The sequence below is a fragment of the Paraburkholderia sp. SEWSISQ10-3 4 genome (assembly GCF_030464785.1).
Classification (GTDB): domain Bacteria; phylum Pseudomonadota; class Gammaproteobacteria; order Burkholderiales; family Burkholderiaceae; genus Paraburkholderia; species Paraburkholderia aspalathi.
Window position 1 is genome coordinate 172,218 of sequence record NZ_JALPRI010000002.1, and the last position, 57,166, is coordinate 229,383.

Below are 57,166 nucleotides of genomic sequence, written 5' to 3' on the forward strand. Positions count from 1 at the left end.
AACCGATTGGCCTCGAACTCGCCAAGGTCGGTAAGGAATTCGGCTCGGTCACCGGCCGTCCGCGCCGCACCGGCTGGCTCGACGCCGCCGCACTGCGCCGCTCGATCCAGATCAACGGCGTGTCGGGTCTGTGCATGACCAAGCTCGACGTGCTCGACGGCCTCGACGAAGTGAAGCTGTGCGTCGGCTACACGGTCGACGGCAAGAATATCGACCTGCTGCCGCGTGGCGCATCGGAAGTCGCGCGTTGCGTGCCGGTGTACGAAACCTTCGCGGGCTGGAAGGAAAGCACCGTCGGCATCACGGAATGGGACAAGCTGCCGGCCACCGCGCGTGCTTATCTGACGCGTGTGCAGGAAGTCGCGGGCATTCCGATCGACATGGTGTCGACCGGTCCGGATCGCGACGAAACGATTCTGCTTCGTCATCCGTTCAAGGTTTAAGCCATGGTGCAAGGTGTACCCATGATTGCGATGAAAGATCCGCGCAACGACGACAAGAACCTGTGGGTCGGCTGGGACGAATATCACCGGCTGATCGAACTGCTGGCGTTGCAGGTGCATGAATCGGGCTGGAAGTTCGACAAGATTCTGTGTCTCGCGCGCGGCGGTTTGCGCGTCGGCGACCAGCTCTCGCGTATTTACGATCTGCCGCTGGCGATTCTCGCCACCAGTTCGTACCGCGAAGCGGCCGGCACGGAGCAGGGCGAGCTCGACATCGCGCAATACATCACGATGACGCGCGGCGAGCTGCACGGCAACGTGCTGCTGGTCGACGATCTGGTCGATTCGGGTGTGACGCTGGCACGCGTGCAGGCGCATCTGAAAGAACGTTATCCGGCGATCACCGCGGTGCGCTCGGCGGTACTCTGGTACAAGGGCTGCTCGAAAGTGAAGCCTGATTACCATGTGCAGTATCTGCCGACCAATCCGTGGATTCACCAGCCGTTCGAGGAATGGGACACGGTTCGTCCGCATAACCTCGGCGCGTGGATCAAGCGCGGCATGCAGCAGGACCAGGAGTCGTCGGGCACGTGATGCGCGCTACGACGTCGTGTGTATCGCGTCGTATCCCGTGCAGTGTCTGCAAGACGGAGCCCGATTGGGCTCCGTTTTTTTTATGTGCGTTATGTGTCCGCCGTATGTCCCGCGAAGGGTGCCTCGCAAAACGCGCATGCCGCGCTGGCGAAACGCCTGACGCAGCAGACGCGCCTAAATCGCAGTGCTACACTGCGCGGACCATCCACGTGGTGTATCCACAACAAGCCGGGCGGCGCTAGGCGGGCAGTTTAGAATAGCGGTCGTTTTTTCCGCTCAGGGAACGGATTTCCTCGCGTCTATGACAGATAACAATCACGTGCACAAACAGCCTCTGCCTTCCCTCGCGATTGCTGCGATCGGAGTGGTGTTCGGCGATATCGGCACGAGCCCGCTGTACTCGCTGAAAGAAGCTTTCAGCCCGGCACATGGCATTCCGCTGACCAACCAATCGATTCTGGGTGTGATCTCGCTGCTGTTCTGGGCGATCGTGATCGTGGTCAGCATCAAGTACGTCTTGTTCGTGATGCGCGCCGACAACAACGGCGAAGGCGGCGTCCTCGCGCTGATGGCGCTGGCGCTGCGCTCTCTCGACCAGAAGTCGAAAATGGCCGGCCTGTTGATGATGCTCGGCATTTTCGGCGCCTGCATGTTCTATGGCGACGCGGTGATTACGCCCGCCATTTCGGTGATCTCCGCGGTCGAAGGCCTTGAGATCGCGGCGCCCAATCTGTCTCATCTGGTGCTGCCGCTCACGATGGTGATCCTCGTGCTGCTGTTCTGGATTCAGCGGCACGGAACGGCCACCGTCGGCCGCCTGTTTGGCCCGATCATGGTGCTGTGGTTCGTGGTGCTCGCCGCGCTCGGCCTGTGGCACATCCTGCAGTCGCCGAATGTGATCCGCGCACTGAATCCGTACTACGCCTACACCTTTATGGCCGCGCACGTGTTGCAGGCCTACGTGGTGCTTGGCTCGGTCGTGCTGGTGCTGACGGGCGCCGAAGCGCTTTACGCCGATATGGGCCACTTCGGCGCGAAGCCGATCCGCATGGCCTGGTATTTCCTCGTAATGCCTTCGCTGGTGCTGAACTATTTCGGCCAGGGCGCTCTGCTGATGCACGATCCGAAGGCAATCGAAAACCCGTTCTTCCTGCTTGCACCGGATTGGGCGCTGCTGCCGCTCGTGGTGCTGTCGACGGTGGCGACCGTGATCGCGTCGCAAGCCGTCATTTCTGGCGCCTATTCGTTGACGAGCCAGGCGATCCAGCTCGGCTACGTGCCGCGCATGAAGATCCTGCACACGTCGGAACTGGCGATCGGCCAGATCTATGTGCCGGTGGTGAACTGGATGCTGCTGTTCATCATTCTGTGCATCGTGATCGCGTTCAAGAGCTCGGATAACCTCGCCGCCGCGTACGGTATCGCGGTGACGGCCACCATGGTCATCACCACGGTCCTGGCCTGCGTCGTCATGGTGAATGTGTGGAACTGGAACAAGTTCCTCGTGGCGCTGATCATCGGCGTGTTCATGGCGGTCGACTTAGGCTTTTTCGGCGCCAATCTGCTCAAGGTGGCCGAAGGCGGCTGGCTGCCGCTCGGCATCGGCGCGCTCCTGTTCTTCCTGCTGATGACCTGGTTCAAGGGCAGGATGATCGTCAAGGAGCGTACGGCGGCTGACGGTATTCCGCTTATGCCGTTCCTGCAGGGTCTGCTCGCGCATCCTCCGCATCGTGTGTCGGGTACCGCGATCTATCTGACGGGTAGCGATTCGCTCGTGCCGGTGAGCTTGCTGCACAACCTGAAGCACAACAAGGTGCTGCACGAACGCACGATTTTCCTGACTTTCGTGACGCTGGATATTCCGTATGTGAATGATGCGGAACGCGTGACGGTAAAGGATCTGAACGGCGGCTTGTTCCTCGTCAAGGCAGCGTACGGTTTCAACGAAACGCCTGACGTGAAGGCTGTGTTGCTCGAAGTCGGCCGCACGCACGACATGACCTTCGAGTTGATGGACACGTCGTTCTTCCTCGCCCGTGAAACGGTCGTGCCGACGCAGTTGCCTGGCATGTCGGTGTGGCGCGAACGTGTGTTCGCATGGATGCATCAGAATGCCGCCAAGCCGACCGACTTCTTCAGCATTCCCGCCAACCGGGTGGTGGAGTTGGGGACGAAGATCGAGATCTGACGCGACGGGTCGAGGCTCGGACGCGCCTTGCATGTGAAGGCGCGGCAAGCGAAAAGAGATAAAAAAAAGCCCACGCAATTGCGTGGGCTTTTTTTTTCTGCTCAGTCATCGCGGATGTCAGTGCGTGGGCGAATCACGCACTGACGAACCCGCTTATTTCTGCTTGAGCTTGGCGAATGCCGCGGCCATTGCGCCGCCTGCTTCCGGCTCACGCGAGCGCTGTTGCTGCGCGCCGCGGCCAGCACCGCCCGAACGGCTCGAACCGCCCCGATCCTGCTGGGCGCCGCCACCGCTGCGCGGCGCGGCTGCCGCGCCGAACTCGTCGTCCAGACGCATGGTCAGCGCGATACGCTGTCGCTTCACGTCGACTTCCAGCACCTTCACCTTGACGATCTGGCCGGCCTTGACCACTTCGTGCGGGTCTTTGATGAACTTCGTCGACATGGCCGACACGTGCACCAGACCGTCCTGATGCACGCCGATGTCGACGAACGCACCGAAGGCCGCCACGTTCGTCACGACGCCTTCGAGCACCATGCCCGGCGTCAGATCGCTGACCTTCTCGACGCCTTCACGGAAGGTCGCGGTCTTGAACTCGGGGCGCGGGTCGCGGCCCGGCTTTTCGAGTTCCAGCAGAATGTCGCGCACGGTCGGCAGGCCGAAACGTTCGTCGACGAATTCGGCCGGCGAGAGGCCACGCAGTGCGTCGCGATTGCCGAGTACTTCGCCGACATGCTTGCTGATCTTCGCCAGCATGCGTTCAACGACCGGATACGCTTCCGGGTGAACCGACGAGCGGTCGAGCGGGTTCTCGCCGTTGTTGATGCGCAGAAAACCGGCGGCTTGTTCGAAGGTCTTGTCGCCCAGACGCGGCACCTTGCGCAGATGTTCGCGCGACGGGAACGGGCCGTTTGCATCGCGATAGTCAACGATGTTACGAGCCAGCGTCGCGTTCAAACCCGACACGCGCGCGAGCAACGCGACCGACGCCGTATTGGCGTCCACGCCGACCGCGTTCACGCAATCCTCGACCACCGCGTCGAGCGAGCGGGCCAGTTCGCGCTGATTCACGTCGTGCTGATACTGGCCGACGCCGATTGCCTTCGGCTCGATCTTCACCAGTTCCGCGAGCGGATCCTGCAAACGGCGCGCAATCGACACCGCGCCGCGGAGCGACACGTCCATGTCCGGGAATTCTTTCGCCGCGAGTTCGGAGGCCGAGTACACGGACGCACCGGCTTCCGAGACGACGATCTTCTGCAGCTTGAATTCCGGATGACGCGCGATCAGCTCGCTCGCAAGCTTGTCCGTTTCGCGCGACGCCGTACCGTTGCCGATACTGATCAGCTCAGCCTGCGTCTGTGCGCAGATGCGCGCCAGTTTCGCAATCGAGCCGTCCCAGTCGCGGCGCGGCTCGTGGGGATAAATCACGTCGGTGGCGAGCACCTTGCCGGTCCGATCGACCACCGCGACTTTCACGCCGGTGCGCATGCCCGGATCGAGGCCGATCACAGCCTTCGGTCCTGCGGGTGCTGCCAGCAGCAAGTCCTTCAGATTGCGCGCGAACACGCGGATCGCTTCATGTTCGGCTTCGTCGCGCAGATTGGTCAGCAGTTCGTTTTCGATATGCGGCTGCACCTTCACGCGCCAGCACCAGCGGCACACGTCGGCGAGCCACTTGTCGGCCGGACGGTTCTGATTGGCGATGCCGAAGTGGCGGGCGATCAACGCTTCGCCCGGATGCGGCACTTGCGCGTCGAGTTCTTCGCCGAGCCCGAGCTTGACCATCAGCACGCCCGCATTGCGGCCGCGGAACAGGGCCAGCGCGCGATGCGACGGCACGGTTCGAATGGTTTCCGCGTAATCGTAGTAATCGCGGAATTTTTCTTCTTCCGCGTTTTCCTTGCCCTCGACCACCTTCGACGACACCACGCCCTGGTTGAACAGGTAATCGCGCAGCTTGCCGAGCAGATCCGCGGTTTCGCCGAACTGTTCGGAGAGGATGTCGCGCGCGCCGTCGAGCGCGGCCTTGACGTCGGCGACGCCTTTCTCGGCGTCCACGTAGGCGGCGGCTTCGGTTTGCGGGTCGAGGAGGGGATTGGCCAGCAGCGCGTCGGCGAGCGGCTGCAGGCCGGCTTCGCGGGCGATCTGCGCGCGCGTGCGGCGCTTGGGCTTATACGGGAGATACAGGTCTTCCAGCACCTGCTTGCTGTCGGCGCCTTCGATTGCGGCGCGCAGTTCGTCGGTGAGCTTGCCCTGTTCGTCGATGCTCGCGATGATCGTGGCGCGCCGGTCTTCCAGCTCGCGCAGGTACAGCAGGCGCTCCTCGAGATTACGCAGTTGCGTGTCGTCGAGATTGTCGGTCACTTCCTTCCGGTAGCGGGCGATGAACGGAACAGTCGCTCCTTCGTCGAGAAGTTGCACCGCGGCCGCGACCTGGCGCGGCTGGACGGACAGTTCGGCGGCGATGCGCTGTACGATCTTGAGTGCTACGGTTTCCGTCATAAGGTCTTGGTGTTCCTGCTGCTCAATCAAAGGTCGCGCCGTAGTGGCACATGCCCGGCACATGCCAGGCATACTCCGGGCCCACGTCGGGCACACCGGTGTACGCTGGGCGTGCGCGCTGCGACCAGGTTGCTGGAGCGGGGCATTTTGCCATAAATGCAAAAGGGCTCAACCGCAGGGTGATAGAATTTCGGGCATGTTCCGTTGACCAATTACGACGTTGCCAACCTCCCTGTCCCTCAACCGCCTGGACTCCCGCTTGGTCTCTCGCTTGTCACAATTACCGCTTTTTCTGACGCCGCGTGTGTCGCGCTCGCCGCTTACATCGCTCACGTCGGTGTTGCGGTCCCTGTTCAGGTCAGCGCTTCCGTCCAATGGGATGTTTTTCGTTTCGTGCGCGTCGTGCGTCATGGCAGCTTCGCTGGCCATGTCCGCGCCGGCCGTAGCGCAATCCGCAGCGCCGCTCGTGGCCGCCAGCAGCCTCGCGCCGGCAGCGGCTTCGGGCACAACGAGCACCATGAGCGCCACGGGCGCGGACAATGCCGATAACGCGGCATCGCCCAACAGCGCATTCGACGCGCGGCAGAAAGTCCTCGATCAGCGTACCGAGGAAAACAACTACCGTTACGCGGTCGCCGAACACGATTGCTACAGTAAGTTCTTTGTCAACCACTGTCTGAACAAAGCGCGCGACAGCATGCGTTCGGTGCAGGCCGATATTCGCAAGGAACAGCTCGCGCTCGACGGTGAACAGCGTGTCCAGCACGCTCGCCAGCGTGACGAGCAGGCAGCGCTCAAACGCGCACAAGACGAAGCCAGCGCGCCGCAGCGTGCCGCTGACGACGCGCGCAACGCCCAGGCCTACGAAGACAAGCAGCGCCAACACCAGCTCGACCAGGCGCAGCGCGCGGCCGAGGCGCCGCAACGCAGCGCCAACGCGCAAGCCTATCAGCAGAAGCAACAACAGCACGCGCTGGATCAGGCGCAGCGCGGCATCAGCCCGTCGCAAGCCGCAGCCAACAGCCAGGCATACGACCAGAAGCAGGGCGACTTCCAACGCAAGCTCGACCAGGCGCGTCAGCAGGGCGCGCAAAAGGCGCAGGAGCGGGTGGAGAAGCAGCAGACCTTCGAGAAGAAGCAGGCCGACGCGGCGCAGCACAAGGCCGATGTCGAGGCTCGTCAGAAGCAGGCGGCCGAGAAAGCCGAGCAGAAACGTCAGGACCAGTTGAAAGAGCAACAGCAGCTTGAAGAACAGCAAAAGCAGCAAAAGGAACAACAGTAGGTGTGCTGTAGCGGGTTCTGGTAGGGTAGTAGCCAGGCAGCAGTCGTCGTAACGCGTTTTAAGCCGGACAGCAACCTCAGGCATTGGGCTGCATATGCAGCCCTGTGCCGCATACGAGAGGAGGCGAGCATGCGCGATCAACATCACGTCATCACCGCGGACACATTGCGCGACCGTATTCTGCAACTGGAATCGGAGCATAGTGGGCTCGATCGCTTGATCGACCGAATGTCGGAAGAGCCCGGCATCGACGACTTCGAGTTGCAGCGCCTGAAAAAGCGCAAACTCAAAGTCAAGGACACCATCATCTTGCTGCAATTGCAGCTCGAACCGGACGCACGCGCCTGAGTTCGCGCCCTGGCAGGTGCCGGGTCGCGCCCCGCGCGCCGGACTTTGCAGGAAACGCTTGCCTTGAATTCACCGCTTGAAACTTCACCACACGCCACGGCGGGCGAGGACGCTCCGGCGGCCGGCACGCCCGCGCTGCGTCCTCCCGCGTCGCTGAATCCACGCCGCGTTGCCGAACTGGACGATATCTTCGCCGACAACGGCCTGCTCGCCCGTCAGATCGACGGCTATCGTTCGCGCGCGTCGCAGATCGAGATGTCGCGCGCCGTCGCGGCGGCCATGGAAGCGTCGGGCCGCGCGATGCCTGAGCCCGCGATGTTCGAGGCGCAAAAGCGTCCGGCGCGGCGTCTGCAATCGCCAGGCGCGGAGGCGGCAACTGGGGCTCCTGAAAACGACGAATCGAGCGCTCTCGACGGCAGCGAAAACACGCTGATCGTGGAAGCGGGCACCGGCACCGGCAAGACCTATGCGTATCTCGTGCCGGCCATGTTGTGGGGCGGCAAGGTGATCGTCTCCACCGGCACCAAGCATCTGCAGGATCAGCTCTTTCAGCGCGATATTCCGACCGTGCGCGATGCGCTCGCTGTGCCGGTGTCGGTGGCGATGCTCAAGGGCCGCGCGAACTACCTGTGCCATTACTACCTGCAGCGCACAGCGGATAACGGTCGCCTGCCTTCGCGCCAGGAAACCTCGTATTTGCAGGACATCATTCGCTTCGCCAAGATCACGCGCACCGGCGACAAGGCTGAACTCGCGAGCGTGCCGGAAACGGCGGCAGTGTGGTCGATGGTTACGTCCACGCGTGAGAACTGTCTTGGCCAGGAGTGCCCGCATTACAAGGAATGCTTCGTGATGCAGGCGCGCCGCGAGGCGCAGCAGGCCGACATCGTGGTGGTCAATCACCATCTGTTTTTCGCCGACATCATGTTGCGCGATACCGGCATGGCTGAATTGCTGCCCACGGCCAACACCATCATCTTCGACGAAGCGCATCAACTGCCGGAAACCGCGACGCTGTTTTTCGGCGAGACGCTTTCCACCACGCAATTTCTCGAGCTCGCGCGCGATTCCGTGGCGGAGGGCCTGGGTCATGCGCGTGAATCGGTCGACTGGGTCAAGCTCGGCTCGACACTCGAACGCGCGGCGCGTGACGTGCGGCTCGCTTTCAAGGAGGATACGGTGCGCTTGTCGATCGGTCAGTTGCCCGACGATCATCCGCTATTCCCCGCACTCGAAACACTTGAGACCGAGCTCGACGCATTGACGTCCGCGTTGGCGGGTCAGGCCGAGCGAGCCGAATCGATCGGGGCGTGTCTGCGCCGCGCACGCGAACTGCAAGGCGTGCTCGCGGGCTGGACCACACCGCCCACCGAGACCGAACGCGCAGCCGCTGACGCCGCCGCGGAGGACGCCAAGGCCGAACGCACCGATCCGAACGAAAAGGTGCGCTGGATCGAAGTGTTCGCGCATACGGTGCAATTGCACGAAACACCGCTGTCGGTTGCGCCGATCTTCGCTAAGCAGCGCGCGGGTGTGCCGCGCGCTTGGATCTTCACCTCGGCGACATTGTCGGTGCGTGGCGACTTCACGCACTACGCGGCGCAGATGGGCCTGAACGCAAAGCGCTCGATGACGCTGCCGAGCCCCTTCGACTATCCGACGCAAGGGCTTCTGTACGTGCCGCGCAATTTGCCGCAGCCTTCGTCGCCAATGTTCACCGACGCCGTGTTCGACGCCGCATTGCCCGCGATCGAAGCATCGGGCGGCGGCGTATTCATGTTGTGCACGACGTTGCGCGCGGTGGACCGCATCTCGGCCAAACTGCGCGACACCATTGAAGCACGCGGCTGGGACTATCCGTTGCTCGTGCAGGGTGACGCGAGCCGCACCGAGTTGCTCGATCGCTTCCGTGCGTATGGCAATGCGATTCTGGTGGGCAGCCAGAGCTTCTGGGAAGGCGTGGACGTGCGGGGCGATGCGCTCTCGCTGGTCGTGATCGACAAGCTGCCGTTTGCGCCGCCTGATGACCCGGTGCTCTCGGCGCGTCTCGATGCGCTAACGAAGAAGGGATTGAGCCCGTTCGCGGTCCACCAGTTGCCGCAGGCTGTGATTACCCTCAAGCAGGGCGCAGGCCGTCTGATTCGCGCTGAGACCGATCGTGGCGTGCTGATGATCTGTGATACCCGTCTCGTCGACAAACCGTATGGGCGCCGTATATGGCAGAGCCTGCCGCCATTTAAACGCACACGAGAGATCGAAGTCGTGCGTGAATTCTTCGAAGAGAACGCAACGCCGGCTGAATAGCAGGTGATTAAGCGAATGCCGTTGTAAAAAACGGCGCTTAAATGACAAAACGCCACGGATTTGAATCCGTGGCGTTTTGCTTTACTGCCCAGGAAATCGAGATGATTTCCCGGAGCAGTTTTCGCCCAGAGGCGAACCCTATGCGACAGCTTACTGGCTTGCGCCCGAAGCCGGAGCAGCAGCCGAAGCAGCAGCGCCTGCGTCCGAAGCAGCGGTCGTAGCCGAAGCAGCAGCGTCGCTCGCAGCAGCAGCCGCACCCGATGCAGCAGCAGCCGAATCCGAAGCTGCAGCAGCCGGTGCCGAAGCAGCAGCTGCGTCGCTAGCCGGGGCAGCGGCTTGATCGTTGCTCTTGTTGCATGCAGCCAGTGCCACAGCTGCCAACAGGGATGCTACGAGGAGGGATTTCTTCATGATCACGTCCTTTTATGGTTAAAGGTAAGCAACAGCGCAAAATAATACCGGTAATGTGCTCCAACATCGACCTGGGCCGTTGGTGGAGACGCTCTTTTGACGAGCTAGAATCTTCCCTACGGCTTGGGCGGAAATTATATGCACTTTCGTACTGACAATCCATAAATCCGGGGTCAATACGTTGTCTTTCTCATACAAAATTTCACAGTACGGTATAACAGGCGGGCAGAGTTACGCAAGCTCGCCCACTTGTATCCAGCCCGCACAATACCACTCGTGAAGCAGTGCTGTCACCGACGAATCGTCTGAGAGTGTTACAAAGCGTTTCGCACTCAGACACCGGTGGTCAGCGAGGTCAATCAACCACTTTTTGGCCCCATTAAACGGCGTTTCCTCTCCATTTAGGAAGAAAAAACGGCGGTTGTACAACAAATTAGTCTTGCGGTCCAGTCGAATGCCAGACTTGGATGCCTGACTGATGAAACGTGCTTCATTGAGCGGTCGTTGCGGCGGATCAAACACGACGCTCGGCTTCGGTTCGCTGAGGTACGTGCCAAGGAACGACGCAATGTCCTGCTCACTCCACTTGACGCCAGCAAGGATCGAACCAACCCGTTCGATCAAGGCGGCGGGCAGCGCTGCCGGACGGTCTACTGCGGCCTGCTGCGGGTCGCGATAAAGCGCATCGGGCCGCGCGGCCGAGTCGCCGCGTTCGGCCAGATGATAGAGGAACTGCGCGGTCAACTCGCCCGCGGACGGGGCGCGAAAACCGATCGAGCAGGTCATGCATTCGCCTTCGGCGACACCGTCATGGGCGATATGCGGCGGCAGGTACAGCATGTCGCCCGGCTCGAGCAGCCATTCCTCTTCCGCTTCGAAATGCTGTAAAACTTTCAACGGCAAACCCGGTTGGAGTGTCAGATCTTTCTGAGCACTTATTCGCCACCTGCGTTTGCCTTTTACTTGCAAAAGAAACACATCGTAGGAATCGAAGTGGGGGCCGACGCCGCCGCCATCGCTTGCATACGAAATCATCAGGTCGTCCAGACGCGCGTCCGGCACGAAGCGGAAACGGTCGAGCAAGGCGCGCGCGCGATCGTCGTAAAGATCCACGCCTTGTACGAGCAAGGTCCAGGCGCGCTGCTTGAGCGAGGGCAGTTCATCCGGCGCGAACGGGCCGTGCTCCAGCTGCCATTTGTTGCGAAAGTGCGTGATCAGACGTGCTTCGACTTCGTCCTGATCGGCCAGCTCGAAAAACTCCTCGCGCGACAGCGGCGCCTCTACGTTCGGGATCGCCTGGCGGATCAGCAGCGGCTTCTTCTGCCAGTACCGGCGCATGAATTGCGACGGTGTCAGATTGCCGAGCAAGGGCGTGGGCGTGTCGGGCGAGGGCGGGAGAATAGGGCGAGCCGGCTTTGAAGCCGCCGAAGAATTCCGTGCCGAAGCTGCATCGGCCGGGTGGTCAGTGGGCCGCTTGGGCATCGTATAATGTGAGTTGTATTCTGGAGAATCGAATGAAAATCGCAAAGAACACCGTCGTGTCGGTCGCTTACAAGCTATCGGATGCGCAGGGCAATCTGATTGAAGAAAGCGACGAGCCGATGGTCTATCTGCACGGCGGCTATGATGGCACGTTCCCCAAGATCGAGGAAGAGCTCGACGGCCACGAGGCCGGCTTCGAGACCCAGATCCAGCTCGAGCCGCAAGACGCGTTCGGCGAGTACGATCCCGATCTCGTGAAGATCGAGCCGCGCGATCGCTTCCCGGAACCGCTCGAAGTCGGCATGCAATTCGAAGGCACGCCGGAAGAAGGCGATGAGGATCTCGATTCGCTCGTCTACGTGGTGACCGACGTGGCGGAAGACAAAGTCGTGCTCGACGGCAACCATCCGCTTGCCGGCATGGCGCTGCGTTTCGCGCTGACCGTCAAGGACGTGCGTCCGGCTACGGAAGACGAAATCCAGCACGAACACGCGCATGGCGCCGACGGCCTCGAAGTCCTCGATGACGATGACGACGAAGCCGAAGACGACAAGTCAGGGCCCACGCTGCACTGAGCTTGCGGGCGTACTGGGCGCGCCTGAGGGCGTACTCGGTGCGTGCGGCAAAACGGTCGAGGCGGGCGGGCCGGACATGGCAGGCCCATACTCGCCGTTGCCGTCGTCCGTCGATCTGTGTTGCTGCGAGTCCGGTTGCTGCTGCCCGGGCGTTTGCAACAACGGCGGCAACTCGGAAGCGGGGCCCAAGGCGGGCACGGCCGGCATCGAAGCGGCCGGCTCTTCGCGCTGCGGCGCCGGTGCTGCTATCGGCATTGGCATTTGCTTCGGCACGTCGCGCACACTCACGCGGAACGGCGGTTTCTTGCCGAGATCCGCTTCAATCTGAATCCACTGGTTAAGACGATCATGCGGCGCAAGCGCGACACGCGTGAGGTTCGTCACCAGCATCCCCTTGTCATTGCGTAGCGGCTGATCGATCACGAAGCCGGCGCTCGCGCGTTCGTCGTCGCAATGAATCACCAGCACCGGTCCGCGAAAAATCTGCGCGAGTTTGACGAGGCTGCGTTTGAATTCCAGAAAGCCGTCGCGTCGCGTGTTTCGCGCAAAGCGCAGCCACGCGAAACGGTCGGGCCGTTCGTAGCGCTCCGGATCGGGGTCGCCCTGAATGAATACGACAATCGCACGCGCGTCGCGGCGTTTCGCATATTCGCCGGCATGTTCGAGCCAGAATGCATTGGCGATAACGCGATCTTCAAACTCGCCATTGCGGCCGCCCGCGGTCAGATAGTGATTGTTCGGGCTCGGTGCGTTCAGGCCGACAAACACGGTATCGCCGACTTGCCAGCGCACGTTTTCCCGGAATGGACGGAAGCGCGACACTTCGCTCTCGCGTGTCAATGCGATCGGGTTCTGACCCATCGACGTGGAGTCGGTGAAGAGGGTCTGGCGCAGTTGATCGAGCCGCTCGACCGGGTCGAAGCCGCCGGCCTCAGCCGTGCCGCAGTCGGCCCAGTCGTGCTGGCCCGGAATGAAGAAGAGGGCGGGCCGCGATGTTTCGAGCAGCGCGTGGCGCCGTTCGTATAACGCATCGCGGCAAGCTTCTTTTGCGCCCTTCAGATTGCCGTCATAGACGACGAACGATACGTCGCGGTCGCGGCCGATTGCATCGATCAGACGTTGGGTGGGCGCTTCGTCGGCGGCGCTTTGCATCGTGCTGGCGATGACCGCGAACGCAAAGCGCGGCGCTTCGGCGTGCGCGAGCGGGGTACTCACCACGAGCACCACAAACGACGCTAGAGACGCAAAGCCGCCCGTAAGCGTGAGAGCATTGGTCAGCGCCGCGCAAAGTTTGCGCGGGCGCTGCGAGGGCCTGTGTGCGTCAATGATCTGCATCCGGCGCGGCGGCCAGGTCGTGCAGTTCGTACAGCAGATCGAGCGCTTCGCGTGGCCGCAGATCGTTCGGATCGATTGCACGTAGACGTTCGACGAGCGCCTGCATGGCCGGCGACACCGCCGCTTGCTTTTCAACGGGTCCGTCGTCGGCGTCTTCGACCAGCATGGGCATGGGTGCGGCGAACAGATCGAGTTGCGGTGCGGGTTGCGCCGCCGATTGTTGTTCGAGATGCGCAAGATGCTTGCGGGCGGCACGAATCACTGCGTTCGGCACACCGGCCAGTTGCGCGACCTGCAAACCATAGCTCTGATTCGCCGGCCCTTCGCTGACCGCATGCAGGAACACGATGCCGTGCCCATGCTCGACTGCCGAAAGGTGCACATTGGCCGCGTGTGGAAACTCAGCGGGCAACTGCGTCAATTCGAAGTAGTGGGTGGCGAACAGCGTATGACAGCCATTGTGCGAGAGCAGGTGCCGCGCGATGGCCCACGCCAGCGCGAGGCCGTCGAACGTCGACGTGCCGCGCCCGATTTCGTCCATCAGCACGAGACTTTGCGGCGTTGCGTCGTTCAGGATCGCTGCGGCTTCGGTCATCTCCACCATAAAGGTCGAGCGGCCGCCGGCCAGATCGTCCGCCGCGCCGATCCGCGTGAAGATGCGATCGATCGGACCGAATGCCGCGCGCCGTGCGGGCACATAGCTGCCGACGTAGGCCAGCAACGCGATCAGCGCGGTCTGCCGCATGAAGGTCGATTTACCGCCCATGTTCGGGCCGGTGATCAGCAGCAGCTTGCGCTCGGGTGTGAGCGTGCAGTCGTTAGCGATAAATTGCTCGACCTGCGCCTCGACAACCGGATGCCGGCCCTGCTCGATTTCGATGCCGGTATCCGGCGAAAACGTCGGCGCGACCCAATCGAGCGCGCGAGCGCGTTCGGCGAAAGCAGCCAGCAGATCGAGTTCGGCGAGTGCCGCCGCGACGCGCTGACAGTCCGGGATAAAAGGCAGCAGCCCTTGCAGCAACGCGTCGTAAAGCGAGCGTTCGCGGGCCAGCGCGCGTTCCTGCGCGGACAATGCCTTGTCTTCGAACGTCTTCAGCTCAGGCGTGATGTAACGCTCGGCGTTTTTCAGCGTCTGACGGCGGCGGTAGTCGTCCGGCACCTTGTCAGTCTGGCCGCGCGTGACTTCGATATAGAAGCCGTGCACCTTGTTGTACTCGACGCGCAGATTACCGATGCCGGTGCGCGCCCGTTCGCGCGTTTCGAGGTCGATCAGGAACTGCCCGCAGTTCTCCGAAATATCTCGCAACTCGTCGAGTTCCGCATCGTAACCACGCGCGATCACGCCGCCGTCGCGCACCATTGCGGCGGGCTCCTGCGCGACCGCGTGCTTGAGCAGTTCGACGCAGGCTTGCGGCGGTTCCAGCGACGCATCGATACGCGCCAGCGAATCCGCATTGGACGAAACGGCCGCGAGTTGCGTGCGCAACTCGGGCAAGGCGATGAACGTATCGCGCAGGCTCGACAGATCGCGCGGCCGCGCCGACAGCAGTGCTAGACGCCCGGTAATCCGCTCGATGTCGGAGACTTGCCGCAACGCGCCGCGCAGCGTATCGACGCCTGCACCGAGCGGTGCGTCGAGCAATGCGCCGATGGCCTGCTGACGTGCTTGCGCCACGGCGGCTTCACGCGGCGGGTGATGCAGCCAGTGACGCAGCAGACGGCTCCCCATCGTCGTGCAGCAGGTGTCGAGCAATGAACACAGCGTGGGCGATTCGGTGCCGCGCAGTGTTTCGGTGAGTTCTAGATTGCGGCGCGTGGCGGGGTCGAGCCCGATATATTCCGACTCGTACTCGACCTTCAGGCTGCGCACGTGACGCAATTGCTGGCCTTGCGTGGCCGCCGCATACAGCAGCAGCGCGCCGGCCGCGCCGCATGCGGCTGTCAGCGAGTGCGCGCCGAAGCCGTCGAGGCCGGCCACTTCCAGCTGGTCGCACAGACGCTGCGTGCCCGAGGCGATATCGAAGTGCCAGACCGGCACGCGGGTAAGAGCGCCGGCGTTGACAGGCGGCGTCCAGCTCGCGGAGTCGGCGGGCGCATCGGCCACCAGAATTTCCGCAGGACGAATCCGCTCGAGCGCGGCGGCCACCTGGTCGGGCGCCACTTCGGCAAGGCGTAGTGCGCCGCTCGCCAGATTCAGCCACGCGAGCCCGACGCTCGTGGCGACGCCGCGCCGATTATGCGCGACGCACAGCGCCATCAGGTAGACGTCGTTCTTGTCGGACAGGAGCGCTGCGTCCGTCAGCGTGCCGGGCGTGACCACGCGCATCACTTTGCGCTCGACGGGCCCTTTCGACGTAGCCGGGTCGCCGATCTGTTCGCAAATCGCGACGGATTCGCCGAGCTTCACCAGCTTGGCCAGATATTGTTCGACGGCGTGATGCGGCACGCCCGCCATCTTGATCGGATTGCCCGCCGAGGTGCCGCGCTGCGTAAGTGTTAAATCGAGCAGACGCGCGGCCTTTTCCGCGTCTTCGAAAAAGAGCTCGTAGAAGTCGCCCATCCGGTAGAACACCAGCGTGCCCGGATGATCCGCCTTGATGCGAAGATACTGCTGCATCATTGGTGTTTCCGCTTTCGCGCCGCTCTTGCTGGTGGCCGCTTCCGTCGTTGTCAATCCCTTAACTCCTATGTCTGACGGGGATTCCCGCGCACTTCATCTATCCAACTACATCCAACAGCATCCAGCTACATTCTGCGGAAAGTGCAGGTTTTTTCCACTTGTCGCCGCCCTCTAGCCAAAAACCTGCACTAGCAGCTAGACTCAGGTATCGGGAGAACCTACATCGACAAACTGAGGACATGACCATGAAAATCGACCCCAGGACGGTAAAGCTCATGCAGCCGGGCGAGCATCTTAACGTGGACGACTGCCCAGGTCTGCGTCTCGTTATCGCCGCCAGCCGACGCACCTGGACATACAGGTATCGCAGCCAAGTTGACGACAAGGTTCGTCAGGTCAAGATCGGCGCGTGGCCGGAAATGTCCGTCGCCGCCGCCGTCGCCGCATGGGAAGGTCTGCGTGCTGCCCGCGATGCTGGTAGAGACCCAGCCAAGGAAAAGCGAGCGGAGCGCGCCACGACCAGCACAGCGCCGTCGGTGGACCCGATGTTACCGCACGCGTCGCCAACGGTGCGCGACGTTGCCATGGCCTACTGGCGCGGCCACGTCGCGACGGCCAGAAAGCCGAAGGGGGCGAACGAGGTAAAACGGATGTTCGACACAATGCTGGGCCCTGTTGCGGAAAAGGACGCCGCCATGCTCGCGCGCCGGGACGCCTTCAGTCTTATTGAAGGGTACGCCGCGATCCCGGTGCAGGCCCAAAATCTGAAGCGAGAGCTGGGTGCGGCATGGGATTACGCGCTAGACGCTGGCCGCCTGCCAGACGACACGGCCAACTGGTGGCGTCAGATTTTGAGGGGGAAGCTGAAGTCTGGCGGGAAGAAGATCGCCGGGGAAAAGGTGGGGACCGCGAAGCGGGTGTTGTCGGCCCCGGAACTCGGCGAGCTTGTCGCGTGGCTGCCAAACTTCAGCCGTCTGGTTGAGGATGCGCTGAGCTTGTATTTGTGGACCGGCACGCGCGGCGCGGAGATCATGGCAATGACCGGCGCAGAAGTCGCTGATGAGGCTGCCGGGCTTGTGTGGACCATACCGAAGGCCAAGACGAAGAACGCGCGCCACGCGAACGCTATGGACTTGCGCGTGCCGCTCGTTGGCCGCGCCGAGAAGATCGTCAGGAGGAGGGTGGCCGCGCATGGCAACGGGTTTCTGTTCCCGTCGGATAAGGGCCCGGGTCACACTCAGCAGAAGGTGGTGAGCGAGTCGGTTTTCTTCAGGCAACCGTACTGCAAGATACGGGACAACTGGGAGCGCACCAGACTGACCGTGACACATTGGGGACCGCACGATCTTAGGCGGTCGGCTCGTACCTTGCTCGCGCAATTAGGCTGTCCGCACGAAGTGGGGGAGGCGATCATTGGGCATATGCTGCCCGGCGTAGGAGGGATTTATAACCTGTATCAGTTCGATCCGGAAAGGCGCGAGTGGCTCAGCAAGCTGTCCGATGAGTTGGAGAGGCTCGCCGAAGCTCACGTTAAAGGCTTGGTTGCGAAGCCTGCCTAGCCCTGCGATTGCCAGCGTTCATGGGCGGAAGCATGTCTGCGACCTCGCGCGATTCCGCCCACTGCACGACTTCAGATACCAGCCAGCCAACTCGGCGAGCGCCGAGCGCCCTTGGCTTCGGAAATTCCCCGGCACGCACCATTGCCTGGATGCCGCTCGGCGACAATGTCAGGACATCGGCGACATCCCGCAGGCCATAGAAGATCGGCGCGTGCCGCCGCGCAGGACCATCGCTATCGCCGTCGGCATCCCTCGACTTGCTCGGTTTGCGTGCCGACGTACGGCGTTGTGTGCGCGGCGTGCGCGGGGGCGGTGTGCGCGAATCCGCTGAGACGCCGCCGACTGGCATATGGTCCGCCTGACGGGCTTCAAGAGCGCGATAGATGGTAAGCGCCGCACGCTCGCGCTGGCGAGCTGGCCTGAAGCCTTCAAAAAAGGCGGAAAAAAATGGGTTCTCGCTCATGTCTTCATGGTCCGTTAACGAAAAACGGCAGACCCCTGCGCTCGCAGGTTCTGCCGTTGTGGACGCAACTATATTCTGCGGCTAGAGCAGACGCAACTGTGCCTAATGGCTTGCCCTGACGTTTTCGGACACTTCGGGTAAAAATATTTGCAAGGCAGATCGCGGATTCTGACCGAAAAGAAGACAGGTCAAAACGCCTTGTTCAACAAGGAAATCTGGTTGCGAGCGCATCCATCAATTCTGCGTCATAAGCAGAAAAAGCCTTGCTGGGCGGGGCTTCCAGCCAAATCTTACATTGCAAGATTAAGCAGAGTGCTGCCATAATTCTTCTCATGGCACAAAAGAAGGGACGTTGATGCGCGTGATTTTCTGCGCGTAGAAACGAAAAAAGCGCCCGGCAAGGCGCTCATTTCTTACTGCTTAGACCAATCCCGGTGCAGGGAAGGTCTGACTTGAGGAGTCAGGCCAAATCTTAGGGCGTTTCTGCGTCCGACGCAACACATTTCCTGCCCGGGTTCCATCTTCTTTATAGGTGAGCCCGCTGTGACCGCATCAAACCAATCGACCGCTTCCCTGGCGGTGACCGCGAACAAGTTTCGCGGATCGCGTCCGAATACATCCGGCCACATCGGTGTCACGTGGCACGCTGCATCAAAAAAATGGACTGCGACCGTGACGCTGGCGAACCCCCGCAAGCGTAAGCACGTTTCCGGCTTGTACGACACGCCGGCCGAAGCCGCCGCCGCCCGTGCCGCATTCATCGAGCAGCACGGCACTGCCGCGCCGATCCCGCGCGCCAGGGTCGCATCAACCCATGCGACCGCCGAGGCCGCCTGATGCTCTACTACCAGTTCCACATCAATGATTTCCGCTCTGGCTCTGTCGGCATGTCCGAGCTTGAGGAATTGTATTACCGCCGCATGCTTGATGAGTACTACGCCAAAGAGCAGGCACTGCCGCTCGAAGTGGACAAGCTGTGCAGGCAGATCGGTGCGCGCTCGCAAGAGGCTCGCGACGCCGTCGCTTACGTGCTTGAGTCCAAGTTCATGAAGACCGATGCCGGTCACGAGAATTCGCGCTGCGAGCGTGTACTGGCGGAATATGACGGCTACAAGGCGGACAAATCGGCGGCAGGTAAGGCGTCGGCTGCGGCGCGTGCGGCAAAGCGTGCGGCTGCGGTCGCGACTGCCGCTGCGGCTGGCAACAACCGTTCAACTGGTGACGAACATCCGTCGAACGACTGTGCAACTGCTGCTCAACATCCGCCCAACACACCCTCAACAGAATCCAACCTAATCACTAGCACTATCACTAAAACCCATTCTGCTACTGACGTAGCAGACGCTGGCGCGTCCGGCGAACTGTTTGGCAAGAAGGATGATTCGCAACCCGGCGAACAGCAGCAGACCCCGACCGCCGAACTCTGGTCGGCAGGTGTATCGCTTCTGGAAGAGGCTGGCGTACCGAAGCCGCAATGCCGCAGCGTGATCGGCAAGTACGTCCGCGACTATGGCGAGCCGGTCGTGCGCGAAGCTGTCCGCGCTGGTGCCAGTCGTCCGCCGACTGCCGATCCGCGCGCATGGCTGACGGCGACGTGCCAGCACCTGAAGGGTGCCCGTGTTCCGGCAACTGCCAAGCCGAGTCGCTACAACAACCTGGCCGCGCAGGACTACTCGATGGAATAGACGGGGTTCCGGTAGGTCGAGGATGCTGATTGCGCTGGCCCTGACGAGCCCGGCACGGGCCGGCAGAATTTTTCGATGGGTGGTGAGGGTGGCGGGTTCCAGCGGTTCCTGGAGCAGCACTTTATCGGGGCCGGTTGGTTGTTCGCGCAACGGGTCGAATGTAGACCAGCGAAGGACAAGTGAGATCGACAAACCGCCGATGATGACCGACGATATTCAGCGCAAAGCCCCGTTGTTATTGAGTTTGGAGTGTTTTCGACGCTGTTGGATATGGGTCTTGGTCAGTTGCGTCTGAGACAATGCGAACACGTTAACGAACAGGAAGAACGGGGAATGGAATCAGCAGTGAAAAGCAGTGCCGTGCGTATTAGCCCAGCTACTCTGCGCCGCGCGAAGATCGTTGCAGTGCATTACAACATGCCGGTCTCGGAGTTGGTAGACCAGGCCGTGCTGCAGGGTATCGCTGAGCGCGAGCAGGCCATCCGCGCCGCCGCCGTGCAACCCGTGAAGCTGGTGCGCTAGTAGACATGCAATCCGACCGCGCGGAGCGGTCAACCGGAAAAATAAAGGACTACTAACGTGAATGAAAAGAAGATCGCCACGTGCATTAAGCACGGCGAGTATGAATCGACGGGAATTGCGCTTGCGAGCCGCACGCATTGGACGGGGTGCCCGACGTGCGACGAGGAGCGCACACAGGAGCGTCGCGAGCGCGAGGAGGCAGAGGGGGATGCAGTGCGTGCTCGCATGGCGCAGCAGCGCCGCAGTTACGCGCGCATCCCGTCACGCTTTGATGGTTGCGCGTTCGATAACTACGTGACGGATACGGACGGAAAGCGCACTGCATTGACGGCGGTCCGCAATTTCGTTGAGACATTCGAGTCGCTTCTTGACCCGCGCAGCAAAGAGCCGTTCTGGCTGGCGATCCACGGTCGCGTCGGGACTGGCAAGTCGCACCTGTGCGTTTCCGCCATCAACGCGGTGATCGATACGCACTCGGCGCAGTACGTGGAGATTCCGGCGATTGTCCGCAGGGTTAGCGCCACGTGGCGTCGCGATTCGGATGAAAGTGAGTCAGACGTGTTCCGCAGTCTGACGACGTGCAAACTCCTGGTGATCGACGAGATTGGTGTGCAGCGCGGAACGGAGTTCGAACAGACGATCATGACGGACATTCTGAACACGCGCTACAGCAACCATATGCCGACCGTTCTCGCGACGAACTACGGCAAAAAGGATTTGGATGCTGTGCTTGGTGATCGTACTGCAGACCGCTTGCGCGAGGTGGGTAAGCGCGTGATTTTTGATTGGGAGTCGTGCCGTGGAAAATACTGATATGAACAACGATTCGAACAAGGTTCCGCCGCACTCTATCGAAGCCGAGCAATCGCTGCTTGGCGGCTTGTTGCTGGACAATTCGGCGTTCGACAAAATCGCGGGCACGCTCGTTGAGAGTGATCTGTACCGCTATGACCATCGCATCATTTACGGGCACGCTACCAAGCTGATTGCAGCCAACAAGCCCGCTGACGTCATCACGGTCTACGAGTCCCTGACCGCATCCGGAAAGGCTGATGAGGTCGGCGGCCTTGCGTACCTGAATTCGCTTGCTCAGAACACGCCGAGCGCGGCCAACATCGTCCGCTATGCTGAGATCGTGCGCGACCGTGCCGTGCTGCGTCGCATGGTGACGGCGTGCGACGAAATCGCAGAGCAGATTTTCAAAACGGGCGGCAAAGAGGTCTCGCAGATTCGCGACGAGGCAGAGGCGAAGTTCTTCGCGCTCGGCGAGGCTGGTGCGCGCGGCACGCAGGGTTTCGTTGAGGGCGGCGTGTATCTCGCGAATGTTCTTCAGCGCGTGGATGATCTTTATCACAACCCCAATCAGAGCGACGTGACTGGCACGCCGACGGGCTTCGTTGATCTTGACAGCATGCTTACCGGCCTTCATGGCGGCGAGTTGATTATCGTCGCCGGTCGTCCTTCGATGGGAAAAACCGCGTTCTCCATGAACATCGGCGAGCATATCGCCGTAGACCACGGATTGCCGATCGCAGTGTTCTCCATGGAAATGCCCGGCGAACAATTGATGAGCCGCATGCTCGGATCGATTGGCCGTCTTGACCAGCAGCGCCTGCGTACGGGCCGCCTCATTGACGAGGACTGGGTGAAGGTTACGCACGCGACGCAAAAGCTGAGTGAGGCGCAAATCTTCATTGACGAAACGGGCGGCTTGAACTCGATGGAACTGCGTTCGCGTGCGCGTCGTCTGCAGCGCCAACACGGAAAATTGGGTGCCATCATTATCGACTACCTGCAATTGATGAGCGGCACTGGCGGCGAAAATCGCGCGACGGAAATCTCTGAAATCTCGCGCTCGCTTAAGAGCCTGGCGAAGGAACTCGATGTTCCGGTGATTGCGCTGTCGCAGTTGAATCGCGGTCTTGAGCAGCGCCCGAACAAGCGCCCGATCATGTCGGACTTGCGCGAGTCCGGGGCCATCGAACAGGATGCGGATGTGATCCTTGCTATCTATCGCGACGAGGTTTATGTGCAAGATTCCCCGGACAAGGGTGCGGCGGAAATCATTTGCCTGAAGCAGCGTAACGGCCCGATTGATACGGTTCGCCTGACGTGGCACGGGAAGTTCAGTAAGTTCGAGAACTTCGCAAGCTCGAACGGCTACCGCGACTAAATTTCATCCATAGCGGTCCACGTGGGCCGGTATCAACCAACGAGGAGAGGCAGCATGAATAACGCACCACGCGACGTCGAAGAGTTCGACCATAGCGAAGGCGGCCACGCCGACTAAGCCCAGGCGCACGGCTCGCTGGGCTGGTTGTGTGGATGGGCGGACTTCCCCAGGCGAACCCGAAAACTACAGCCAGGATCAAGCACTATGCACCAAACGCAATCACGCATTCGCCCCGTAATGACTTCTGACGCATTCGAGGCAGCAATTCAGGGTATGTCAAACGAGCAGGCCCAAGAGGCTCTCAAGCCTGGTACGGACCTTGGCAGCGAGTTCCGCCGCATGATCGTGAGCCTGTTCGTTCGCACGCGCCTTACGGCCCGCAGTAATGCCGAGCAGCGCAAAAAGAATGCCGGTCAGGTCCGCACCGTGCGTCGCAAGATCGCCGAACTCGAACGCAGCCAGTGGGCGTTCCTGAACAGCGCAAATCTGCTTCAATGCCGTCGCTATCTGCGGGACATTCAGGAGACGGGTCGCGAACTGCGCGAGAAAGCTGCCGAGATAGGCAAGTCCGTCGAGAATTCGGCGATGTTCATGACTGTCACGCTGCGGCGCGACTTCGTGCTTGATCTGCTGAACGTCGGGAGCTTCGCGAAGGAATGGGCGAATGATCGCGAGCATCCGATTGCGATAGAGGAGATTGTCCGCGCTGGCTTCGCTGACGAACCGGCGCGTGGCAAATCGAACCGCGACATTGAGCCGATGCAGTACTGCCTGCTGCATGCCAATCGCAGCCCGTATGAGCAGCCGAAGGTCGAGGCCACGCCGGAGCAGTTCGAGGCGCTCGATACGAAGGTCTCAGCGTACCGCACGCTGGTAGAAGATCTGCTCGCAGAGTTGTCTGCTGTGGCGAAGGCAGAACGCGCGCTGAAGCGTCCGATGATGAAACAAGTCACGCCGGTGTTTAAGCGCCGCGCCTCCGTGCTGGAAGCCATCTTTTCGCTTTGGGCCGAACACCTGCAGCCGCTGCTGATCGGAGGCGGCAAGGGCTTCAGCCTGGCACAGAAGCTGGCTATCCTGCGCGCCGATCCTCTTAAGGTCCAAGGCAAGGATTTGCCCGAGGAGGCGTCGCTGCTCGAACTGGTGGGCGGCGGCCACGTCGAGACCTGCGAGGACGACGAGGCGGGCGGCCCGTTCATGCTGATCGGCGTCACAAGCAACACGACCGAATGGCGCGATCAGTTGGAACTTTGCCACGCGATGCTGGCCCGTGACGGTAATCGCATCCTAGCCGCGTCTGGCAAGGTCTACGGCATCGAGGGTATGCCCGCGCATCCGACCTTGCAATAAGAACCACGGGCCCGGTTCGCCGTTGGGGCCGTATATCAACATGCCGGCGAGTCCGGGCTTTTTTGCGTCCACGGCACTGGATGCCCCTGGTGGGGGTTTTCTTAGTTATACGCCTGTAGCTGTTAATAAATACCATACGACATGGCAGTGCAAAATTTAAAATGTGTTGTAACGTGAGAAAAATATCGTAGAATATGCCTGTCGAAGTGAGACGCAACCAAGCGGGGACGGGGATGAGTGCAAACGATACAGTTTTGGTTCTGACGTACAAAAGCGTCGAAACGATGATTGAGGAGGGCGGATGCGGGCACTGGAAGGCGAACGCGCAATCGCTGACAAGCTGCAGATATGTCGTCGCGACCCGCAATGAGCGGCGCACGGGGCGGGAAGGAGACGAGCCGCACGGCGCTGCCTTCATGGTCGGCGAGGTGAGCGGTGTCTCGCAGGAACAGAATGGTCCTCGCTTCGTGATCCAGATGCGCCGCTTCGCTCGGCTCAGCACGCCATCCGAAGGTGCATGGCAGGCAGGCGGAACCGGCGGATCTAATCCGGTGCGCTACGCGCGGTTCCGCGATCTCGGGATCAGCCTTAAAAATCTGAAGTGGGAGCCGTGGCCGGGGCAGGTGGCCGAATACGTCGATCAGCCGCTCACGATGGCACAGGCGAAGGCCGGGCTAGCGCTGACGTTCGGCGTGGCTCCGGAACAGATCAAAATCACGATTGAAGGCTGAGCACGGGCGCAGCGCCACTCTCGCTGCAACGGCAGCCAATTGGTCGCCGTTTTTTTGCGGCTCTGTGGTGGTCGATGCGTCGCTGACGCTTCACTGAAGGCGAGCGCGCAAATGAAGAGGGGGTCCCCAAATTCGGGGAACCCCTTTTTTCTTTGGCGCGGCGTGGTTAGATCGTGAGGCAGGCGGCGCATCGCGCGCCGCGCTGTCTTACTCGTCAATGCGCGGCGGCCCGCGCGCTGGCTTCCGCAAGCATCCGCAGCGCCTCAAGCGATGAGCGTTGCACCTACCGTCCTCGCGCGTTGCCGGTTCGAAGGTCGCAGTTCGACCCGAAGCAGCCGTCCAGCGCGTTACAGACCAGACGTCGAATCTTGAAGCAAAACAACCATTCGATTTCCTAAGCAGCCTGCGTATCGTCAGGGCATTGCCGCGGGCTGCCTTTCGCCGGTGTAGTCGCGCCGACGCAGGGCGATGGCCGAGGCCCGCAGTCTCAGACCGTTGCCTGGCGCACCGCGTCCCGTAACGCGCTCCAGGATCGTGTTCTTTCGAAAATGGAATCCCGGTGGATCTTGAGATATCGGCATTGTTCCGAGTTGAAGCCGCCAACGTTCAGGACCTCCGGCAGAGCCCATGCGCGCAGGACCGAGCGGTCCTGGAAGCGGGAAATCAATAGGGTCCCGTCATCCTTGAAAGAGATTCTGCCCTTGTCGAACAGATGGTCAACGTGCGGCGCCAGAAACAGGCCGTTATTGCCGTCCCAGTGCTCATCGCCCTCACACAGCGTCCAGGGCTTGATGTGACTAGCAATCAGATGCGCAGTGTCCTCGATACCTGTGACGCGACAACGTTGCTCGAAGCGTAGCAGGTTCGTGCGATAGCGCCCCTGGCCGATTCGCGCTTTCTGAATCGCTTCACGGTCCTTGGGGGAGAACTGGCTTCGCCCTATGGCCTGGACTTTGGCAGCCGCTGCTTCTTCACGCAAGAGTTCAGCCTGAAGCGCCCACTTGGGGCTGCGCTCGCGCAACTCATACAGAAAATCATCATCGGATCCGCGTTTTGCGCCACGTTCCTGGAGCGTGAATCGTACGAACCCCGTCTTGCCGAAGACTTCGGAGGTTGAACAGTTGACGGTTGTATCCCAGCCAACGCTAATACGCTTAACAATCTCTGTCGACTGCGGATATGGCCCAGAGTCGCCTGTGCAGCGCTCAAGACTCGGCTTTTCCAACACGACGCCGAGCGCAAGGATTCCCACCCCGTCCTCATAAGCAAAGATCGGATCGCCTGCCTCGATCATCCCCAATACGCGATCGTGCGTGTCGTCCTTCTCGGGCGTAAAGTAGGCGGCCTTCGCAGGCATCCAGAACTTGAAGAATGCACTTCCTTTCTTGTCGTACGGATGATCCTTTCGGTACGAGTGGATATCGGTATTGACCCAAAAGAGTGGATCTGGGCTAGGTTTTGTTTTTGGCATAACGTGATCGGACTTCTGTGGGTGGTACTGTGGTCCGGAGCAATCTGGCTTCCATTCTCCGGAATACGTTGATTACCCGATCTGACAGCTTGTCACAACGGTCATTGCTTTAGTGGATTCAGCTCGCTGCTTGGTGGCCTTTCTTTTTCAAGCATGGCCTTGCGAAGGCCCTTCGAAGTAGCCTCAGTACGTGGTGCAGCGCGTGTTGCCGTACGAGCTCTGACAATTGGTAACGACGGGTTGCGGACGTCTCAGGGAATCGCTGAATCGCTGGAGGGCGTCACTGATCGCCTGCATCTTCTGGCGTTTCTGGTCCGCCTCAAACTCTTCCTGTTGTTGCTCCAGCGCTTCGTTTGCGACGCGTTCCCGCGTCTCCTCCCGTTCCTTGTCCTGTTTGGCTGCTGCGGCTTGGGCCTGTGCGCGAGCTTGCAGGGCAGTGTTGTAGTTCAGGAAAGCCTGCAAGTTATCTGAATCCGTCGAAACAAACGTGGCGTAGTCGATTTGACCTGAATAGAGCGATGCACGGAGCTTTCTCGAATTCGAGACAAAAAGGGCGAACGCGCTTGCTGCCTCCCCGTTGAACAGGGCGCCAAACTGCTGCTCGCAGAACGAACGGTCCTCGTCATACGCAACGAGCGCTTGCTTCTCAATCTTCGTCGGCTTCGAGTGATCGGCAAGCTGCTGTATGGTGGGCGACGTGATGACCTCAGGCAGCTTCGCACGGATCGGATCTAGTCGTTTATCTGCATGCGCACGGGCCGTACAGACGTCGTCTGCGAAGGATTGATCCACTCCAACAAGAGCGACCACTGCCAGCAGCATCGCGACGATCCGTTTCTTTTCCATTTTGCTCACCCATTTGCAGCCGACGGCCGCCAGAACAAGAACAGTGCCCCCAGATGTGATATCGGCACTTGGCTCGGAAGGGTTTAACACCCGAGCCAAGCGCAACTCGCCGCGCTCGCAGTGCGCGAGCTGCAGCTCGATCCAGTCGCGCCCACGGCCGATTACTCCAAGCTAACCAGCGCGCCCTCAGGCAATGCTCGCAATGACCGGCAACGGCGCGCAAGCCGAGTGGTCGGAGCGCATCCGCCTAGGCACCCTGTCGGAGGGAATTGCGTTGGATTTTGCGGAGCTGCCACGCTTCGCTGATGCGGCGTCGCTGGCAAAGCTGTTCACGGACGGTTGGCGGCTGGACTATCGATCGCCGGTGGTCCGCAACATCCGCGACATGTGCGCGGCACATCTGTTGCGCTCAACGTAGCGATCCCAGCGCGCCAGTAATCTGCGGACACAATTCCCGCCGAACTTCGTCAAGCACCCCCAATCTCATCTTTTAAGGGGGTGCAACATGCTTAGACTTATGGCAATTCTTGGTTTAGCGGCCGCGCTGTCGGGCTGCGTCGCATATCCTGCCGGCTATGGCTATGCCGATCCCGCATACGCTTATGGCCCCGACTATGCGCCAGCGTACGGCTACGGAAGTATCAATGTCTGGGGCGGTGGAGGCGGCGGTTACCGTCGTGGGGACTACCACCATGGCGGATGGGATCACGGCTATGGGCACGGACACTGGGAAGGCGGTCATGGCGGCGGTCATGGCGGTGGGCATGGGGGCGGGCACGGACACTAAATGCGTCCTGATTCCGCTTGCAACACCATACTGCCACTATCCCGCTGTCGCCCTTGCGCTTGGCCGAGTGACTGTCTCAAATCCCTTTCAGGCCGCCTCGTGCGGCTTTTTTCTATGCGAGAGGATCCCGCTGCCCTACGTACATCCGCCATTCTGGGAACTGCTCGAAGAAGCTTTCACTCACGTAGACCAGATAGAGCGTGGGCGAGCTCGTGTTCGTCGTAATCTCCGGCTCGTTGAAGATGGTCACTCGCGCTAGCACGGCCGCAATGGCCCCCTTAGAGGTGACAGCGGTCACGCGCTCCATCAGACGGTCGGGCAGTACTGGAGGCCGAAAGCCTTAAAATTAGCCGAAGGGACGTGGAGAAGCACAGCAACTGCATGCCAGCGCGATCTCCCAGTGCTATCGTTTCACGTAATCGCGCTCTGGAACAAGGGATTATGTCCTTTTTGACAATCACCAGTGGTAAAGGCGATCGAAAGACCATCGGCGTTTCCGCCGAGGGGGTGCCGCAATTGAGCGGGGTGGGGCGAGTTAAAGGCTTTGAGTCGGTAGGATATGCCGAGTTACTAGAACGCCTCGAGCACGCGATAGGCTGCTGGAGGATCACCGTGTCCGAGGATCAAAAAAAACGGAAGGAAAGGTCGTTTTGAGTTCGTCCGGTGGGCCACTTTCGCGCGACATAATCGATTTCTACATCTCCGTTCCGTCGGTCATGTTCGACCGCATATATCGGATGATGGAATTGTTTTTTACTTCGGACTCGAGCGAATTCACGATTAGAGTCCACGGTTTCGCACCAGAATACCCGATAGAAGTAGGGATGACCGATCAGCCGCATTGGTTGGTGGAACTTTGCGATCCGTTGCCTGTGACATTCACCGAGGTATGGTGTGACATGAGTGCGGCCGGTTGACGACCGGCCAAGAGCGCGATGACCCTGCTCATCGTGCTCATCGCGGGCAGGGCCATTGTCAGTCGCGGAGCGGACCTTCGCGTGTCGGCGTGAAAGCACTGTCGAGCGACTCTAGTTGGCCGAACCCGGTCCTATGATGATTGGCTCGCCGCCATCACGCCCCTCGCGCAAAAGGGCACGTGATGATTCCTTCCTACGCCGCAAGCACCGCGCAAACGGCCACGGTGCAGGGGCCTTTTGTCTCACCCCGGCAAGCCCGCGGGCGTACATATCCGAAGTGGACAACCAAATCCGAGCCCGCCAAGCCGTCCCAGACGCCGACCATCCCGAGGATTCGCCACTACGACCTAGCCGCTCTGCGCCAGTTCTCGCCAGCCGTATCCATATTTGACCTGCTCCCCGTTGCCACATTTCGACAACATGGACGACCTAGACGCCGTCTAGGAAGCCGTCTAAAAAGCCGTCTCGTTTCAGGGCGTGACGCCAGACTGATTGCAATAGGAGGAGTTATGGCAAAGCAGAAACTGACGCCCCAGCAGTGGCAAGCGGCTCGCCGCGAGTGGGAAAGCTCACCGACTGAGAGCTATGGATCGGTTGCAGTTAAGTACATGATTTCAAAGGCGCTCGTAGGCCAGCGTGCGGCTGCTGAGAAGTGGCAGAAGGACGTTGGGGCGACCCCGTACGGGAAGAATTCGGGCGCTGCGCCGGGGATTCATAATTTACAGGATGCCCCGTCAACTCGCCAAACGAGCGCCAGCCTAGACGCGACCGGCTCGCAAAATTCGGGGCAAGTTGGCGATGTGTATCGCGCGCCTGCCTCAGACGCAGAGGGTCGCGTTGATGCCGTGGCCGCTGAGTACATTGCGAACCGCACGACGCCCGAGTTTGAGGATGTCCAGTATCCGGTCGGTATGGTGGACGCGTTCGAGCGGCGCGAGTTCGCGGATGCGGCAATCGTTCGTCGTCAAAAGCAGATTAACGCTCTGCAACGCAAAGAGCTTCAGGCCGTAAAGTCCAAGTTGTACGCCGCAATCCGAGCGTCGGACGGCAAGAATGGGCCGTCGCTGGCGTTGGCCGTCAATCGCAATATCGACTCGCTGAAGGCTCTGCACGCCGAGGAGCGTGGCCGAGAGCTTGAGCGCGTGGCACTGACCTTGGAGGAGTACGCGGGCATGCCGACGCGCCCAAATGCCTGCCTCATTAAGGTCGTCCAGCATGAGGGCGCGAGCTTCGATGAGGCGGACAACTCGCCCGAGGCAGTGAAGTACCGTAATGAGGCTCGCCGCGTCCTGAGCGCCGCCAAGGATGAGCTTCTGTCCGCTGGCCTGACGCCAGTTCAGGCTTGGGCCGCGATTGGCCGCATGCGCGGTGCTGCTGCGCTTACCGGGGAAACTGTGGACGTGGAAGCGAAGGAGATCCAATGAAGCCGATGCCAAAAGTGAGGGGAGCCGCTCTGACTGCGCGCCTGCATGCGATGCTAGCCGAGCGCGGTATTGAGCCGCCGCGCATCTATCCCGATATGAGAGCCGCGCGCCGTTTCCATGTCGCATGTACCGCGCCGGCGGTGACTGTCTACCCGTCGCCATACGTAATCGAGCGCCTGGCTCACGCCGCGGCTGATGCGAAGATCGCCGTCGATCCGGTGTATGCCGAGACCGTCGAAAGGCTGGACCGTGCGCTTGCATCGATGCTCGATGAGGGTGTCGGCTTGGCAGCGCCCCGCGCGAAATCGACGTGTGCGCCCCGCGCGCCGCACGTGATGACCAACGACTATCACTGATACGTGGGGAGCGACATCAATGCAGTGGTCGCTGTACCATCCGCCCCGAAGCTCTCCAGATATTCGCGCTGCCCCGGTTTTACGCGTACCTTGTCTGTGTGTTGATACACGCCTGCATCGTCATCCCACACGATGACATACACCTCATCGCCTCCCACAATCAGATTGGCAATCTCGTGATGGGTCATAGCCTTTCCCACATCCAATCCCGGGGTCGTGTCTATGGGATCGTGCAAGCTGTACTCATGGACTTTGGCTTCTTCCACTTCTGTTCCCGTGCTATCAAGCTTGATCCACGAAATACCGTAGACACTCATTGTTGCCCCCTCCGGTTGTGCTGAGACCCTCACCCGTTCTATCTATATGCGTTCCCGCTCATACGGGTCATAGTCGTTCAAGGCTGTAGCCTGAGCCTGTTGCCTGCTCCGCTGGGCTTGCAGTCGCTGTTTTGCATCAGGATCGACAGGGAGCGCGAGGGGGATCTTGAACCGGAGGCGGCTAGAGTGTTCTTCGTTTGCGGATGCCTTCCGGTCACCACCTAGCGCAAGTATTGAGGCAACCTTTAACTTCGCCTCTGCATTTGTTCCCTTTTCCTCGTTTACGGTCACCGCCACGTCGAAGTCAACGAGGAAAACGCTTTGACCATCCTCCATCGTTGCGAAGTGTGATTCGTCACGGCTCGATGTATAGAGGGACGGATTTACAAACCCACCCTGCGAGTGAACGGCCTCCTGTGCCTCCCGAACACCTTCAGCGATCTGCGTTAGGCTCGTGCGAATAAACTCTTTCAGGTCCATTGCCGCACTCCAAATGAGTGGAAGTAGTGCCTATACGCCGTGCCGCGTTAGGTTTGGCTGATTTCGCAGAAGACACTACCACAACCTTTTCGGAGAAAGATGCCGTCGTCACGTTGTAATTGATTTCGAGTGGCTGAACGGGCGCAGGCAAATGCTGTATGTTTATACAGCGTTTTTTTATGAATTTCCGACCATGATGTGCCCCCCCTTGACTGCCGACGATCTAGCTTCGCACCACCCTAAGCCGAGCAGCGCACGCCGATTGCGATGATTTCCAAGGCGCATTCAAGGGCTGCCCCTTCCGTCATGCCCTCTGATAAAAATGGCGACAGGCTGATTCTCGTAGGATGGTCTCCACTTCCGTCTGGTCGCCGGATGAACACGTCTGCATCGTGCGTATCGACGAGGGTCGCCGTCAGCAAGTGTCCGCGCCCAAATCGCTGTCTGCTCGGGTTTACCATGTGACCACTTCTGTCTCAGGTCCAGGAAATTACCTTATGTCGCCGCCGTTTGGGCGAGCGCTTCGGAAATCGGCGTCCGTAAGATGGTCTGCCGGGTGATGCTGTGTATTCGAGTGCATGGCGATATCAAGAGATCTGTCTTAAAGCGGGCATTGGCCGTCATCGGCGAGGGGTAGCTATCTGTAGTCCCGCTAGGTCATGCACGCGCCGAAGGCCCTGAGGTGGTTGACCGCCGCGTCGATATCAAGGCACTTCCTGGCGTCATGAGCACGTGTTGCCGGTCTGGTCAGCGCAATGGGAGCGGTCAGATTGCCTATGCGGTTACCGAGCCAAGGTGTTCTCCAAAGACATCTCGCGCATTGAGCCAATGATATCGCGACAGTGCTGGCCGCAAGAGAGGCAGGCGGCGGCGCACGCGCATGCGGACCATTCGGTGCACGTTGCCAAGCGCGTCGGACGAGACGCTGCCGTTCTGCCGAAGCCCCCAACGCCTCCGGTTCCAACCGACTGGCGGAGCGACGCCGCTCCTACTTCAGAAGATCGAACAGCGCTTTTGCGTCAAGCATCCCGTGTCCCGGCCCCGGATTGTGCACGCCCGAGAAACGCGTCGTGGAAATGAGCGCGGCGCGAAGCTGCCGCGCATTGTGCTGAGGTTGATTGAGCTGCTTTGCACGGTGAGAGAAGACCAGCGCAAGCGCTCCCGTCACATGTGGTGCCGCCATGCTGGTGCCGGTCATCGAAGTTCCCGCGCCGTAGTTGTTATTCCCGGCCAGCGCCGCCGTAATGTCTTTGCCGGGCGCGCAAAGATCAGGTTTGGCACGACCGTCGCGCGTCGGCCCGAAAGACGAGGAAGAGGTGAGCTGCAGTGGCGCTCCCACGTGACATGCTGCAACCGTAATGACGGTATCAGCCGTACCGGGGATGCTCAGGGTGACCTCTGGCACCTCTGTCGAGAAGCGTACTGCACGCGCATCGTCCCGCTCCACCCAGACATTCACCACCGGATCGCGGCTGCGGACATTGACCCCTTGAACATTGAGTGACCACTGCCCAGCTTGGATCTGCGCGGACTGCGGGGCAATCTGGATGACGAGGCGATTGTCTCCATTGTCGACGTGCCGCTCGACGAGTTCCATCAGTGCAACATTTCCGCCGAGCGTATGTGTGACCTTCTTGTTGCTGTGCGAGACCACTGGCGACGCATTACCCGCCGGATCCACGAGCGTGAACTCAAGGTCGTCGAGCGCTCCGTACCAGACTTCGAAGTAGTCCTCGTAGCGGAAAGTCGCGTCAGACTCCCAGGTGATCGGCATGAGGCCGTTGAAGGCTTGGATACGGGCGTGGCCGCCAAACCCGCGCTCGTTGCCGGCTGACTTCACCACCACGAAGCCCGGGTCCCGGCCTTTGTGGGTGATCGAGTCGAATCCGGCTTCGAGCAGCGATGTGCCATCGTGCGCACCGGCATTCATGCCCAGACTGACATTGACCGCCATGGGTAATGGATCGGTCAACACCGTGTTGTGGCCCGCGGCGACGCGCTTCAGGAAATCGAGTGCCTCCAGATGGCTCGCGGAATAACCGACGCTGACGGGATCTGCCGGATTGCTCTTCAGCTTCGGCATCACCACGACGATGCCCGCGTCAGGAGCCATACCGTTGCCAAGTCCACCCACGGCCCTTCCCGCCGCAATACTCGCGACGTGCGTGCCGTGCGCACCGGGATCACGCAGCTCAGGCGGGACCGGTAGTGCCAAATTGACCATTTGCTGGATATCGCTCGCAAGCCACAGGCGTCCGAGGGTCGAAGGGAACGTTGTATCGATCGCATTAGGGCTGGGCCCGACGGCATCGTGCTGATTCCAGATCGCGAGTATCCGCGTCTTGCCCTGGCCATCGAGAAATGCCTCGTGCATCACGTCGATGCCAGTATCGATGATGCCCACCAGCGCCCTGTCTCCGCGTTCGCCGATCGCCGGCCCGTGCACTTGGTCGCCGGACACGAACGGCACCGAATCCACAAGCTCGTGGTGTCCGCCTTCCCGGCTGATCTCGATCCCGGTGACCGTTGGATCGTTCGCGAGCTGCTGAATTTTCTCCAAGGTGCCGCGGGCCGTGAGGATGCTCCCGATACGGGCGGTAGCGACAATTCCCGGGGGCGGCACCCAGCCCTCGTCCGTGACGCGAACCACGACAGAGACTTCGTCGGTCGGGCGCTTTCGTGCCCTTGCACCACCACTGCTTTCGACAGATTCCTGCGCGGCGCGGCTGTCCGACTCGACCGAAAGCGCGGCATCGACGGAGGTAGCGCCGGTCCAGCGCCGAATGGCCGCAATATAGCGTTCGAGTTTGTGGTCGACGAAGCTGGAGCCCGGAATGAACCCCTCGACTGATTGATCAAGGGCGGCCCCGCTTGCCGAGCGACCCTCCTTGGCGAGCGCCGCGCGCACGCGATGGATTTCCTTCCTTAGCCGCTCGAACTCTTCTATTGACAGTGGGGCCGGTTGGATCTGCGCTGCATGCGCTTTGGAATCTGCGAATTGCACGCGCCCGCTACCGTCGAAATGAACAAGTTGCCCCACAGGCGAATAGCTTGGCGGCACGCGCGCCACGACATCGTCGTCATTGACTAAGCGGTAGAAGCGAAACGGGAAGTCGGTCTCGAACAAGGCCTGCAAGGTTTCATCCCCAACCTGTGGCTGGCCGAACGTTAGCACAGTCGCGGATTCCAGGACCTCTCTGAACTCGGCAGCAGCTATGGTCGCCAGAGCACCTCCAAGGCCGTGACCGGTGAGCCATGTACGCATGCCAGCAGTGCGAATCTGCGAAAGTGCAGATGCGAGCTGCTCCTTAACGAGGTCGAATGCTGCAGCGAAACTTCTGTTGACGTTGGCATAGCCCCGGTCCTCTAGCCGGAGGTCGAAATTCCCGATCCAATCGCAGATACTCTCTGACCCGCCGAACGCAATAAGCAGAACATCGTTTGTTGCCGCTACAAATCCCCGTGCACTTCCTGCCTCGAACCCGCGGCACCTATCGAATTCCCAACTGGAGCTCGCGATGTTCTCGACCGTCGAATTGCGTTCATAGGCAAGCTTTGAGGCGAGCGCCAGCGAGAGGGCGCTGTCCCAACTGGGGCCGTTCCACAGCGAAGACAGTTGAAACATCGTTGAACTCCAATAACTTTAAGCGAACGAGATTCGTCTGACAAAGGCCAAGGAGCCAATGCAAATGACAACATGCTGCGCGCTGCGGCGACATCGCATCGCCTGACGTTGAATTGTAGCTTCGGTCGGCTGCACGCGTGATCCGCTTGGTGCGATAGACCACATACGCCTTTCGGGGCGCGCGCCGGGCGAACGGTCAGCAGCTGCCGGTTTGCTGCGCCCGTCCCCGACTGTCAGCTTAGTGGCGGCGAGTTTGCTCCCGCGAATGTCGCTGTAGGGTCGCGTGCTGCCGATCGTCGACAGGCAGGGGCCGGTCGAGTACGGAACTTCGGCATCGCACCGGGTTCGGCTATCTACGGAAGTTGGCCCCTGCTTGCACGCGGACTTCGAACATCGGCCCAAAACAATGGCCCTGCGGATACTCCGCCAGACCGTATGGCCCTCAAGTGTTACTTATGCGTCCTGCGAGGAAAGGTAACGTTTGCCCTCGACGAAAATGGAACGCTAAAATGCCATCGCCGATTTCGCGAACAACAAATGAGTGGAGTTGCGATGGTTCTTTATCATCACGGCGCAGCAATTCAGCCTTGCGTCACGAAGCATGGCAAAGCCTTTGTAGCGCGTGCATCAATCTTGGCGGAAGACGGTGAAGCTACCTCACTTGGGAATCTCGGAGAGTTCGCGAGTCAGGAACGCGCGTTCGCGTTTGCAGTGCGCAGTGCCACCGCATTCGTGGATGGCGAATCCCTGCCGCGTTCACCTTTTGAACTAGCCTTGACCGCGTAGGAGCCTCTTAACGTGGCGGCGAGATCACGTCCCACGCCGATGGCGCAGTGAATGCGGAGCTCGAATTCACGGTCCTCGGCAGTGACAAGATCTTCGCCATCGTCGCCGGGGCTAGCTGCTCTCAATACGGCAGCGGCAACGGCCCACGACAGATTGTCGAATAAAGTGCCTTCGGCGACGCCAACCACGGCGGATCGCTGTCGCCAAAGGCAGGCACCGGCCTGGCCATGAGCGGACGGTGGCGCGGTCCCACCCCATTTGAAGCTAACCGCAAGAAAACAATGCGGCTGGGCCGGAAACGTGGGGTAGCGCTTTCTCCTTCAAGTCCGCGCTAGCCCCATTCCTTCGCAAGTTCAATATGGCCGAAGTGGGTCAGGAGGTTTACGAATGACGCTCTGGTCTCGCTGGTTGGTCTAACAGCATACGCCTCGCGAAGAAGCGCTCGAGCATTGTCCACGTCTTTGATAAGCAGATTTAATTGCGCGAGTCCGACTAAGCTTGCAAAAGTCGTCGGCGTCTTGCCACCATGCATCGCGAGCATCGCGAAAAACGGTTGTTCCGGTTCCATCGGGTTTTCAATCCAAAGCGGTGTACGTCCATCGCGGCGGTGCTTCTTCACCAGATCGACTGTGGAAAGAAGTTCATGCATCGCAGGCACGAGAGAGGAGGGGACGACGAATCCGACAATCACCCTTTCCAAATCATCTGGCGAAATTAGCCAGAATGGTGGCTGGCTCACGTCTTCAAAGACGTCAATCAGCGGAAATTTTTGCTTCGATGCTAAGAGAGATCTTGCTGGCCACGGATCGTGAAACGAAAACCAGCCGCGCGGTATATGTGTATTTCCTCGCGGGTGAACGAAGTCGACCCCATTGAGGCCGCTAATAGCTATGTTATGCCCGCTCTGTCCATTCGTGGTCATCACCTGCAGCACCGGCCGATCAATGTCTAACTCGAAGCAGAGGGCGGCGAGCAGCCAAACAAGCACTTCGGACTCTAAAATTTTCTTACGGGTGATGCGCGTAGTCGCTTCGCCTTCAAAACGCTTCGAAAGGAATAGAACAATCGGGTCTGCGGAATACAATTGCTGGGACGCCCACGTCTCCTCAACTGTTATCCCATAATCGAATAGTTCAGGGCCATGCTTGGCTACGTAATCTCGAAACTCAGGTTCAAGTTTAAGGATTTCGAAGGATCTGAGTTTTGCGCCAGTGGGCCATTTGTTCTGATGAATCCAGATCCTGCCGACCCAATGCCCTAACTGCTCCTTCATTTCCTCCGAGCCATACTCAGGATACTTGTAGGATTCAAACTTTGCGTCCTGAGTGACGTATTTCCAAGACAGCGCGGTCAGCAAAGGTGCGAGTGGATCCGGATTCCCGCGTTGAATCGGATTTTTCCGACGATCCCCCCGACCGCCAAATTGCAGGTGGGGCGTCGCCACATTTCTCTTTGCCGGAAAGAATCTGGCGGGCCAAGAAAGCCGGATCATTCGACGTACCTCCTAGTCAGTTCGATTGGCTTGATCCCTTCGGCCGAACGCCGCTGCCTAGAGATCACTCGGCTCGACCGCGTCGAAGAAGCTTTTGTCGTCTTGCTCTTTGACCGGTTCCGCACCTTCGCCTCCAAATCGAAGCCCGAGCAGGAACGGTTTGACGCGGGACAGCCTGAACAACGGGGTCAAGCCTTTTTGAGCAATGACTCGGACAATGTCGCCGCTCTGGGCGTTGACGGAGAAACCAGCATCCAGCTTAGCCAAAGTAGAAGGGTCAACGGCTGCTTTGGCGGTAAGCTCCAAGGCCGCTTGCGCTGAGGTCGATACCATGATGGTCGCCGAACCGGCACGAACGAGGGTATCTATCACACACCACTCCCTTCGCCATTGATCCTTTCCATTTCGAGAGAGTTCCACAATCGATTTGCCAAGGGTGACTTTGTCGTCAATTTCGTCCATATAGCAGTCCGACGCCTGAAAGATGAACCCACCCTTTTTGCTGAATTGAATGCATACACCGGCTTTGGCTGCGGGTAGTGTCGTCCCGGCGGCAAGCTCGCCTTTTACTTTTGTCAGGATCTTCACACCTGATTCGGACGTAAAGCTGAAGTCTGCCGGATGGCCCCCAAGTCTAGACGTATAAGGAATACCAAGGTTTTTAAGAGAGGTCACTTGTTTGAACACATTGTTTTCGACGATGCCGACGTCTCCGAGCGAAACGCTCATGTTTGGCATCCAGCAAGCAAGGAAGGCAAACCTTTTATAAATATCCCGAACATAAATTTTCGCCGCGCCAGTCATGTCAGATCCTTCGTTTAGTTACGTCGTTGACCTTCATCGAACGATCGCCTTGCCTAGCTGACGGGAGCGGCCGACGCGCGGATGCCTCGGCGGCAGGTGGCTTGGCGGGAGGCTTCGGCCACGGCGACCTCCCTTTCTGTTTATAGACGAAGACGAGCGGTGATTTTCAGAACAATTGACTCATAGCGCTCTCGGCCGCAAGCGAACAACCCAGCGGGTGCGCACTTTCTATTGTCACCTCTCTGTGACAATTCGCCGCCTTCGGTCATTCGAACACGTAGCGTGAACGAGCTTGCACCAACTCGGCACGAGCTATAGTAGGTTTAGCATGAGGCGTCACCCAGACGACGCCGGTAACCCAGATGGGCGACTCCCAGCGGACGGCAATGCAGTCGCAGTCCGGGTCGTACGGTGTAAGGCGGAAATACTCCGATACTTGATCTCGCCATGAGGTTGAACTGTTTTACAGCGGGAACGTAGGGTTGGCAGCGTTGATAATGAGCCAGCGTCGCAGCCTAGATCCACAACCACAAAAGCTGCTCCTGCCGGAGAATCGTCAGGCGGCTTGGGAGTCTTCCGGCAGGACAAACCGCGTATCCGCCCCTTCTTGGGAATCCAACACTTCCCTTCGAACCGCTTGATTGAAAGTGGAGGCCACTGTGCCCGACACAAACGAAATTCCGCACGCAGATGGAACTACTACAGTAGTTGAAGTTGACAATGACGGTAACTTTTACGTCTATACAACTGATTCATCAACCGGTGACCGAGTTGTTGACGGTCCCTCCGCGGAAATCGGTTCCAATTACACTCTGAGCGAAGTAATGGCGAGCTATGTACGAGCGGACGACCCTCCTGGCGACGCAGATCTGGGACCTGCCGATGATGCCGAGTCCGGTGGCGACGACACCATTGGCGCTGAGTCAGGCGAAACGGACCCTGGTGGCGCGGAGCCAGGAGGCGCTGAGCCCGAAGGGGCGGAGCCTGATGGCGCGAGCGGCGGTTAGATTTCTTTTAAATCGATTTCGTAGCGATTGAGTCAAATTCTTGTACGCGGCAATTTTTCGCTTCGTCACACAGTGCATTGCAGCGTGCCGTGATTGAACAGCGGGCCATAGGTCTCGATGCGCGCGTATTGACGGGATTGAGGTGGATCGTGCCGCCCGGCGCAAGGGTGTTCATGGTGAGTCTCGGTGTGGTGGTGGGTTGATTTGCGCGTGGGCCATGCCGAACAGAACGCCCATATAGGCGTGCGCAGTTTGCGCGATGGGGCCGCTTTGTGCCTGGGGAATGCGCTGGGGTGCTGTTGACGCTCGGCGCGGCGCCTTTTCTAGCTTGCGCTGCTGCTTGCCGGTGAGCTTTTTCGGGGGTTCATTTGTGCGTTTGGCGCAGGGCTTACTTTTCAGCTTTGCTGTCGAATCAATGACTTGCGGATCGTCTTCTTCGTCGGTGTATTCCGGATCGCACATGCCGAGAACGATGGCCGCCTCTTCATCGCTGATGCCGCGCTCTTTGGCGTAGTCGCAAACGTACGTCGTCACGCCGTCGCGCACGAGGTAGCAACCAGCCCATTCCGATTCCTGCTCAGGCTGCTCAGAATCGCTCGCAGCATGCTCTACCACTTCAGGCAATGCGATGGCATCGGCAGCCAGCGTGGACGGCTCTGTAGGCTTGCTATCGAACGAGGCGCGGGCGGCAGTCGCATCCTCAATCGTGTCGAAGTGGCCAAGGTGGACGGCGCGACCTGCTTGGTAGCCGCGCGCACACCACTTATTCCTTTTCACTACCCAATGAACACCGTTGATGCCGGATGTGTTGCGGGTGTGCAGCACTGAGCCATTTGGATCGAGCGGAAATTCGACGGTTCCACGCGTCCTCAGACGGTAATGCGCCAGTGTGGCAGAGATGCTATGCGCTTTTGCGAGCCCGGAAAGCGACGGCTTAGCCTCGCTACCGACCTCGATAACCGGCACAGGCCAGCCGTCGGTGAGCCATTCGACAAACTCAGCCAGGCCGTCGGCGGTAAAGTCCCAAAATGCTGCGATGGAATCCGAGTCAAGTGCGGGCTCATTGAGCGACGCACGATAGCCTGCGTCGTCCTCTTCGTCCATCGGCGGCAACCATCCGCAGCGGCGCGCTTGACGGCTGCCATCCGAATCGCTTTCGTCTGACGGCGCGGGCTTTACGTAGAGCGGCGTGTCCCAATCGACAGGCGATGCAACAGTGCTGGTCTTCTTGCCGGTACGCCGTGTGCCGCGATGAGTGTATGTGCGTTTCGGCTTACTAGGCTTCTCATCGCGAACCATACCGGGTTCCCACGGCGAAAACGGCGGCGGCGTCCACAATGAAAACTGCTCGATGACCTCGTCGCCGATGATCGTCTTGACAAGGGTCGCGCCGGGCATCGTGCGCTCAACGAAGCGGCCGCACTCGAAGGCATCCATGCACAGGCTAATGTCTTCGATCTTGCGCTTGCCATCGGCCGTCTTTACTGTGATGGTTGCGTTGCGAAGGCCAGCCCACTTGCGAATTGGCATGCCTTTGCTATTCACCCCACCGTTGACAAATTCGCGTTCGCGGTTGAAGCACGAAACGCAAACAGTGTTTCGCACCAAGCGCATCTTGCCGATCAGGCGCTTGTTCGTCATGCCACTCTTCAGGCAGCGGATGCAGGACAACGAGCCTTTCGCGGCAGCGCGTTCATGGCTGTCCGCGCGCTTGTTGTTGATTATGTCGATAGCCGTGCGCTCGCTGACGCCCGCATTGAGCACGCCGACGACGCAACCACGGCACGAAACGCGGCTGCCGCTCAGGAAGTTCGACTTGCACGCGGACACGCTGATGTCGGCACGGAGTGGGCTGCAGTGAAACGTCGGGGGGAGTTCGGGATAGGCTTCGAGCGGGCGCAAGGCCACGTCCTCAATCCGCATCGGGACGGGGAGGGCAATCGTACGCCCGATAGGTTCATGCCGCGCTGCGAATCCCATGTGATGCCCCTGTGTTTCGATACACAGAGACTGGTGTCACGAACGTTTCCCACGAAGCCGCGCGTTTCCCTTGTCGAATAATGTTTTTATGCAAGTGGTAACGGCGCAACTCGGGCAAGAAAAAGCCTTGTCGAAACCGGGCTCTTTCAGCAGGCTCAAAACTGAGTCGGTTACTCGCCGCGCAGCTTCGCCATCAACGCATTGGGCACTGCGCCCACGCCACCAAGCGCGAGGCTGTTGGCGATCACCTGGGCGGATTGTGCATCGATGGCCCCATGCGCAAGCGCAGCGCCTGCAGCAGCCTCCACCTGCGGCACGGTGTACTGCGGCGCTGCCATGCGCAGGCCGCGCACTGAGGCGGTGGGAAGGCTCTTGGCGAGCTTTTCAGAGGTGGCGGCAATCTTTTTATTCAAGTTCTGCATGGGCGTGACTCCCAAAATTTTGTCTAAGCGTTCGCGGACGGTTTCAATGGATTTCGTAAGTGATGCGGTGGTCGGCTTTGCGACCGCAGTGCGTGCCACGGGCGCGATATGTGCCGCGCCGAGTCCGTACCTGGTCTCGAAATCCATGCCGTGCTCCGACCCAGCATGCGCCTTAAGGAACTGCTGTACGCCTGCCTTCAAACGACCGAATGCGCCCTTATGGAGACTCTTGCTGAATCCTTCTTCCTCTTCGTCGTCTTCGGGACCCCTGCCGAATTCGCTATCGTCGGCATTGGTGCCACGGGCGGCGCGCATGCGTTCGAGGTAAGCGTCTTCTGCTTCGCGTTCCTTACGCTCGCGCTCGGCGCGAATGCGCTGGGCCGGGGTCAAGTTCGGGCCCACGCTTCCCTTGCGAATCACTGCAGCCGGATTCGCTGGGGCGCGGTGGTCGTGGTTTTTATCTTTCTTCAGCAGGGTGTGCAGCGCGTCGGGATGGACGCTCTTGAGCATGTGCGAATGGTCCGATCCGCCCAGCAAATTCAGGTGCGCGAGCAGCGCTTGATGACCCGCTGAGGCAGGATCGAAAGTGCCTGTAAACATGGTCTAAATCCTTTGCCCGGCATCCCGGGCTGCGTTGGTGTGTACACCAAATCGGTGCCATTCAAATCTATGGTCACGAAGCCGCCTGCGGCCCGGCGATGTCTTCGATGCGCGGATGGTATCGATCTTCGAATGGGAGGTTCAACTGCAGGCGTCCGATGGCCGAACTCTCTCCAGCCTCGTCGCGGCGAATCCTGTGACCCAGTGTGGCGAGCCCGCTCGCGTGGTAGCTCGCCTCTGATCGCATCTTGTCCATGCGCTGCACGGTGCCAACGTCGCACAGAGCCTGAAGATCGCCCTTCAGTTCGGCGATGTAGTTCGCCATCGCATTGAAGCAGGCTATGTACTTTTCCATTACGAGCGTCGCAGCCTTACCGCTGAGCTTGCCAACGAGGAGAACGTAGCCGTCGCGCGTCATGCGAATCATGCGGCGCGGCTTGTTTTGCTCGTCAATGTATTCAGCCTCCTCAAAATTGAGGCGGCTAAATTCCTCGCTGCATCCGAGGTTGTCGTATTTGCGCAGAACATTGTCTGGACGCATGCCGTAACGCTTTGCGACCTCGTGCGACGTTGTCATGGCGCGGTCGCCAATCATCTTGACGGCGTCCATGAAGTCCTTAGGCGGCTCGAACGACTTCACCAGGTCGCGGACACTTGAGCGCGCGGCGGCCCATTGGTGAACCTCCTTGCGGTCGAAGTGCATGTTTCCGCGCTCGCCGTTGCGTACGGGCTTCGGAAATGAGCCATCGTCACGCTTCAGCGCGCGGGCGATGGTGCTGCATGACAGACCGGTGGCCTTGATCGTCTGGGACATGCTCAGTGTTTCTATTTCGCACACGGCGATTCTCCTTTGATGGTGACTGGAGAATCGCGTCACGACGCGGCAAGGTGTGCTGCGGTGATCGAATCCACGCGAACCCGCTACGGCGGATTTTTTACGTCGGTCGAATGTCGCGCCTGTCCATTCCGAGCAATTGGACGTAATCACATGTGCGAATAAATTCGCCTTCGTTTGCACGTATGCCGCCGTTGTCCGAGTCGTGATGAAAAGATACGTCCACGGCAACGAAACGTTAGGGGATGCAATGACGAACCCAATCGAAGCCGACGATCCAATGATTAGCCTTGAGGATGTATCTGCGATGTTGGCAGTGAGCAAGCGGACCATTTCTCGGCTCATCAAAGAGGGTGACTTCCCTGAGCCATATCGCATTTCGGCGGCGGTGCTCAGGTGGAAAAAGTCGGTAGTACTGGAATGGCTGAAGACGCGGCAAGCGCCGCAGGGAGCAAAAGAATGACAACCAAACAGAACACCAAACGCGCTACGGAGGCCGCAACGATGTCGAAAGAAGACCTTAGCAAGCGCATCGCCGCTGCAAAGCTCGAACTGAACAAAGCGCTTGTCGCCGGAGATCCGACCGCAAAGCTGCGTGAGTACCTGCGTGAACTCGAAGCCGAGCAGAAGAAGCTCGTTGACTCCGAGGACGCTCAGATCGCCGCGAAGGAGGCCGCACAGCGCGACGCGCAAGCCGCCGAGGCCCAACGCATCAACGAGGCCGCCGAGACGCTTCAGGAGGCTCGCGATAACCGCTTGGTCGCACTGTCGACGCGCTTCGCCATTCCGGCTCGCCCGGTATTCGATTCGCGCAACTCTTTCAGCGCATAACCAGTACATCGAATCAAACAGGAGTCTATGACTATGACCACGCAAGCACTGAACAATCTGGCCCACGCCCGCGCCAACCTGACTGCCACCGCCGAGCGCGCAGAGCAGGCCCACGCTGCCCAATCGAAATTGCTCGTCCGCAGGTCCGAAGCCGAATCTCTGGCCGCCGCTGCCTTCAGCGACTTCCGCGCCGGTAAGATCAGCGAAGAGGTCGCCGCGCTTCGCAAGGCTTCCGCTGAAGCCGATGCGAATGACCTTAAGGCGTTGATCGACCAGGGCGCCGCGGCGCTCGTACAGCTGAATGCAAACCTCGCGGCTGCTCAGGCGGCGGAGCGTAAAGCCGAATCCGTTGCTCGTAGGGAGGAAGATGAGGCTACGGCAAGCACGCTGACAAGCCACATCGACAACCTTAAAAAATTGCATGCGGAGGCTGTTGATGAGCGCCATCAGTTTTACCGCAAGATGGGTCTTAATACGGCGGCGATGGAATTGCTGAAGTACATCAAGGAACTCGAAAAGGAATTCCTCGACGCTGTCGCTGAACGCTACCGCATTCAGGTCGAAATGAATCCGCGTACCGGTCCGAATTCGCGTGTGGCAATTAACGTGTTTGACTTCTACAGGCCGTCTGCTGCGCTTGGCGAGTTGGTTCGCCAGGGCACGAAGCCGCACATCTAACCCGAATCACGGGCCGCCTCGCGCGACCGATTAGCAGCACGAAAGGCCCTCATTGCAGGGCCTTTTTTCATTGGTTCTCGCCCTTTGTAGTGACGCCACGATAAGGTTATCAAACACGTATTCGGAGCAGTGCAAATGAGCGAAGTCAAGATCGGAGTTGGGGCAAACGTCGGCGGGGTTGACGCGGCGATCCAGAAAATCACTGCGTCCATGAACAAGCTGGGCTCTGCCGTCGCGCAGAACCAGAAGCAGAAGTTCGAGCCGGTCGATATGAAGCTGATGGCGCGCGATCTCGCGCTTATCAACAAGCAATTTCAGCAGACCCTCGCGCTCTCTTCGCAGCTTCGCAACGCGCTGAAGGCGACCGGCCAGTCTGGCGCGCATATCTCGCAGATCGACTTTTCCAAGCTGTCCGCAGACCCGCGCATTGCGCAGCGCATGCGCGACCGCGCTTTCCTGCACTCGGTACGCGGTACGGCGCTCGACCCGACCGCCTACAACGAGACCGACGCCAACGGCAACATCATTCCCCCGGCTCCCCCTGGTGGTGGCGCTGGCGGTGGCTCAGGCGGCTCCGGTGGCGGTGGCGGCGGTGGTAGCGGGCGTCGTCCTCGCCGGGGTGGCGGGGGTGGCGCTGGCGGCTCTGGCGGTGACGACGAGCAGCCGACCTCATGGTGGCGTCGTCGCCCGGGTGGAAGCCTCGGCACGGCGACCGCACTGGCCGCCGGCAACGGTATCGGCGGCCCTCTCGGCAACATTCTCACCGCAGGCATCGCGGGCGGCCCTATCGGCGCGCTCCTCGCTGGCGTTACCTCGACCATCGGCAAGGGCATGGAGTGGGCCGGGCAGGGCATGGATCAAGCCAAGGCCCGCAATCAGGACCTTGACCGCCTTAAACGGTCGATGGGAGACCTTGGCATTGCCTTCGGCGACCTGAGCGAACAGTCATGGAAGGCTGCGCAGGGCCTGAGCATTGCGAACGGCGAATTCGTCAAGCTCGAAGGGCAGGCGAACGCGGCAAGCGGTGGCGCGTATCACACTCCTGCCGAACTCTCGACTGCCACGCGCTCGGGCGCGGACCTCGGGCGCGCGTATGGCCTCGAACCGTCGCAGGGCGTCAACTTCGTGTCTGGTATGCAGCGCATCAACTCGCGCCAGAACAACAAGGAACTGGCTACCCAGCTTGCGGAAGCCATCGTCAATGCGCAGAGTAAGGCGACGCCCGGCGAGGTCATGCAGGAAATGCAGAGCTTTTCTGCCTCGCAGAATCGGTTCAACGCTGTTGACCCGAATCTGAATGTGTTCGGCAACGCCTACGGCTCGATGCTGGCTGGCGATATGACGGCGGACCATGCCTCTTCGATCCTTGGCACTGCAAACTCTGCCATGCAGCATATGGGCGGCACTGAGGCGACGAGGAACTTCCTGACGCAGCAGTTCGGCATGGACCCGATCCGTGCGCAGCTTCGCGCAGAGGGCGGCTTGTTCGGAAATGGTCTGGACAATCAGGATGTTGGTACGTTCATGTCGCGCCGCGGCGTCAAAAACTGGGACAGTCAGAATAAGGGGCCTGCCGGTTCGAACCTCGCGGTAACCATGCAGGGCCTCGACAAGGCTTACTCTGGTCGCGGCCAGTACGGCTCCAGCATGGAGCTTGACGCCGTAAAGAACATGTTTGGCCTTAAGTCGCTCGGCGACGCGGCCAGCCTGGCGAACGCGAGCACGTCGGACCACAACGGCATCGGTATGGTGCTGAAAAACGCCGGGGTTGACCTCGGCGACGTGCGCGAGGGCGGCCTGCAGGCTATCGCCGGTATCTCGAAGGCCGGTTCGTTTGACGACCTCGACAAGCTCTACCGCACGGGACCGGACGCGATCCGCAACCGCAAGGATATGCAGCCCGGCGACATCGCTGCGATGGACAAAGCAGAGCAAGGCGGCAACTTCCAGCAGATGCAAAACGAAATGGTGCGCGTGCTATCTGGCAAGGGGCAGGAGGATACGCAGGCCACGATTCAGCGTTCTATCGACTCGAACATCGAAAACATCAAGACGCAGATCGGCGAGCGCCTAGTGCCATACTCGCAGAAGGCGATGGATGGCATTCTGTGGATGGCAAACAAACTCGGTGCGGGCATTGCGGGCCCTGTCGATCCGAGATTTGTTGGACCTCAGAAGCCGACTGATAAGGGTTTGATTCAAGCGGTCGATGACTCGCACGTGTCCCGCGCCAAAGTGGACGGCATGCACACTGCGACGGGCGGCACGGCATGGGACAAGATCGTTGATGCGGGCACTGGCATGTTCAACGCTGGGCGTCGCGCGATTGGCGACACGCGCCTTGGTGGACTTGAGCAGCAATACGGCCTGCCGAATGGTCTCCTCGATGGCGTTTGGGGCGCAGAAACGTCGTGGGGCGCGAATAACCGTACGTCTGGCGCGGGCGCCAAGGGCAACTTCCAAATGCTCGACGGCACGGCGAAGCAGTACGGCGTGACGATTGGCAGCTTCGCCTCGGAGTCGGACGGCGCGGCGCGCATGTATCGCGACCTTCTGAAGGTCAATCACGGCGATGTAGGCAAGGCGCTCGCCGGGTACAACTGGGGCCAAGGGAACCTCAACGAAGACATCAAGGCGCACGGTGACAAGTGGCTGGATTTCGCCCCGAAGGAAACGCGCGACTACATTGCGAAGATCGACCCGAAGTATCTCAAATCGTCGGGTGGTGGCAATGGTGGCGGCGGGTCCGATGGCGGTGGCGTGACCATCTTCATTGAGCAGAACAACAGCACCAACATCGGCGGCGTGCAAAAATCGAAGAAGCTGTACACCACGATCAATCCACCGACCTCTTCTGGAACGACGCAACGTGTTTCGTTGCCCGGCAACAACGTGAGCAACTGATCGATGGCCCGGTTAGCCGGGGTTTGTTGGTAAATGGTGAACTGCGAATCGTGACGCGACCATTCAATCTAATCTCCCGCGTGGAGATCATCCTGGCTTCGGCCTTTGCCCGCTCTTAGAGGTGGGTATTTTTTTGCCTGGACGTGACGCCATCCTTTTGTGTAAGCAATCCTCACGGGTGCCAATCCACATAAAGGAGTTGTCATGTCGCAACCTACCGCATCCTCGCTGCTCGCATCTACCGCCGATCTCGTTTCGCAGCATCTCGAAGAGATTGCCATTGGCCGCGGCACCACGACTATTTCGGCGAGCGAGTTCTGTGAGCTAGTCGGCTACCGTCAATCGCTGCGCAACATCGGCGATAACGTAGACGCGACGCTGCCTACGCCCCCGGCGTTCCTGGGCGCATAAGCCATGTCCGCAAGCGTCCGCGTCGTAGTCAAAGACGCCAACGGAATCACGTTCGATCCGACCTCACTGCCGCACTCGTTCACGTACGACGCGAATAACAACATGCTCACGGATACGTGCTTTGAGCAGGGTGCCGTGGCGCGCCAGAAAATGTACACGTGGGAGGAGGGCGCGAATGGCGTCTGGCTGAAGGGGACCGAATCCGCGTGGATCAATGTGGCCGAAGGATGGCGGGGCTAAGACGGGATCGCGCCTCGTTGGTGTGCGCCGCTATCGCCGATGGCGAGCGGAGCCGCCGCAGGCACTATCCGCGCCTCAGGCCATCCTCTTCGCCATGTCCCGCACGCAGTCGTCTATCCTGCGCTTCACGTCCGCCTCATCCTCGCCGCTATTGAGTGCGTCCCCTGCGGTGGTGCATTGAATCGCCAAGTACAGAAGCGCGGCCACGACCGGGTCGCCATTGCACTCGGCGGTGAGTTCCTTCAGGACATGCCATAGGCCGTACCACGACCGTTTGCTGATGGTCGGCGTGATGATGGCCGAGACCCGGCGCGCCTCTGTCTCAATGAGCGGTAGCGGGTCGCGCGGCCCGATGCCCGCGTGAAAGTCGGCGCGAATGGCGAATATGCGTGCGGCGAACAATCTGACCGTCTTTTCAGTAGCGTCTGTCGCTCCCCCGTCGTCAAGCCGTGGGGGCGCGTCGGTCTCGATGCTCTCTCTGGTGTTGGTCACATTTGTCTTCGTCGTCTTGCTGGCGGAGGTGCCAATCGTCATCGGAAATTCCTATTCGGAGTTCACATTGCAAGAGTACGGGGCACGAATCAATTGGCTTTGCGACCAGAGGCGGTTACGAGGTGATCTCAGCCGGCAACCGACCGCAGCGATCAATGATGGCGTATTCAAGAACCATGATCGACTGCGCGAGCATCCGATCGATTTGGATGTCCTCGCCAAGCAGCGCGGCGTGTGCTCGGCGCATATCGCTTAGCCAATCGTTAAGCGTGAGATCCGGCCGGGGTAAATACCAATTCCGATAAATGCCGCGCAAGAATTTCCAAGTGGACGGGTGAATTGTTGGCTGCATGGCAATCTCGCTCAATTGGCTGGTTGTTGCAGGCGTTTTCAGTCTTTCATCCCACCATAGCGCACGGTGCGCCCGTCGTCCACGTTGCCAGCGCGTGTATCTCTCTCGAACCGCGGTGGCGCTTAACATCGCCTTTGAGTCGAGCAGTGTGGGGGGCGACGCATCGACCGATGCCAAACGTTCTGGCGGTGGGAGCTTGGGTGTTTCTGGCTATCGACGCGAGAACTGTAAGCTTGATCGTCGCCTGCCTAACGATTTCAAGGGAATGGGCGCTTGGTGAGGGTAAGGCTGCCCGCCTTTTGCAAACCGCGAGCAATGACGTTGTATGGAGCAATGGCGATTAAATATAGGAAGGTGATTTTCCTTGATATGTAAAAAGTCTGTACCAGTAATAAGGCGAGGAAGGTCGCTGATAACGGAGCCAGCCCCTTGATGAAAAAGTAAGTCGCGGCCGCTATCAATAATCCGCTGAATATCTCGGAGTATAGCTTTAATCGAAATATGGAGCGCTCGCTTCCCTTCTTTTTTTCATATAATAGGCTGATATTTTTGGAATATCTGTTGGCGATTCGACTGGGTTTTTGCGTATTTAATGCGATGAGATTATTAATTAGAGCTTCGCTATGCCTGATATGAGCATGTTCTATAAAGGTGCTGAGCAGCAGATTGCTGATCTTCGGTATTGCCACGCTGCAAACGAAAAATATGACGGCGAGCTCCCAGATGGGTACGGCGGTAATCCAATCGGCGACGGTTTTCGTGGACGTGGACGCCGATCCCGCAGCTAGCGCTAGTATTTCAGTTAGGCTCGATTTTGGCGAAAATGCAACTGACGTGCCGCCGAAAAATAAAATCCGCCACGGCGATAATAGTGGTCCTATGCTCTTGAGCGTCTCGTCAAGTAGCTTTTCTGAAATGTCACTCATGCGGAAACGCCAGGAAGACTAGGTCGCCACGGTATTCATCGAATACTCCGTAGGTGGTAATTGGTGCGGCCCAAAAACTAAATATGGTATCGCTAATATTGTACTTATTAAGCTCCTGCGCCGATTGTTCTGTTGGAATCCAAAGGGCCATTTCTTGATTGGTAACTTCACTTTTGAATTGTCCTTTATATGGAAACTTTCCCACGCGAACTTCATTCAGGCCGTTTAAGGTTCCTGTGTAAAGAGTCTCCGGTCCAAATTGTTTTGCACTAACCACCTGGTGGAATCGCTTTGCTATTCGACGATTGAATCGATAATCTCGGCGTTGTTTTCCGCTTCCCATAGAGAAGGTAATGGTCTCTTTGTCCGTCATTGCGCTTGAGCGCAAGGGTGAAACAAGTTGATTTATCTCTTGAAGAGTTGCCGCAATGTAGTACTCGTGCTCTCGCTGTTTTTCGTCTTCGATCAAGTCAACTTGAGTATTCCCTTTGGCTTTTTTATGAGATGCGCGGTTAACCGCCGATGGGACTTGGGCATCGAGGGAGGTAAGCAAGAGGGCCTGTTCTGAGGCTGCTTCTTCGTACGGGTCGTGTAAAATGCCGCTGAGCTTTTCCCCGAGCCACACGTATGTTTCGTTTAGAAGCGGGATGCGGATGCTCCCTTCTTCAAACTGTTGAACGATGAGGTCTGCGGCAGCATATTCCGTGTTGGCTAGCGTCGCGTATTTGCGAACGGCTCCACGTTGTTCGTATATGACCAACTTGTCGATTGCCCGTTGGACATGCTGTAATGAATGAGCTAGGGTCCGCGCGCTGATTTTGTTATCGGGCGCGAGTTTGCCTGTGAATTTCAAGTCAAAACGTTGTGTCATGCGAGGCCCCGGATTGTTTTTTGTTAATGAAGTTTGCCACAAAACTGAGATGGAACTTCGACTTAGGCTTGAAGGATGGCTGGGCGATGCGTTGGCCTTCGTTTTGTCTCGGATCGGTAGTTTGCTTGGGACGGTACCGCTGGGGCGTTGAGGGCTGTTCCTCTCATAGGTCCCTTTGTGTTGCTAAACCGACGACTCTCTCTCGCTACTTCGTGGGATTCTGGACATTTGGCGCATTCGGATGCGGTGTTGGGGCCGCGCGATATATATCCGGTCGGCGCGAGTCAAATAGATGGCTTGCTAGGTCCGTAACGTCACCGCCTAAAGTCGGTGGCGCGCGAGAGTGCGGTAGCGGCCGGGACGCGTAACCAGGCGTCGATCAAGGCCTAGCTCTGCGCTGGGATTTTTCAAATCTAGTGTCCGAACATCTTTAACACTGCGCTCCCCGTGCCCATCGTATGCTTGGTGGATAACGAATCGGGGATCGCGTGAAATATCCACATCACCTTCTTGTGGGCGGCCTGTTCCTGGCGTTGGCGCTTGCATGTCTCGCCGCACTGATGGTTGCCTGACCTGTCGTAAAACGGGCTACTACGGCTGGTACGGGTTCAGCTCGCTCTTGCAAGCTGCGTAGACCCCGCGGACGATGGGCGATCGATAGTCCAACCTCCAGCCATCCGTGAACAGCTTGGCGAGTGATGCAGGGTCCGCAAAGCGGGGCAGCTCCGCAAAATCCAGTGCGATCCGCTCTGACAGGGCGCCGAGCTGGACGCGTTCCATCCAGTCAGCGTCAGCACCATTACCGGCCAGCCAGATGCGCGTCGACTCGATGAGATGATCGGTTCTCAGCCACGCCCCCGTGCGAGCTCGGGCGACGAGTTGCCCCAGCACAAGATAGCAAAGCAGTTCGGCGCGTGCTTCGTCATCGAAGCGGCCCGGCCTTGGGTTGTAGGCATCTGCGATCATTTCCGGATCTTCGTAAGCACGTGCCCTAGGCCCAAGCGTGTTGCGATCTGCCATACGTATCGGCTTGAATAGCGCACGCCGAACTGCTTCTCAATGAGGGACCTTAAACGCTCGTTGTTCCATTGGTCAGCGTCGAATCCAAACGCTCGGGGAGAATCGCGTAAAGCAGTCGCAATCCAAGCCATCGCATTATTGTCGAGCACGCTGGGAGGGCGTTTGATAGGCGCCTTGCGCGGCCGCATATGCGCCAGTAACCCGAGATCGATCGTCAGTTGGCGAACGTAGACATCGGAGTACCGAACGCCGAATTTCCGTTCGATCACATCCAGTAACTTCGGATTTGACCATCGGTCAGTATCGAAACCGTGGATTCGCGGCGACTGTCGGACGGTGTCGGCGATCCATTGACGGGCTTCAGCGTTGAGCCCGGATTTTCGACCGCCGACGCTAACGCTCTTCAACGCGTCAATGCCGCCAGCGTCGAGAATTTTCTTGTACTTGGAGACTGTCTGCGTCGTGGTCCCTACTAGTTTGGCAACGCGTTCGATGCTTTCGCCAGCGGCTAGCATCCGGGCCGCTTCCATCCGCCGAGATACTAGAACCGTGTTTCTCTGAGGTTCAGTCATTGTCGAATCAGTTTTGTCGCGTCTTGGAGGCGTCGTTGAATGCGGCAATCGCCACCGCATGAAGCCGCCGAAATGCGTCACGAACCGCGTGGAATTCGCTCCGTCCGCCAACAGCGCCGGCCGCCTCAATCATAGACGAAGGTATATTTGACAGCTACAACCGCATCTAGCCCGACGAGGCAATAGCAGGGGTCCTTACCCTGTCGGCGCGGTTTCCATAGCGAAGGGGCGTCAAGGGGCGTGAAATGCCATATGAAGATCTCTACCAAGCGCTCGCTTTGGACGGAGCGCTGTTCTTTTCAATCTCTTTAAGAGAAGCCTCGTTGCTCATTGCGCTTGATAACGACTTGCGCGATCAAAGCGAAATTGATCCCGAACTGCCGAACGACGGCGACTATGTCGTCGGTATGTCACCTTTGCTTGAGCCGACTGGTAAGGTCAAAATTCAGCGCGACCAGATAGAGAAAGGGCTTGTGCGCGCGGTCGAGTTGGGACGAATTAAACCGGTGGCCTTGGCGCGAGATCGAGAGGATCGTATCGAGGCGATTTATACGCTTCTATCCACCGGCGACGTAGAGGCCTGGTGTCGAGAGCACGACCTAGGTTTCGGCGACTGGTGGTCCAAATACCAATTAGACGAGAACGAGTTTTTGTTGTCTCTTGCGGACGAAATTGTGGCGCATCGCACGCCAGCATCCATAGAGCCTGGGCCGACGGATTACGATGAACATGCGATGGAAACTTATCGCATGTCCGTGGCGGAGCAGCAAGAGCTTTTGTACAAGGAGATGCTGACTGAACTGCACTCATTAAAGCAGTCAAGGTCACAGCCACGCTCTTCCCCTGAGCCCGATATGGGAACGAGGGAGCGCAATACGCTGCTCACCTTGATAGCCGCATTAATTAACGAGATCGCGGATCGACTACCCGATGGGACGTATAAGCGCGCTCAAACAATCTCTGTCATGACCGAGAAAATTGGTGCGTCGGTATCTCCCAATACCGTAGATAAAATTCTAAAGGACGCCGCAGCGGTTGCGGAGCGCCGCAGATCCTCCCGATGATTCGCCTCAATTGAGGTGAAAGTTACCTCAATTGAGTTTTTGGATGGGTAACACCGTATAGGATTCAGCCATCGCACAACGTTTCCAAAAAGGGCGAAAAGCATGGCTACATAGCAACCGGACGATACCAGTCCCAAATCCCTTCCCCTTGTCGAGCGCTCGCGCTGGATGCAGATACAGCCGTCCTTCCAGTCTGCCGCGAGACCTAGAGCACGATGTGCTGGGAGGGCCGGGCGCCGAAGCCGGTGCGGCTGAGCCTGCGTTGCACCGTCTGGGACGATACGCAGATTCACGCCTGGCTGGCCGACCCGCTCGGCTACCGCGCGGAGTAACTCATGGCATCCGTGAACAAGGTCATGTTCGTTGGCAGGTTGGCGAGCGCTGCAACGACATTTCGCTCGGCATCGCAGTGGAAGGTGTATTCGCAGCCGGTCGTCGCCGAAAAGTTCAAGGAGCCGATCAACGCCACGACGGTGATCAAGGTCGAACTGGTCTGTGATGAAGAAAGTCGCGCATGCTGCGCTGCTTGTTGGACGGGTTCTGCGGCTCTGCGGGCTTATCCGAGTTGGATTTTGCGGCGGACAAACGCGGAAAAACGAAAGCCGTGCTGTTGTCGGCAATCGGTCTTATCCTGATCGGCCAGTTGCGGCCCTTTGCAGCGTGCGTTAAGGTGAGCTTCACTGTCTCAACGATCTTGCTGCCTACTCTCTCGGCTTCGATGTCTTAGGCGCCCTGTAGCCGTCGGCGGTGTCGAACTGACGCTCGCTCGCGCAAAGGCGCATACGACACCGTGTAGTATTTTTCACCTGCTCGGGACTCGTGTTTCGCTGGCCTATAATCGTCGCATGCATGAAGCGACCAACTGCGCGCAGGGGAGATAAAGGCTTCAGTCGCAGGATTGAATTTGAGCAATGTTGTCGCTCAAAAGGAAACGGCGCGAATGCTCGCGCCGTCTCAAATGGGGAAGGGACTTCGCCCACGTCCGTGGAAAGATTCGGGCGGGCCCCTTCGAATCACGTACCTTTACAGGAAAAGTACATGAGTACAACAAACCTGTGTTACTTGGTTCTCGCAGCGCATTATTTCAGCATTGCAGCGGTCTATGTTTTTGCCGCATTTACGGGGCATACATGACGCAACGGTCAGGCACATGTGTCTAGACTAGCATACTGATGCGAGAGGCGCGAACGGCGGTCGAAAAGGCTGCTTCGCAATTCGATGCCGAACGCCAAGCAAAGATTCAAAGCCCACGTGTTTTGTGGGCTTTTTCTATGGAACTGGCGGCTAGGCGAGTCATATGTCGGTGTCCGCTCGGAGTGGCACCGGTTCGAGTCCCGCCGTCGGCCTCGAACTGGTGGCACGGTTTGGCGGGCGGTATATCTACATTAGAGCGGATGTGCGCCTGTAGTGCAGGTCGTCGTGCAACATTCGTCGCAGAGCCTTACTGGGCGGGGTATGAACGCTGCTGCATCATCGGCGTGTGTTGTGCGACGTCATTGGCCGCTGCGGTTTGAATGCCCATCCGTGGTGTCTTTTTGCGTTAGCTGTTCAGGGCGTGAGTTTAACCCGCCAGCGCGGCGAGCGGACCCTGGCCGGATGGCCAGTCGCTACGCAACTTACCTGTCTTAAGACAGATTCTCGCGCCAGCCGGGCGATTCTCGCCAGGCCATCATTCTTCAACGAGCGCCCGCATATCCACCGTGCGCTCATTCACGGCGCTGCGCCGCTTGGCGAGCCACATCATGAACGTGATGAAACTGCCGAATACGACAATGATCCATTGCGCCGGCATCTTCGCGGTGAGCAGTATCGCGTAGGCCCCGAGCATCAGCAGCACGGCCAGATTCTGGTTGAAATTCTGCACCGCGATCGAATGCCCCGCGGAGAGCAAGGTCGCGCCACGATGCTGGAGGATCGCGTTCATCGGCACGATAAAAAAGCCGGACAGCGCGCCGAGCAGGATCATCAACGGATAGGCGAGCAGGATGTAGATCGGCAACACGTACGAGCCGATACGGATGCCGGCGCCCGCCGGAAACAGGTCCTTGTTGTAGAAAGCCACGGCGATCGCAACCGCGCCGGTGAGGATGCCGACCGGCAGCACGCGCAGCGAACTACGCAATGGGATCAGCGCGGCGGCGGCAGACGCGCCGACGGCGATGCCGAGCCCCGTCACGCCTTGCATCACGGCCGCCTTCGAAAGCGACAAGCCAAGATTCACGTTCGCCCATTTGAGCACCAGCAATTGCAGCGTGACCGCGCCACCCCACATCAGCGTCGTGACCCACAGCGCGATCTGCGCGAGCTTGTCGGCCCACAGCACGTTGAAGCAATGATAGAAATCGCCGACCAGTTTCTTCGGCTCGTTCAAACGATTCGGATAACGCGCGCCGGTGTCGGGAATGAAGATGTTGATCGCCGCCGCGATGGCATACGTAACCATCACCGCGAACATCGCCAGATCGGCGGAGGAGCGGATCAGCGGCAGATGCGCATGCGCGACGAACCGGTCGGCGAGCGTGCTGATCAATGCGCCGCCGACCATCGTGCCGACAATGGTCGACAGGACGGTGGCCGATTCGAGCCACGCGTTCGCCTTGACGAGTTTTTCCGCGGGCAGGAGCTCGGTGAGAATGCCGTATTTGGCCGGCGAATACGCGGCCGCGCCAAAGCCGACCACGCCATACGCGATCATCGGATGGACGCCGGCGATCATCATCAGGCAACCGCTCGCCTTGAGCGCGTTGGAGATGAACATGACGTGCCGCTTCTGCAGCGCGTCGGCGAAGGCGCCGACGAAGGGGGCGAGCAGCACGTAGGAGACAGTGAAGAAAATCTGCAGCAGCGGCGTGACCCAGGCGGCCGAACGGATCACCGATAGCAGGGCGATGGCGGCGATCAGCAGGGCATTGTCCGCGAGCGACGAAATGAACTGCGCCGCGATGATTGTGTAGAAGCCTTTTTTCATGAAGCGGATCGGAAGCTGCGCGGAAACCTGACGCGAAGCAGGGCGCTGCAAGAAGCGCGCAAAACGCAGCCAGCGATCGAGCGTGCCGGCGCGGCATTCCGCTTTGTAGCACGAACGCCCGCCGGATGCTGGCGGCCCAACGAAAAAGCGGCCGAAGCCGCTTTATGTATTACCGATGCCGGCGCCAAGCCGGCCAGTCCAGAACTAAGACCTGAACCTTAAGCCGCTTGCTGACGCGTGCGGCTGTAGCGCGACAGGATCGGGATCATCTGCGCGTAGACCTTCGGATTGCCCGCGACGATTTCGCCGACGTGCAGGAAGTCCGAGTCGCCCGTGTAATTGCCCACCAGACCGCCGGCTTCCGTGATCAGCAGGCTGCCCGCGGCGACGTCCCACGGATTCAGGCCTTGCTCGAAGAAGCCGTCCATACGGCCCGCGGCAACATTCGCCAGATCGAGCGCAGCAGCGCCCGGACGGCGCAGGCCGGCGCAGGCTTCGGTCATTTCAGCGAACTGGCGGCCGTACGCTTCGAGGCCGTCCTTTTCGCGGAACGGGAAGCCGGTGCCGATCAGGCCGTCAGCCAGGCGGTCGCGCTTGGCGACGCGAATGCGGCGGTCATTCAGGAACGCACCGCGGCCGCGCGAGGCGGTAAACAGGTCGTTGCGGGTCGGATCGTAGACCACGGCCTGCGTCACGATACCCTTGTGGGCGAGCGCGATCGACACGCAGTAGTACGGGAAGCCGTGGATGAAATTGGTGGTGCCGTCGAGCGGATCGATGATCCACTGATATTCGGACTCGTTGTCCGACTTGCCGGATTCTTCGGCGAGGATGGCGTGATCGGGGTAGGCTGTCTTAAGCGTGTCGATGATCGCCGCTTCAGACGCTTTGTCGACCTCCGTGACGAAATCGTTGTGCTGTTTCTTGCTGACCTGGAGCAGATCGAGGTCGAGCGACGCGCGGTTGATGATCTGGGCTGCGCGGCGCGCGGCCTTCACAGCGATATTGAGCATGGGATGCATGAGACTGGATCCTTGTGCCGGGGCAGCACGGCTGCTTACCGGTAAATGAGCGCGGGATGGGCGCTAATTGAGCGCCATCAAAGGGCGCGGAAACAGCAC

Annotated in this window: 53 protein-coding genes (2 of these 53 only partly in view); 29 read left to right on the top strand and 24 right to left on the bottom strand. The window is 59.6% G+C overall.

Features of this window, described 5'->3' with window-relative positions; translation table 11 throughout:
- From M0D68_RS06715 to M0D68_RS06725, 3 genes are all read left to right on the top strand, one after another.
- Nucleotides 1-443 carry the 3' portion of an adenylosuccinate synthase gene (locus M0D68_RS06715; RefSeq protein WP_093633520.1) on the top strand. It extends 904 nt beyond the left edge of the window, so 443 of the gene's 1,347 nt are visible here — the last part of the coding sequence; its start codon lies off the left edge, out of view; its stop codon occupies nt 441-443.
- A 3-nt stretch (nt 444-446) separates the two neighbouring features.
- On the top strand, nt 447-1,037 hold the full coding sequence (locus tag M0D68_RS06720) for a phosphoribosyltransferase (protein WP_175053700.1): 591 nt from the start codon (nt 447-449) through the stop codon (nt 1,035-1,037).
- Nucleotides 1,038-1,338: 301 nt separating this feature from the next.
- The gene (locus tag M0D68_RS06725; protein ID WP_211701146.1) at nt 1,339-3,225 is read left to right on the top strand and encodes a potassium transporter Kup; all 1,887 of its coding nucleotides are present in this window, start codon (nt 1,339-1,341) and stop codon (nt 3,223-3,225) included.
- A gap of 153 nt (nt 3,226-3,378) precedes the next feature.
- Here the strand turns inward: M0D68_RS06725 and M0D68_RS06730 are convergent, their stop codons facing one another.
- Entirely contained in the window at nt 3,379-5,730 is a 2,352-nt protein-coding gene (locus M0D68_RS06730) for a Tex family protein (protein ID WP_093633517.1), read from the bottom strand.
- A 379-nt stretch (nt 5,731-6,109) separates the two neighbouring features.
- On the opposite strand from M0D68_RS06730, the gene M0D68_RS06735 reads away from it, so the two are divergent.
- From M0D68_RS06735 to M0D68_RS06745, 3 genes are all read left to right on the top strand, one after another.
- Complete coding sequence (locus tag M0D68_RS06735) at nt 6,110-7,012, top strand: hypothetical protein (RefSeq protein ID WP_093633516.1); 903 nt, start codon at nt 6,110-6,112, stop codon at nt 7,010-7,012.
- Between the two features lie 129 nt (nt 7,013-7,141).
- Nucleotides 7,142-7,360 (top strand): DUF465 domain-containing protein, encoded by a 219-nt coding sequence (locus tag M0D68_RS06740; protein ID WP_093633515.1) that lies wholly within the window; start codon nt 7,142-7,144, stop codon nt 7,358-7,360.
- Nucleotides 7,361-7,423: 63 nt separating this feature from the next.
- The gene (locus M0D68_RS06745) at nt 7,424-9,664 is read left to right on the top strand and encodes an ATP-dependent DNA helicase (protein ID WP_200617863.1); all 2,241 of its coding nucleotides are present in this window, start codon (nt 7,424-7,426) and stop codon (nt 9,662-9,664) included.
- 150 nt (nt 9,665-9,814) lie between these two features.
- Here M0D68_RS06745 and M0D68_RS06750 read toward each other — a convergent pair whose 3' ends face one another.
- Nucleotides 9,815-10,075, bottom strand: a complete 261-nt coding sequence (locus M0D68_RS06750; RefSeq protein ID WP_093633513.1) for a hypothetical protein — start codon at nt 10,073-10,075, stop codon at nt 9,815-9,817.
- A gap of 231 nt (nt 10,076-10,306) precedes the next feature.
- On the bottom strand, nt 10,307-11,557 hold the full coding sequence (locus tag M0D68_RS06755) for a cupin domain-containing protein (RefSeq protein ID WP_200650610.1): 1,251 nt from the start codon (nt 11,555-11,557) through the stop codon (nt 10,307-10,309).
- Nucleotides 11,558-11,589: 32 nt separating this feature from the next.
- Between M0D68_RS06755 and M0D68_RS06760 the strand changes: the two genes are divergently transcribed.
- Entirely contained in the window at nt 11,590-12,132 is a 543-nt protein-coding gene (locus M0D68_RS06760) for a peptidylprolyl isomerase (RefSeq protein WP_093633511.1), read from the top strand.
- On the opposite strand, the gene M0D68_RS06765 is transcribed toward M0D68_RS06760, so the two are convergent.
- Both M0D68_RS06765 and mutS read right to left on the bottom strand, forming a co-directional pair.
- Nucleotides 12,112-13,467, bottom strand: a complete 1,356-nt coding sequence (locus M0D68_RS06765; RefSeq protein WP_266224030.1) for a hypothetical protein — start codon at nt 13,465-13,467, stop codon at nt 12,112-12,114. The genes M0D68_RS06760 and M0D68_RS06765 overlap by 21 nt on opposite strands.
- Complete coding sequence (mutS, locus tag M0D68_RS06770) at nt 13,454-16,087, bottom strand: DNA mismatch repair protein MutS (protein ID WP_266224183.1); 2,634 nt, start codon at nt 16,085-16,087, stop codon at nt 13,454-13,456. Before mutS ends, M0D68_RS06765 begins: the two co-directional genes overlap by 14 nt.
- 245 nt (nt 16,088-16,332) lie before the next feature.
- Here mutS and M0D68_RS06775 point away from each other — a divergent pair, with 245 nt between their 5' ends.
- Nucleotides 16,333-17,646: an integrase family protein gene (locus M0D68_RS06775; RefSeq protein WP_266224031.1), complete on the top strand. Its 1,314-nt coding sequence runs from the start codon at nt 16,333-16,335 to the stop codon at nt 17,644-17,646.
- On the opposite strand, the gene M0D68_RS06780 is transcribed toward M0D68_RS06775, so the two are convergent.
- Complete coding sequence (locus tag M0D68_RS06780; protein WP_266224032.1) at nt 17,618-18,109, bottom strand: AlpA family transcriptional regulator; 492 nt, start codon at nt 18,107-18,109, stop codon at nt 17,618-17,620. The genes M0D68_RS06775 and M0D68_RS06780 overlap by 29 nt on opposite strands.
- A gap of 543 nt (nt 18,110-18,652) precedes the next feature.
- Here M0D68_RS06780 and M0D68_RS06785 point away from each other — a divergent pair.
- The 7 genes from M0D68_RS06785 to M0D68_RS06815 all read left to right on the top strand — a co-directional run bounded on the left by M0D68_RS06785 (nt 18,653) and on the right by M0D68_RS06815 (nt 24,567).
- Nucleotides 18,653-18,946, top strand: coding sequence for an AP2 domain-containing protein (locus tag M0D68_RS06785; protein WP_266224033.1), 294 nt, complete (start codon nt 18,653-18,655; stop codon nt 18,944-18,946).
- The gene (locus M0D68_RS06790; RefSeq protein WP_266224034.1) at nt 18,946-19,794 is read left to right on the top strand and encodes a YdaU family protein; all 849 of its coding nucleotides are present in this window, start codon (nt 18,946-18,948) and stop codon (nt 19,792-19,794) included. The genes M0D68_RS06785 and M0D68_RS06790 overlap by 1 nt, the downstream gene beginning before the upstream one ends.
- Nucleotides 19,795-20,043: 249 nt before the next feature.
- On the top strand, nt 20,044-20,316 hold the full coding sequence (locus M0D68_RS06795) for a hypothetical protein (RefSeq protein WP_266224035.1): 273 nt from the start codon (nt 20,044-20,046) through the stop codon (nt 20,314-20,316).
- A gap of 57 nt (nt 20,317-20,373) precedes the next feature.
- On the top strand, nt 20,374-21,129 hold the full coding sequence (locus tag M0D68_RS06800; protein ID WP_266224036.1) for an ATP-binding protein: 756 nt from the start codon (nt 20,374-20,376) through the stop codon (nt 21,127-21,129).
- Between the two features lies 1 nt (nt 21,130).
- Nucleotides 21,131-22,489: a replicative DNA helicase gene (gene dnaB / locus M0D68_RS06805; RefSeq protein WP_266224037.1), complete on the top strand. Its 1,359-nt coding sequence runs from the start codon at nt 21,131-21,133 to the stop codon at nt 22,487-22,489.
- Between the two features lie 144 nt (nt 22,490-22,633).
- Nucleotides 22,634-23,836 carry a hypothetical protein gene (locus M0D68_RS06810; RefSeq protein ID WP_266224038.1) on the top strand — a complete coding sequence of 401 codons (1,203 nt, stop codon included), beginning with the start codon at nt 22,634-22,636 and terminating at the stop codon, nt 23,834-23,836.
- Between the two features lie 233 nt (nt 23,837-24,069).
- Nucleotides 24,070-24,567 carry a hypothetical protein gene (locus M0D68_RS06815; protein WP_266224039.1) on the top strand — a complete coding sequence of 166 codons (498 nt, stop codon included), beginning with the start codon at nt 24,070-24,072 and terminating at the stop codon, nt 24,565-24,567.
- Between the two features lie 487 nt (nt 24,568-25,054).
- Here the strand turns inward: M0D68_RS06815 and M0D68_RS06820 are convergent, their stop codons facing one another.
- Complete coding sequence (locus M0D68_RS06820) at nt 25,055-26,038, bottom strand: HNH endonuclease (protein WP_266224040.1); 984 nt, start codon at nt 26,036-26,038, stop codon at nt 25,055-25,057.
- Between the two features lie 183 nt (nt 26,039-26,221).
- Entirely contained in the window at nt 26,222-26,884 is a 663-nt protein-coding gene (locus tag M0D68_RS06825; RefSeq protein ID WP_266224041.1) for a hypothetical protein, read from the bottom strand.
- A gap of 202 nt (nt 26,885-27,086) precedes the next feature.
- Between M0D68_RS06825 and M0D68_RS06830 the strand changes: the two genes are divergently transcribed.
- The 4 genes from M0D68_RS06830 (at nt 27,087) to M0D68_RS06845 (ending at nt 30,368) form a co-directional block, all read left to right on the top strand.
- Complete coding sequence (locus M0D68_RS06830) at nt 27,087-27,302, top strand: hypothetical protein (protein ID WP_266224042.1); 216 nt, start codon at nt 27,087-27,089, stop codon at nt 27,300-27,302.
- Between the two features lie 87 nt (nt 27,303-27,389).
- Entirely contained in the window at nt 27,390-27,671 is a 282-nt protein-coding gene (locus tag M0D68_RS06835; protein WP_266224043.1) for a hypothetical protein, read from the top strand.
- 1,426 nt (nt 27,672-29,097) lie between these two features.
- A complete protein-coding gene (locus M0D68_RS06840; RefSeq protein ID WP_266224044.1) occupies nt 29,098-30,012 on the top strand; it encodes a hypothetical protein in 915 nt (304 codons plus the stop codon).
- On the top strand, nt 30,009-30,368 hold the full coding sequence (locus M0D68_RS06845; protein WP_266224045.1) for a hypothetical protein: 360 nt from the start codon (nt 30,009-30,011) through the stop codon (nt 30,366-30,368). Before M0D68_RS06840 ends, M0D68_RS06845 begins: the two co-directional genes overlap by 4 nt.
- Here the strand turns inward: M0D68_RS06845 and M0D68_RS06850 are convergent.
- The 8 genes from M0D68_RS06850 to M0D68_RS06890 form a co-directional block, all read right to left on the bottom strand.
- Complete coding sequence (locus M0D68_RS06850) at nt 30,362-30,685, bottom strand: hypothetical protein (RefSeq protein ID WP_266224046.1); 324 nt, start codon at nt 30,683-30,685, stop codon at nt 30,362-30,364. The two genes, M0D68_RS06845 and M0D68_RS06850, sit on opposite strands and share 7 nt — an antisense overlap.
- 42 nt (nt 30,686-30,727) lie before the next feature.
- Nucleotides 30,728-31,165 (bottom strand): hypothetical protein, encoded by a 438-nt coding sequence (locus tag M0D68_RS06855; RefSeq protein WP_266224047.1) that lies wholly within the window; start codon nt 31,163-31,165, stop codon nt 30,728-30,730.
- Between the two features lie 988 nt (nt 31,166-32,153).
- Nucleotides 32,154-34,790: a S8 family serine peptidase gene (locus M0D68_RS06860; protein ID WP_266224048.1), complete on the bottom strand. Its 2,637-nt coding sequence runs from the start codon at nt 34,788-34,790 to the stop codon at nt 32,154-32,156.
- A gap of 1,117 nt (nt 34,791-35,907) precedes the next feature.
- Nucleotides 35,908-37,068, bottom strand: a complete 1,161-nt coding sequence (locus M0D68_RS06870) for a hypothetical protein (protein WP_266224050.1) — start codon at nt 37,066-37,068, stop codon at nt 35,908-35,910.
- A gap of 57 nt (nt 37,069-37,125) precedes the next feature.
- Nucleotides 37,126-37,872 carry a hypothetical protein gene (locus M0D68_RS06875; RefSeq protein WP_266224051.1) on the bottom strand — a complete coding sequence of 249 codons (747 nt, stop codon included), beginning with the start codon at nt 37,870-37,872 and terminating at the stop codon, nt 37,126-37,128.
- A 1,178-nt stretch (nt 37,873-39,050) separates the two neighbouring features.
- A complete protein-coding gene (locus M0D68_RS06880) occupies nt 39,051-40,859 on the bottom strand; it encodes a hypothetical protein (RefSeq protein ID WP_266224052.1) in 1,809 nt (602 codons plus the stop codon).
- Between the two features lie 170 nt (nt 40,860-41,029).
- Nucleotides 41,030-41,881: a hypothetical protein gene (locus tag M0D68_RS06885; RefSeq protein WP_266224053.1), complete on the bottom strand. Its 852-nt coding sequence runs from the start codon at nt 41,879-41,881 to the stop codon at nt 41,030-41,032.
- A gap of 73 nt (nt 41,882-41,954) precedes the next feature.
- On the bottom strand, nt 41,955-42,695 hold the full coding sequence (locus M0D68_RS06890) for a Rha family transcriptional regulator (RefSeq protein ID WP_266224054.1): 741 nt from the start codon (nt 42,693-42,695) through the stop codon (nt 41,955-41,957).
- Between the two features lie 229 nt (nt 42,696-42,924).
- On the opposite strand from M0D68_RS06890, the gene M0D68_RS06895 reads away from it, so the two are divergent.
- The 6 genes from M0D68_RS06895 (at nt 42,925) to M0D68_RS06920 (ending at nt 47,780) form a co-directional block, all read left to right on the top strand.
- The gene (locus M0D68_RS06895) at nt 42,925-43,179 is read left to right on the top strand and encodes an AlpA family transcriptional regulator (protein WP_266224055.1); all 255 of its coding nucleotides are present in this window, start codon (nt 42,925-42,927) and stop codon (nt 43,177-43,179) included.
- Nucleotides 43,137-43,547, top strand: a complete 411-nt coding sequence (locus M0D68_RS06900; RefSeq protein ID WP_266224056.1) for a hypothetical protein — start codon at nt 43,137-43,139, stop codon at nt 43,545-43,547. Before M0D68_RS06895 ends, M0D68_RS06900 begins: the two co-directional genes overlap by 43 nt.
- A gap of 33 nt (nt 43,548-43,580) precedes the next feature.
- The gene (locus M0D68_RS06905) at nt 43,581-44,225 is read left to right on the top strand and encodes a hypothetical protein (protein WP_266224057.1); all 645 of its coding nucleotides are present in this window, start codon (nt 43,581-43,583) and stop codon (nt 44,223-44,225) included.
- Nucleotides 44,226-44,360: 135 nt separating this feature from the next.
- Nucleotides 44,361-47,129, top strand: a complete 2,769-nt coding sequence (locus M0D68_RS06910; RefSeq protein WP_266224058.1) for a hypothetical protein — start codon at nt 44,361-44,363, stop codon at nt 47,127-47,129.
- 204 nt (nt 47,130-47,333) lie between these two features.
- The gene (locus M0D68_RS06915) at nt 47,334-47,540 is read left to right on the top strand and encodes a hypothetical protein (RefSeq protein ID WP_266224059.1); all 207 of its coding nucleotides are present in this window, start codon (nt 47,334-47,336) and stop codon (nt 47,538-47,540) included.
- Nucleotides 47,541-47,543: 3 nt separating this feature from the next.
- Nucleotides 47,544-47,780 (top strand): hypothetical protein, encoded by a 237-nt coding sequence (locus M0D68_RS06920; protein ID WP_266224060.1) that lies wholly within the window; start codon nt 47,544-47,546, stop codon nt 47,778-47,780.
- A 75-nt stretch (nt 47,781-47,855) separates the two neighbouring features.
- Here the strand turns inward: M0D68_RS06920 and M0D68_RS06925 are convergent, their stop codons facing one another.
- The 6 genes from M0D68_RS06925 to M0D68_RS06950 all read right to left on the bottom strand — a co-directional run bounded on the left by M0D68_RS06925 (nt 47,856) and on the right by M0D68_RS06950 (nt 52,013).
- Entirely contained in the window at nt 47,856-48,314 is a 459-nt protein-coding gene (locus tag M0D68_RS06925; RefSeq protein WP_266224061.1) for a hypothetical protein, read from the bottom strand.
- A gap of 73 nt (nt 48,315-48,387) precedes the next feature.
- Nucleotides 48,388-48,624 (bottom strand): hypothetical protein, encoded by a 237-nt coding sequence (locus M0D68_RS06930; protein WP_266224062.1) that lies wholly within the window; start codon nt 48,622-48,624, stop codon nt 48,388-48,390.
- Between the two features lie 257 nt (nt 48,625-48,881).
- The gene (locus M0D68_RS06935) at nt 48,882-49,550 is read right to left on the bottom strand and encodes a hypothetical protein (RefSeq protein ID WP_266224063.1); all 669 of its coding nucleotides are present in this window, start codon (nt 49,548-49,550) and stop codon (nt 48,882-48,884) included.
- On the bottom strand, nt 49,543-50,421 hold the full coding sequence (locus M0D68_RS06940) for a hypothetical protein (RefSeq protein ID WP_266224064.1): 879 nt from the start codon (nt 50,419-50,421) through the stop codon (nt 49,543-49,545). Before M0D68_RS06940 ends, M0D68_RS06935 begins: the two co-directional genes overlap by 8 nt.
- A 591-nt stretch (nt 50,422-51,012) precedes the next feature.
- Nucleotides 51,013-51,387 carry a hypothetical protein gene (locus tag M0D68_RS06945; protein WP_266224065.1) on the bottom strand — a complete coding sequence of 125 codons (375 nt, stop codon included), beginning with the start codon at nt 51,385-51,387 and terminating at the stop codon, nt 51,013-51,015.
- A complete protein-coding gene (locus tag M0D68_RS06950) occupies nt 51,384-52,013 on the bottom strand; it encodes a helix-turn-helix domain-containing protein (RefSeq protein WP_266224066.1) in 630 nt (209 codons plus the stop codon). The genes M0D68_RS06945 and M0D68_RS06950 overlap by 4 nt, the downstream gene beginning before the upstream one ends.
- 245 nt (nt 52,014-52,258) lie before the next feature.
- On the opposite strand from M0D68_RS06950, the gene M0D68_RS06955 reads away from it, so the two are divergent.
- The 3 genes from M0D68_RS06955 to M0D68_RS06965 all read left to right on the top strand — a co-directional run bounded on the left by M0D68_RS06955 (nt 52,259) and on the right by M0D68_RS06965 (nt 53,712).
- On the top strand, nt 52,259-53,077 hold the full coding sequence (locus M0D68_RS06955; protein WP_266224067.1) for a hypothetical protein: 819 nt from the start codon (nt 52,259-52,261) through the stop codon (nt 53,075-53,077).
- A gap of 215 nt (nt 53,078-53,292) precedes the next feature.
- Complete coding sequence (locus tag M0D68_RS06960; protein WP_266224068.1) at nt 53,293-53,409, top strand: AlpA family transcriptional regulator; 117 nt, start codon at nt 53,293-53,295, stop codon at nt 53,407-53,409.
- A gap of 3 nt (nt 53,410-53,412) precedes the next feature.
- On the top strand, nt 53,413-53,712 hold the full coding sequence (locus M0D68_RS06965) for a hypothetical protein (RefSeq protein ID WP_266224069.1): 300 nt from the start codon (nt 53,413-53,415) through the stop codon (nt 53,710-53,712).
- Between the two features lie 1,034 nt (nt 53,713-54,746).
- Here the strand turns inward: M0D68_RS06965 and lplT are convergent.
- Together lplT and M0D68_RS06975 are read right to left on the bottom strand one after the other, a co-directional pair.
- Nucleotides 54,747-56,045, bottom strand: coding sequence for a lysophospholipid transporter LplT (gene lplT, locus M0D68_RS06970; protein WP_200617868.1), 1,299 nt, complete (start codon nt 56,043-56,045; stop codon nt 54,747-54,749).
- Nucleotides 56,046-56,263: 218 nt separating this feature from the next.
- A complete protein-coding gene (locus tag M0D68_RS06975) occupies nt 56,264-57,067 on the bottom strand; it encodes an inositol monophosphatase family protein (RefSeq protein WP_093633508.1) in 804 nt (267 codons plus the stop codon).
- 67 nt (nt 57,068-57,134) lie between these two features.
- Here M0D68_RS06975 and M0D68_RS06980 point away from each other — a divergent pair, with 67 nt between their 5' ends.
- Nucleotides 57,135-57,166, top strand: the 5' portion of a protein-coding gene (locus M0D68_RS06980; protein ID WP_200650606.1) for a hypothetical protein. Its footprint extends 121 nt past the window's final position; only the first 32 of its 153 coding nucleotides appear in the window; its start codon is at nt 57,135-57,137; its stop codon lies beyond the right edge, outside the window.

Excerpts from the sequence above, each read along its gene's own strand:
- M0D68_RS06720 (WP_175053700.1), top strand. The coding sequence starts at position 447 with ATGGTGCAAGGTGTACCCATGATTGCGATGAAAGATCCGCGCAACGAC.
- M0D68_RS06725 (WP_211701146.1), top strand. The coding sequence starts at position 1,339 with ATGACAGATAACAATCACGTGCACAAACAGCCTCTGCCTTCCCTCGCG.
- M0D68_RS06730 (WP_093633517.1), bottom strand. The coding sequence starts at position 5,730 with ATGACGGAAACCGTAGCACTCAAGATCGTACAGCGCATCGCCGCCGAA.
- M0D68_RS06735 (WP_093633516.1), top strand. The coding sequence starts at position 6,110 with ATGTTTTTCGTTTCGTGCGCGTCGTGCGTCATGGCAGCTTCGCTGGCC.
- M0D68_RS06740 (WP_093633515.1), top strand. The coding sequence starts at position 7,142 with ATGCGCGATCAACATCACGTCATCACCGCGGACACATTGCGCGACCGT.
- M0D68_RS06750 (WP_093633513.1), bottom strand. The coding sequence starts at position 10,075 with ATGAAGAAATCCCTCCTCGTAGCATCCCTGTTGGCAGCTGTGGCACTG.
- M0D68_RS06755 (WP_200650610.1), bottom strand. The coding sequence starts at position 11,557 with ATGCCCAAGCGGCCCACTGACCACCCGGCCGATGCAGCTTCGGCACGG.
- M0D68_RS06760 (WP_093633511.1), top strand. The coding sequence starts at position 11,590 with ATGAAAATCGCAAAGAACACCGTCGTGTCGGTCGCTTACAAGCTATCG.
- M0D68_RS06765 (WP_266224030.1), bottom strand. The coding sequence starts at position 13,467 with ATGCAGATCATTGACGCACACAGGCCCTCGCAGCGCCCGCGCAAACTT.
- mutS (WP_266224183.1), bottom strand. The coding sequence starts at position 16,087 with ATGATGCAGCAGTATCTTCGCATCAAGGCGGATCATCCGGGCACGCTG.
- M0D68_RS06775 (WP_266224031.1), top strand. The coding sequence starts at position 16,333 with ATGAAAATCGACCCCAGGACGGTAAAGCTCATGCAGCCGGGCGAGCAT.
- M0D68_RS06780 (WP_266224032.1), bottom strand. The coding sequence starts at position 18,109 with ATGAGCGAGAACCCATTTTTTTCCGCCTTTTTTGAAGGCTTCAGGCCA.
- M0D68_RS06790 (WP_266224034.1), top strand. The coding sequence starts at position 18,946 with ATGCTCTACTACCAGTTCCACATCAATGATTTCCGCTCTGGCTCTGTC.
- dnaB (WP_266224037.1), top strand. The coding sequence starts at position 21,131 with ATGAACAACGATTCGAACAAGGTTCCGCCGCACTCTATCGAAGCCGAG.
- M0D68_RS06815 (WP_266224039.1), top strand. The coding sequence starts at position 24,070 with ATGAGTGCAAACGATACAGTTTTGGTTCTGACGTACAAAAGCGTCGAA.
- M0D68_RS06820 (WP_266224040.1), bottom strand. The coding sequence starts at position 26,038 with ATGCCAAAAACAAAACCTAGCCCAGATCCACTCTTTTGGGTCAATACC.
- M0D68_RS06825 (WP_266224041.1), bottom strand. The coding sequence starts at position 26,884 with ATGGAAAAGAAACGGATCGTCGCGATGCTGCTGGCAGTGGTCGCTCTT.
- M0D68_RS06830 (WP_266224042.1), top strand. The coding sequence starts at position 27,087 with ATGACCGGCAACGGCGCGCAAGCCGAGTGGTCGGAGCGCATCCGCCTA.
- M0D68_RS06835 (WP_266224043.1), top strand. The coding sequence starts at position 27,390 with ATGCTTAGACTTATGGCAATTCTTGGTTTAGCGGCCGCGCTGTCGGGC.
- M0D68_RS06840 (WP_266224044.1), top strand. The coding sequence starts at position 29,098 with ATGGCAAAGCAGAAACTGACGCCCCAGCAGTGGCAAGCGGCTCGCCGC.
- M0D68_RS06845 (WP_266224045.1), top strand. The coding sequence starts at position 30,009 with ATGAAGCCGATGCCAAAAGTGAGGGGAGCCGCTCTGACTGCGCGCCTG.
- M0D68_RS06850 (WP_266224046.1), bottom strand. The coding sequence starts at position 30,685 with ATGAGTGTCTACGGTATTTCGTGGATCAAGCTTGATAGCACGGGAACA.
- M0D68_RS06855 (WP_266224047.1), bottom strand. The coding sequence starts at position 31,165 with ATGGACCTGAAAGAGTTTATTCGCACGAGCCTAACGCAGATCGCTGAA.
- M0D68_RS06860 (WP_266224048.1), bottom strand. The coding sequence starts at position 34,790 with ATGTTTCAACTGTCTTCGCTGTGGAACGGCCCCAGTTGGGACAGCGCC.
- M0D68_RS06870 (WP_266224050.1), bottom strand. The coding sequence starts at position 37,068 with ATGATCCGGCTTTCTTGGCCCGCCAGATTCTTTCCGGCAAAGAGAAAT.
- M0D68_RS06875 (WP_266224051.1), bottom strand. The coding sequence starts at position 37,872 with ATGACTGGCGCGGCGAAAATTTATGTTCGGGATATTTATAAAAGGTTT.
- M0D68_RS06880 (WP_266224052.1), bottom strand. The coding sequence starts at position 40,859 with ATGGGATTCGCAGCGCGGCATGAACCTATCGGGCGTACGATTGCCCTC.
- M0D68_RS06885 (WP_266224053.1), bottom strand. The coding sequence starts at position 41,881 with ATGTTTACAGGCACTTTCGATCCTGCCTCAGCGGGTCATCAAGCGCTG.
- M0D68_RS06890 (WP_266224054.1), bottom strand. The coding sequence starts at position 42,695 with ATGTCCCAGACGATCAAGGCCACCGGTCTGTCATGCAGCACCATCGCC.
- M0D68_RS06895 (WP_266224055.1), top strand. The coding sequence starts at position 42,925 with ATGAAAAGATACGTCCACGGCAACGAAACGTTAGGGGATGCAATGACG.
- M0D68_RS06900 (WP_266224056.1), top strand. The coding sequence starts at position 43,137 with ATGGCTGAAGACGCGGCAAGCGCCGCAGGGAGCAAAAGAATGACAACC.
- M0D68_RS06905 (WP_266224057.1), top strand. The coding sequence starts at position 43,581 with ATGACCACGCAAGCACTGAACAATCTGGCCCACGCCCGCGCCAACCTG.
- M0D68_RS06910 (WP_266224058.1), top strand. The coding sequence starts at position 44,361 with ATGAGCGAAGTCAAGATCGGAGTTGGGGCAAACGTCGGCGGGGTTGAC.
- M0D68_RS06915 (WP_266224059.1), top strand. The coding sequence starts at position 47,334 with ATGTCGCAACCTACCGCATCCTCGCTGCTCGCATCTACCGCCGATCTC.
- M0D68_RS06920 (WP_266224060.1), top strand. The coding sequence starts at position 47,544 with ATGTCCGCAAGCGTCCGCGTCGTAGTCAAAGACGCCAACGGAATCACG.
- M0D68_RS06925 (WP_266224061.1), bottom strand. The coding sequence starts at position 48,314 with ATGACGATTGGCACCTCCGCCAGCAAGACGACGAAGACAAATGTGACC.
- M0D68_RS06930 (WP_266224062.1), bottom strand. The coding sequence starts at position 48,624 with ATGCAGCCAACAATTCACCCGTCCACTTGGAAATTCTTGCGCGGCATT.
- M0D68_RS06935 (WP_266224063.1), bottom strand. The coding sequence starts at position 49,550 with ATGAGTGACATTTCAGAAAAGCTACTTGACGAGACGCTCAAGAGCATA.
- M0D68_RS06940 (WP_266224064.1), bottom strand. The coding sequence starts at position 50,421 with ATGACACAACGTTTTGACTTGAAATTCACAGGCAAACTCGCGCCCGAT.
- M0D68_RS06945 (WP_266224065.1), bottom strand. The coding sequence starts at position 51,387 with ATGATCGCAGATGCCTACAACCCAAGGCCGGGCCGCTTCGATGACGAA.
- M0D68_RS06950 (WP_266224066.1), bottom strand. The coding sequence starts at position 52,013 with ATGACTGAACCTCAGAGAAACACGGTTCTAGTATCTCGGCGGATGGAA.
- M0D68_RS06955 (WP_266224067.1), top strand. The coding sequence starts at position 52,259 with ATGCCATATGAAGATCTCTACCAAGCGCTCGCTTTGGACGGAGCGCTG.
- M0D68_RS06960 (WP_266224068.1), top strand. The coding sequence starts at position 53,293 with ATGTGCTGGGAGGGCCGGGCGCCGAAGCCGGTGCGGCTGAGCCTGCGT.
- M0D68_RS06965 (WP_266224069.1), top strand. The coding sequence starts at position 53,413 with ATGGCATCCGTGAACAAGGTCATGTTCGTTGGCAGGTTGGCGAGCGCT.
- lplT (WP_200617868.1), bottom strand. The coding sequence starts at position 56,045 with ATGAAAAAAGGCTTCTACACAATCATCGCGGCGCAGTTCATTTCGTCG.
- M0D68_RS06975 (WP_093633508.1), bottom strand. The coding sequence starts at position 57,067 with ATGCATCCCATGCTCAATATCGCTGTGAAGGCCGCGCGCCGCGCAGCC.